This is a genomic window from Rothia sp. HMSC058E10 (genome assembly GCF_001809415.1).
Taxonomy (GTDB): Bacteria; Actinomycetota; Actinomycetes; order Actinomycetales; family Micrococcaceae; genus Rothia; species Rothia dentocariosa.
Window position 1 is genome coordinate 57,672 of record NZ_KV797612.1, and the last position, 57,671, is coordinate 115,342.

Below are 57,671 nucleotides of genomic sequence, written 5' to 3' on the forward strand. Positions count from 1 at the left end.
CCTTCTTTACCGGCTGCCTTTTCGCGCTCCATAGCGGCAGTCACACCCATAATGGAGGATGCGACCCAGGGTTGGGTGTTGAAGAACTCCAGGTGACGGGTGAGTGCTTCCGCCTGATCTTCCTTCTTGGTGTAGAAACGTTTAATCGCGGGTATCATCGACACCGCAAAACCAATGGCCTGCATACGCTCGAAGTTGAAGGAGCCGAGCAGGAAGGTGGAGCGGATGTAGGTATCAATCTTGTCGCGCCTGGTGAGGTCGGGAACCTCTGCGGTTACTTTTTCTTGAGTGTTCTCAGTCATGATTCGCTCCTACTCAAGCTCGTTATCGAGGTCGTCGGCTGGGCGTGCGGCTGCCGGTGCCGCCTCACTCTTATGGAAGATTGGATTCAGCTGGGTATACAGCAGTCCCAGGCACGCTCCGACAATACCGATCGCGACTAGGTTCAGCTGCGCGGGATCTGCCAGGGTTGCGGCGAGGTTGCCGATAGCATCATGGTTGCCGCCGCTGAGCGTGATTTCCTGGGACGCCGGAATAGCGGCTGCCGCGATGAATCCGAGGAAGAAGAATGGCATGAGGGCGCGGGACTTCATCATGTTAATGACCATGGCGAAACCGACCACCGTAATCATGCCGCCAGCGATACGCAGGCCGTTCGTCACCTCAGCAGGAATAGCCTGCAGCCAGTTCTGCAAGGTTTCGGAGTTAATAAGGGCAACCACGGCGGTTGGGACAGCCACACGCAAACCTTGCAGAACCATACCGCTGATATGCATGAGCTCAATACCCCGGAAATTCGCCGTTTGGGCGAACCGGTCGGCTTGATGCTGGAAGAAGACGGTAATAGTTCGCACGAAAATGGTGAGCACCTGCCCGGCTGCTGCAATCGGAATAGCAACGGCGATGCCCTGCGCTTTATCAAGGTGACCGTGAATAACGACGACCGTTGCGATACATGATGCGAGCGCCGCATCGGGTGCCATCGCCGCGCCGACATTCATCCACCCGAGGGCAATGAGTTCGAGCATACCGCCCAAGATAATGCCAGTGGTAGGGTCGCCGAGGGCGAAACCCATGAGGGTACATGCCACTAGGGGACGGTGGAACTGGCGTTCGTCCACCACGGATGCGACACCCGCAATGAACGCCACCACAATGACGAGAATAAATGCGAGGGGACTCATGAGGCGAGACCTTTCTCTTTCAAAATTTTTGCCAGATCGACGGGGTTGTGGTTGGGAAGCTGCTGTACGTACAGCTTGACGCCGCGTTTGAGAAGCTCACGGTATGCGTCGAGGTCTTCTTCGCTCGCGTAGACGGCCTCAGAAAGCTGCGTCATACCGGTTTTGTAGGTTACGCCGCCAACATTGACCTCTGGAATTTCGACGCCTTCGTCTATTAGACGCACCACATCGACCGGGGATTCGAGTACAAACATGGTTTTCATGCCGGTGTACTTGGGGTTGTTGTATACGCGCCCCGCTTTAGCAATATCGAGCACATTGGTTTTGACTCCGGCGGGCGCCACCTGCAGCAGCAGGGTCTTGCGGAGGTTGTCGTGGGCGGCTGCATCTGATGCGGCAATAAAGGTTTGCGGTGCCACATAAGGAACCCAGGTGCCCGCGACCTGCCCGTGAATAAGGCGGGAGTCGATGCGCGTAAAAATAGCATCCATATGCCCGCCTTCAACCTGCTGTTCTGCTGGTATTTCCGGTGCCGCCGGTGTTTCGGCGGGTTTTGCCTCTTGAGAAGGCTTTTCTTCCTGTACCGGTTGGTTGGCTTCTTGGAAGGAGCGAATACCCTTCACGCCCGCCTTATGGGCTTTGGCGACCAGGCCCTTGAGGGTTGCATTTTTGCGACCAGCGCCGCTGATCACTTCGATGAGCATCGGCACGTTGACGCCTGCGACAACATCAATATTTTCGTGTTCTGCCGCGAATCGAGCGCCCGCATTGTAAGGGCTGCCGCCGAAGAGGTCGACGAGAATAAGGGTTTCTTCGGATCCTGTTTCCGCAACGATGCGCGTGTACTCTTCGATCAAATCTTCCGGACCCTGCCCGGGAAGAAATGTCACCGGATACACGTTATCGAGGTTTCCGAGGATCATGCTGGCGGTCTTTAAGAGCGCGGGTGCTGACTCCCCGTGTGCCGCCACGATGATAGTGACCATGATGGTCCTCTCGTTACTACAGAATGTGTGTTGTTTCCGTATTTAAGGGTCTAAACCCTTTGAGAATATCACGGTCAATAACGGTTTTAAATATGGAGAAAAATATAGGAAAAAATACTTCTACATGAGAACCGCTCGGCACATAAATATAGTATATGTGACCTAAACTATGTCGTTCTTAAGGGCATGCTCTAGAGGGCGGCGAGCGTGAAAGGTTATCAGTCGAACAGGGGTAAAAATCTGTTATTTGCTGTACTTTGATGCATTAATAGCGTATATTCTTATATTCCAATATAGGAATATATTGAGTTTTGGAAGGGCTTGCCAGGGTGTAAAGTGCATTCTGACTAAAAATTCTTTTGATTGTGAATAAAACATTAAAATCATGCATTATTTACGATCAAGAGAATTTTTATTGCACGGAGGTGATGATTTTAAATTCTAAGAACCCCACATCTCTTGGGCGAGGCGGTCAATATGAATCGTCAAATATGTGAGCTCATCCTGGCGTAACGGCTGATTGAGCTGCATCTCTAATAGGAGAAGAACCTTTTGTGCGCATGCGAAGGCTTGGGGCGCATCCGCCCGAAGTGCCGCCAAAACACCGGGCTGAGTAATATGCCGTTGTTGTTTATTGTTCTCTCGATCGGCACGTACGAAGAGATAGCGCAGATGGGTGATAAACCGCGCCGCCGACATGGAATTTGTGTCTATCGGCTTACCATACGTTGCTCCGATAACATCAAAAACCTGCGCAAAAACCTCAGTCATGCGGAAAGCCCGCGACATATCGGCCGTCGCAAACTGGGCATTGACGAGGTGTAACGCCAAAGGAATGGCTTCCTGCGGATCTAGGGTGAGATGCAAACGCTCATGTACCAGATCAAGTGCCCGGCGCCCGAACTCAACTTCACGCGGATACAGCAGCGTTACCTCTGGTGCGAGAGGATAATCAACCTGCAGTCCTTCGCGAGCGCGCGCAATAGCATAGTGCAGGTGGTCTGCGAAAGGAATGATGAAGGAGTTCGCGATTTTAATATCGGGGGTATTGCGAACCTTCGTTTCAAGTTCGGAGGCAATGGCAAGAATCTCCGGGGGGATCTCGGAGAGTGACCAGCTGAGCCGTTCGGCGGAAATATCGTGTTCGGGAATGAACGTCTGCTCGACCTTACTCGGATCGACCAGATCGCCCTTGCGTTTACCAAAGGCAAGTCCGCGCCCGATAACTACCGCCTCTTGCCCGTAGGAATCACGGGTGAGGGCGACATTATTGTTATAGATGCGGCTGATGCGCATGCATCCCTCCTTCCGTGTGGGCGGTATCGAAGCTTTCTCAAGATTTTACAGCCCCCTCGCGCTATTTACCGTGAGAAAGCGAATCTATGCGCTCTAAGCTTGCCACCTTTTACCAAAATACGATGCGGTCTTTCTAAAATATGAAGGATATATTCTGCATTTTATGGAGAGATACCGATAGAATGAATAAGTCGGTGCTATAAACACCGTGCAATAATCACTGTTGAAAGAGACTTCTATGCATAACCCTCATCGTTTAGCGATGCCGCTTTCCGCCGCTCTTGTTGCGGTGTTCGCCCTCAGCGCCTGCTCCTCCTCGGTGAGCACTGTGACACCTTCGTCTTCCGCCGCCAGCTCGTCGAGCGCGAGCGCTTCTGCCTCGGAAACTGCATCGCCCAGCGCCTCAGCTTCCAGCAGCACCAGCGCCTCGGCTTCGGCAAGTTCGAGCGCTACCTCAAAAGCCCTGACCGATGATAATAAGGCCGGTAAGCCGCGGCCAACCTCGACATACGGAGACCCCTACCCTGGAGCGACAGTGCATGAGGATGGTTCATGGGAGTATAAGAGCGAGAGCCATACCATGACCACCAAAGCCGACGGCACCTGGGAGTGGACTAATAGTAAAGGCGATAAAGCTAATCTGAATGCCGACGGCACCTGGGAAAGTTTTGACGCACAACGGAACGAGCGGGTTCATGTAAACCCGGATGGCAGCTGGATTCGAGTACGCGAGAGCGGCGATACGGATCTGACTAAAGGTGCTAAGGGCATGGAGGTTAAGGCCGATGGAACGTGGCGCAGCGTAGATTCGTACTCTACCCTCTACGGAACTGCCGACGGCAAGGTCTACCAAGAGAAACCAGGCCAAGAGAAGCGTGAAGTTGGGAAAGAGCTTACCCCTTCGACGGTTCCTGTAAACCCGATTGCTTATGCTGAAGGCGGCGTAGGCGGCAACAGCGTTGTTCCTCTCAAACCGCGTACCCCGCTTAAACCAGGGGAGAAGGCTCAGTAACCCCGAACTTCTCTCGGTAGTATGGTGGCGCATCAAGATTTTTACGGCTGGATGCGCCACCCTTTTTGTGTCTAAAACGCCCTTCTATCTGGAGCTTTGCTGGAAGAAATATGGGAACGTACTCTATATTCGCTGAGTGTTGGAAGAAAACGTGGGGTGTTAGCGGCATCGGGTCTGTCCAAGAACCGTAGACTGAAACTGAAGGTATTTTTAAACACCGCATCAAAGCACCGCATAGACTACATAGCCGTAAGGAAACTTCCGATGAAAATCACTAAGTTCACCCGCATCGTCGTTCCTCTTTTCAACGGATGCGCCCTCATGCTCGCGCTCAGTGCCTGCATGACTGTAGAACGAGCCAACCCGGGTAAATCTGAGGGATCTTCCCCTGTCTCCTCTACATCTTCCTCTGCATCACCCGAGTCTTCTTCCGCTTCCCCCACGACGAACCCAACAGAGGAGAAACAGAAGAATGAAGAACAGAGTCATGAGAAACAGATTGTGGGGCTTACTGACGATAATAAGGCTGGTAAACCCCGCCCGCGCGCTGAACAGAAGTCTCAGAGCTCGTTGGGAAAGAATGTAAAGCTCAAGGACGACGGTTCGTGGACTGTTGAAGAAGGCAGCGGTCAGGATAAATTATCAGTTGTAGTTAATGTCGATGGTACATTCCATGTGAAGCGTGGAACGGGGTCTGACATATATCACGAAATGACGATTAACGCAGATGGATCTTGGGAGAGGATTGAAAAAGTTTCTTCTTCACAGACAAAAACTCGCGTTAATGCTGACGGTACGTGGAGTGTCGAGCGTAAGAGCGATTCATCTTCCCCAGAAAACGTTGAGGCACATGCTGATGGCACGTGGAAGTCTAGCGGATACTCGAATAATAAGGTCATCACGGGAAACCCTGACGGTACAGCCGTGGAAAAGAATACAGAAACCGGGGAGGAAAAATCTATCACACGTGGGGCGCAGAGTGGGGTTACAACTCCTAGGGAATACATGAATAGTATGTACGATATGGGGTTATATATTCCTCAAAATGGTGTTATTCCCCTGAAACCGCGTACGGCTCTGCCTTTGGGAATGCCTGTTAAAGAGGCTGTTCCTGGAACCGATGAATATAAGCATGCTACCGCCGAACTTGAGGGCATACTCCTGACGGATGAGAATAAAGCGGGCAAGCCCCGGCCACGTTCAGAAAAAGACCCCTTCTTCGGTATGGCTAAGGTCAATCCGGATGGTTCGTGGAGCTGGGAATCGCGCGATGGTGACACGACAATACATGTTGCAGCAGACGGCACGTGGACGCAGAAAGATTCTGATAACTCCGGTAATTATGATAAAACTACTGTGTTGTATGCTGACGGCTCATGGGAAATCAAAAATAATACACGCAGCGACGGGGAAGATATTATTCACGTAAACCCTGACGGAAGTTGGCAGAGAAAAGACCGGGACCGAACAGAAGAAGTAAAATCTGATGGCACGTGGCGCACTCAGAGCACCTATGAAACCGTATACAGCACCCCGGACGGCAAAGTATATCGGGAATCGTCATCACGTAAGAGCGAGGTATCTTCGGTAGATAAAGAACGGTATATTTACGTTCCTCCTCAACCAGATTTACTGATTGGTGGAGGTGATGGTCCCGGCGGGGGAGGGGTCATTCCGCTGACCCCGCGTCAGCCCCTGCAGCCCGGTCAGCAGGCTGTGTCTTAACGGAAAATGTTTGTGAAGAAGGTAGAGGGTGGCGCATCCAGATTGTATGGCTGGATGCGCCACCCTTTTGCACACATCATCAAGGGCTCGGAGTTAAATAATATTTGCCTGAAGGTTAAATAATAATTCTATACTCTTCCAAAAATTTCGCGGAATATAAGGGTAAAAACGGGTATTGAGTTAAATAATGGTTTGCGGGCTGTTAAATAATGCAGTCCTTGTCGGTAGTATAGAAGGTATGGAGCCTATTCGTATTCCCCACATCAGTTTTACCTCTGATCTAGCTTCGACCATTATTGAGCTTGAACGAATTCGAACCACTTTGCAGGGGCAGGATCAAACGGACCTGCCACTCTACAGCGACCTGCAAAAGCTTTTTCAAAATCTCTCCAATATTATGTCGGCGCGCATCGAAGGAAATCGCACCACGATGCTGGATGCGCTCCAAGGTGTGCGCGATGGACAGAGCTTTGATGACGGTGTGCGTGAAATCCTCAATCTTGAAAAAGCCAGTGCTTATATTGACGACGTTGTGACTGAAGATTTTGTCTTGACGGAAATGTTTATTCGAGAACTTCACGCGCTCGCAGTCGATGGGCTAGAGCGGGAAGGTGATGCTACCCCTGGAAGTTATCGAAGTTCCGAGGTGCGCATCGCGCAGTCTACGCACCAGCCTCCCGGACCGGAATCCGTACCCGCTGATATGCGCCAGCTTGTTGAGTTTATGAACAAACCCATGAGCCCACAGTATCACCTGCTGCAGGTTGCTATTAGCCACCACAGGTTCGTGTGGATTCATCCTTTCGGGAATAGAAACGGTCGTGTGTCACGGCTCATAACCTATGCGATGCTCGTTAAGCTCGGCTTTACCGCAACACATGGGTATCGAGCGTTGAACCCAACCGTTGTTTTTGGGTCGGATCGTCACGCCTACTATCGGCATTTGGAGACCGCCGATTCGTTACGCGATGATGATCTTGAATCGTGGTGCTTATATGTTTTGCGGGGAATCGAATCCGATGTGAAGAACATTCTTGAATTATCGTCTACCGGTTTTGTGTTGAATGAGCTTTACGGTCCGGTACTTGAAAAGGCTTATCAAAATGCTGTTCTGACAAGTCGTGATGTTGCGGTGCTTCTTCGCATTGCTGAGATGGGTCGGGCTCATGCTAAAGATGTTGAAGACCTTGTGCCTGGGTCTGCAGCGGTTCGCAGTAAATACCTGAAGAAACTAGTCGATCGTGATTTGTTGTATCGGCCCGAGGGGACTCGTCAATACAGTGTACGGGTGCAGGGAAACGATCTGACGATCTATGTGGTGAGGCAACTTGATGAACTCGGGATGCTTCCGCAGATTTTACGTGATGGTATGTAAGATCCTCCGGTAACAGAGTAAATACTGTGTGACCTTGGGTTAAATAATGATTCTGTGCCCTTCCAAAAATTCCCCGAAATATAAGGGTAAAGATGGGTATTGGGTTAAATAATGGTTTGCGGGCTGTTAAATAATGGGCGCTAGAAGGCGTTCGTAGAAGGGTACCTGCGTTTGGCTCCTATGACCGGCAGAAGCGTGTCTTCGGTGGCGAAGACCTGAGGCGGGGTATATTTGATTCTGTAACTTCCCTCATAGTCACCGATAAGGACTTTTAATGCGTAGACTTTCTGTATTTTCTTTGGGCATTGCTCTGGTTTTTGCCCTGGGTGCGTGTTCATCAGGAACCGCATCTTCATCCAATAGTTCCTCGCCCCAAACCTCGCATGCTGTGGCATCATCCTCCGGCTCGAACACCTCGTCTGCTGGGCAGCAGATTGAAGTATCTGAACTTTTGGAGCACCCGGAAAAGGCACGGGGTCTTGATTTTATGCGGGACGTTAAGTTTCCAATCACCTGCCCGAGCCACGAATCCGGCAAAAACCCAGACCTTGAAGCACTCAAGAAAAAGGGCATCAGCGAAAAAGAGATAGCGCTGACTGACGATAACAAAGCAGGTAAGCCCCGCCCCAGATCCACCGAATCTGTGGACAGCAAAGATAAGAAATGGACCACTATCAACGAATCCGATGGGTCATGGATCTACGATAAGCGCGGCGATGAACATGGGGAAGTCAAAGCTGATGGAACCTGGACCATGAAAACAAAGAGCCACAGCGCAGAACTGCATGCTGACGGTTCCTGGCAGGAAATCACCGAAGCTAATTACGGGTATGGAACCCGACAAGAAACATACGTTAACGCGGACGGCACCTATCGGTATATTAAAGACCGGGAAGTAAAAGTCATGACCTGCTCTAACGGCTCATGGATTGAAATATTTCCCCAAGAGATACGGGTGGGAGACCGGGATAAAGAAATACTCACCGAGATCACTGATCGAGGAGAGATTCGGGATGAAGATTTCTCGGATGCCCAAACAGCCACGCCATCCCGCGTTAACGGATATGGCTCTCCCGGCGGCGGTGGTGTTGTGCCGCTTCAGCCTCGTACAGTAGTACCAAGCGGTATTCGCCTCTAAATAATTCCTCATAATGTGGGTGACGTGGACTAATGCGCGTCACCCACTTTTTGTGGACATCCTTGTACTGGCGGGTTAGGAATACTGTGTGCAGGCTGTGTACGGGGCATGTATATTTTATGTTCTACTCGAAAAGTAGCCACTAAACCTACACAGGCGTTTAAATACCGCTACCCTTAACACTATGAGCAGCAAAGCAACCGAAATCGCTAAAAACCTGCCGACCCTTGAACATCCGGACGGCAGCCCTATTCGTGCCCTAGTGGTCGATGATGAGGAGATGCTCAAAGAACTCGTCAGTATGGGCCTGAAGATGATCGGGTGGGAGGTGCAGTCGGCTGGTGATGGACCCGCAGCCTTAGCTATTGCCCGCGATTGGCGCCCCGATGTGCTGGTGCTTGATATTATGATGCCCGGTTTCGACGGTCTGGAACTGTTGGACCGCATCCGGAAGTTTTACCCCGAAGTGCCTTGCCTCTTCTTGACCGCGAAAGATTCGGTGGATAACCGCATCGAAGGGCTTGCCGCCGGTGCCGACGACTATGTGACCAAGCCGTTTTCGATGGAAGAGGTTATGATTCGCCTGCACCGACTGGTGCAGCGTTCGGGTGTTGCCGCTATTGACGATGCCGAACTCGTTGTGGGGGATTTGGTGCTCAACCAAGATACTCGCGAAGTTACACGTGGCGGTGAACCTATCGCTCTCACGGCAACCCAATTCGACCTGTTGCGTTATCTGATGGAGAATGCGAAGCGCGTGGTCTCTAAAAGCCAGATTTTGGATAACGTCTGGAATTACGATTTTGGTGGTCAGGCGAATATTGTGGAACTTTATATTTCGTATCTACGGAAGAAAATTGATGTGGGTCGTGAGCCTATGATCCATACGGTACGTGGTGCTGGCTATGTAATTCGACCGGCAGTTTAAGCCCCTGATTGTGTAAAGCGCCTAGTCAAGGTCTATATATTCTTATATTCCGATTTAGTAATATATCCTGGAAGGGGTGAAGTCTGTGACCATTGTGGAAGCTCCCAGTGTTCCCGAGACACAGCCCCCACAGGGTAGTCGAAAAAAACGGGATAAAACCGCTATACGCCCAATGCCGCATCTGCGCAGGCGGCTTATTCTTATTCTCGTTTCGGCTCTAGGAATCGCCTGTTTTATCACCAGCGTTTCAACCTATGCCACGCTACAGAACTCTCTGCGATCACAAATCGGCAGTACCCTCAAAGAAACTGCGAATCGCGCCGCCAACCCCAATAATTCTCCCAGCGGTCACGGTTTTGAGTGCCTCGATAAATCTAATCCGAAAAACCCTCTCTATACGCCGGGTCAGGGTGCCGGAACCATTAACCTTTGTGTTGATCATCAGGGTGGTTACAAATTCTCGGGGTATTTGAGTGCTGACGGGAGTATCAAGGAGCTCAGCGATAAAGACCGCGAGACTCTTAACTCTCTTCGGAACACCGTAAATCAAGATAGCCAGCTTACCGAAGTGGATCTTGACGTTGGTAAATACATGGTGAAGGTTTCTTCACCGGGGCCTTCTTCGGATGCGCTTATCACCGGTGTGCCGCTGGGGGCAATGTATCAGACCCTTACCATGCTCTCTATCACAATGGGTATTGGATCGGTTGCCGTGATGATCGGTACCGGGTTTTTGGGTTCGTTTGTAATTCGCAGAACGATGAAGCCCCTAGAGCGTGTCTCTGGTGTGGCGACCGAGGTGGCGCGCCTCAATCTGGAATCTGACACTATTGCCCCCGAAGTGCGTGTGACCCCCAAGGATGCGAATCCCCGCACCGAAGTGGGGTCTGTAGGGTATGCCCTCAATCAACTTCTTGATAATGTGAGTTCGGCTCTGGACGTGCGTGAACGTACCGAAAAGCAGATACGTGCCTTCATTGCGGATGCATCCCACGAGCTGCGCACCCCGCTGGCCGCCATTAAGGGCTACTCCGATATGCTGCGGTGGACGGAACCTCTCGCCGACGGTGGGCAGTCCTCGCTTGCACGCATCGATTCGCAGACCGAACGAATGTCGCGTCTCGTGGAAGATCTGCTGTTGCTGGCGCGCTTGGACGAAGGGCGTGAACCGAAGTTTGAGAACATCGACCTAACCGAGCTGCTTGTCGAGAGCGTTTCGGATATGCAGGCGGCGGCACGCGACCATATCTGGCGCATGGATGTGCCGGATGAACCGGTTGAGATGATCGCGGACCGCTCGCAGATTCAGCAAGTTATTTTGAATCTGCTCTCTAATGCGCGCAAACATACGGACGAGGGTACGACCGTTATTGCCGGGCTGCGGGTATCTGCGGATCGGCGTGAAGCGCTTATGACTATTGTGGATAACGGTCCCGGAATTGACCCAGAGTTTGCGCCCAAGATTTTTGACCGATTCGCGCGGGCAGACAAGGCGCGTTCGGGCTCTGACGGGACGACCGGCCTCGGATTGGCGATCGTACAGGCGATCGTACAGGCACACGGCGGGCTGATTTCTGTGCGAAGCCGCCCCGGACGAACCGAATTTTCGGTACGTCTTCCGCTTATGCGGCAGGGGGTTTCGGTCTCATAGACCGCTTGGCTCGGGGCTTTCTGGCGAGCAGAGACTTTTTAAACAATATGCACTCAGTGCAGAAATATGGTTGAGTTCACACAAAAAATAGTTGCACTTGGTGCAATATTGCACTTAGTGTAATAACTGTGTGTATTGCCCAAAAGATTGTAGATAAACGCTCCGCGCGTAAAGCCGAGAACCGCATCGCCATTATGGATGCGGCAGAAAAACTTGTGCTCGCAGGCGGTCTTAAGGCGCTCACGGCGGATGCGCTCGCCAAAGAATCTGGTGTATCCAGGCGTACCATCTTCAACCATTTTTCTTCGGTAGAAGCCGCCGTCGTTGAACGCCTGAACGATTACCTGCGCCGTATTTTTGAGGTCATCCCCGACTTTTGCACCCCCAGAGGAGCGCATCCCGAGCGGGATATGCTCAACGGTGTGCGTGCAGCATTCACCACCGAACGCCTTGCCGAGCACGTAGAACCCCACGCTCGGCTGCTGTTCGCCCTTCACGACTACTCTCTCGATAATAAGTTCAATGAGTACAGCTCAACCTCCTATTTGAACTCCATTGAGATGGTCATTGACAAGCTGTGGCAGGAGCGGCAGGACATACCGCGGATGCGCATCGCAATCTTCGGGAACCTCATTGCTTCCGCTATCTGCGAGGGAATCGCGGCCTCCTTCTACGACGCCGAAGGCAACCCACAGCCGCCCGAAAATGCCGAAAAAATGCGGGAAAACATAGAACACTGCCTCGACTACGTCGAAGAGCTAGTCGACGGCAAATACGCATAGGTGCGGTAAATAAGCACACCATACTCAACCGATACAGAGACATTTGAGGAGAACCATAGTGGCTAAGTGGCTATATTCCATAGGTAGCTTTGCCGCACGCAGGGCGTGGGCGGTTATTGCTATCTGGGTGCTTGTTATTGCCGGTGTTGCTGGTAGCTATAGCGCATTCCACGGGCAGCTGAAGACCACCTTCACGATGCCCGGAACCGAAACCCAGCGTCTTACCGACGAACTCTCTGCTCGGTACCCCGATGCTAACCGTGGTAACGGGCAGATTGTTGTAAAGACAGATAACGGATCCGCAATCACCGAGGAACAGAAACAGGCCTTCATAACCACGCTGAACAGCCTCAAGGATGAGAACTCGGCTGTTGATGCCGTCAGCGATCCCTTCGCCACCGAACAGCAGATAGCCGACGGTAAAAAACAGCTCGAAGAAAGCAAACCTCAGCTCGACGCCGCACCGCAGCGCATCGAAGACGGCAAGAAACAGCTCGAAGAAGCCGGTAAACAGCTTAAAGACGGCAAAGAGCAGCTGGATGCTGCACAAAAACAACTCGACGAAGCCCGCGAACAAGCCAAGGCGGCCGGCGCTCTAGAGTCTGTGCGTGAACAGCTCGGCTCCCAACAGGGGCAGTTGGATGGGCAACGCGCTAAGTTGGAAGAGTCTCAGAAAGAATATGATGCTAAGTCTGCTGAACTTGCCGATGCTGAGAAGAAACTCCCCGAACAGCAGTCGGAATACGCCCGCAAATCTGCGCTTTTGGAACTGACAAGCGACTACCGAACGGTCTCTGAAGATAACTCGACCGCAATCGCCGGGGTTTTCTTTAAGACAAAGAGTGCAGAAACCCCTCAGGCTGATAAAGAAAAGCTCATGGAACACTTCAAGAGTGCCGATCTGAAGGGTTTGAAGGTCTATTTTGACCAGAATATCGCCGAATCTCCCAATGTGGGTATGGGTATTGGCGAGGTTATCGGTATTGTGGTGGCACTCATTACGCTTATCGTTATGCTCGGTACTCTTATTGCTGCCGGGCTGCCTATCATTATGGCGCTTGTGGGCGTGGTGATAGGTATTCTGGGAACCCTGTCGTTCTCATCCCTCGTCGATATGAGCTCAACCACCTATATGCTGGGCATGATGCTTGGTCTTGCGGTGGGTATCGACTATTCACTGTTCATTCTCAACAGGCACCGGTCTAACCTGATGGACGGTATGCCGTTGCGAAAATCTATCGCGGTCGCTAACGGCACCAGCGGTAACGCGGTTCTCTTCGCCGGAACAACCGTGATTATCGCCCTGCTTGCCCTGAACGTGACAGGTATTCCCTTCCTGGGATACATGGGCGATGCGGCGGCATTGTGCGTCTTCGTGGCCGTGTTGACTTCGGTAACCTTAACCCCTGCTATGCTCTCGCTGATCGGCCGTAAGGTCATGTCGAAGAAAACGTGGGCATCTATCGATACTCCCGAAAAGATTGCAGCGCATCACGCCGAGCAGGAAAAGCGTGAGGCTACCCCGCATGGGTGGCTGCGCATCGTGCTCGCTAAACCTGTGGTTACCATTCTGCTCTGTGTGGCGGTACTGGGTGCTATCGCTATTCCCATGGGTCAGATGCGCATGGGTCTTCCTTCGGCAGAGAGCGCACAGACTGAAAGCACCGAATATCAAGCCTACCAGATTGTTAAAGACAAGTTTGGCGAAGGCATGAGCGGTCCCGTGGTTGCAGTGGCACACACCCCCGCAGGCATGAGCGATGCGCAGGCCGAGCAGGCACAGCTCGATATCGCCCATGCGGTTGAGGCGAAAGACCCCGACAACGTAAAAACCGTAGTTCCCATCGGGCAAACCGATGATCACACCCTGCAGATTTTCCAGGTGATCCCCAAACACGGGCCTAGCTCGGTTGAAACCGTGAACTTGGTTGAGCAGCTGCGGCAGGTTGATGTTAACGTGCAGGGTACCGATGTGCGCCTGGGCGTGACCGGTCTGACCGGCGGTAATATCGACGTCTCCAATACGCTGGCGCAGAAACTGCCACTGTATTTAGCGGTCGTCATGGGGCTGTCGTTTATCGTGCTGATCCTCGTGTTCCGCTCGATTCTGGTGCCGCTGGTTGCTTCGGTTGGGTTCCTCTTCTCGATTCTTGCTAGCTTTGGTGCCGTGGTTGCGGTCTACCAGATGGGTTTCTTGGGATCCCTCTTCGGGGTGCACGATCCCGGTCCGATTCTGGCGTTCCTGCCCACCCTTATGATTGGCATTCTCTTCGGTCTGGCGATGGACTATCAGGTGTTCCTGGTCTCCGGCATGCGCGAAGCCTATGTGCACGGTAAGGATGCGAAAACCGCCGTCGTCGCCGGGTACAACCATGCGGTGCGTGTGGTGGTTGCCGCGATGATCATCATGATCTCGGTGTTCGGCGGGTTTATCTTCGCCGAATCCGCAATGATTCGCCCCATCGGCTTCGGCCTGGCCTTCGGCGTGCTGGTTGATGCCTTCGTGGTTCGCATGACTATCACCCCCGCAGTTTTGACCCTGCTGGGCGATAAAGCATGGTGGATGCCGAAGTGGCTCGATAAGCTCGTTCCGAATATGGACGTGGAAGGCGCGACCCTTCTGGAAGAGCTGGACCACAAAGACTCGGATAAATCCGACGATGGTGATGAAGGGTCTAGCGAATCTGAAGCGTCCGACGATTCTGAGGAGAAAGAAGCCGAAGCACAGGAATCTGAAGCAGCACAGGAGTCCGCGGCGAAAAAAGTAGCCGAGGTCGAGATTCCCTGGGCGAAGAAGAAAACTGAATAACCGCTAGCTGATACCGTATACCGCGCGAGCAGGTCGTATTGTGCCGAGCAGGTAGGAAAATCCTACCTTGTCGGAGTAAAAAAGACCTGCTCGCGCTTTTTAGGTGATGAGCGGTAGGCTACACAAAACACGTTTATTAACGTCTTGGTACCTCCGTGGTCTATGGTGAAAGTAGGGGATCGCCGCGAGAACACGAGTTCTCACCCCGAGCGCATCGAAGGGGCGCACCGTACGATGGCAGAAAGACGAACGCTCGCCGCATACTTGAACCGCATACCCGCGCCGCTGCTGGTTTTCTTAGGAGGAGGTATAGGTGCCTTCTGCCGCATCCACACACCCGGTGGCGTGCTTGCTGCGAACCTGATCGGTTCCTTCACCCTGGGGCTTCTGACCGCGCTGTGGGCATCGCGCGCCCGTATGCACGGCGAAGAAGCGGTGCGCCCGTTCCGCTTCCTGTTCGGCGCCGGCATGATGGGCGGGTATACCACCTACTCGTCCATCGCGGCGGTGACAGCGCAGGCGGTATTCATTCATTACACGGTGCACGGGTGGTACGTTCTGCTCAGCCTTGCCGTGCTCTTTATCGGCGGTCTAGCGGCCGCAGCATCAGGTCTTTTTACGGGCGGAAAAATCGCCGCCCGCTGTGAGGCCCGCCGTGCCAGTGCTCAAGAGGACTCATCATGTTCTCACTAACGGTCTTTCTGCTCGGCGGTTTAGGGGCAATGACCCGGTATTTTCTCGACGTCAAAATGTCGCCCCGTCTACGCACCGAACGCTCTATTATCAGCCCCGTATTCGTGATTAACCTGGTGGGGTCATTCCTCTACGGGCTGCTGATTATGCCGGTCGCCAACCCGAACGCGCTTGATATTCACTACGGTGCCTCCGGATCCGTCATCTTCTGGTGTACCGCCATCACCACCGGTCTGCTCGGTGGGTTCACCACCTTCTCCACCGCGATGGTCGAAGCGCTTACGGCACGCCGCGAAGGCAAACGAGCCAAATTCCTGATGCTCTGGCTCGTGCAGGTTATCGGGGCGGTTCTCGCGGCGCTCGCGGGCACGCTCTGCTTCGTCCTGTTGCTGGGGGATGATGTAGCCCCCATCATCCCTATCGATATTTTCTTCTAACCCGGCTAGGTAGGGTCTACAGGGTGCATCCGTGTGGGGTGCAGCACAGGTGAGGGGCGCATTCGGCGGCGTGTGAAGCTCCGGTTCTTTGATGTTGCCCCAATAGCTTTACACTGGTGGTAGGCGAGTTTTTACCACTCACGGCTTGCCTATGACGCTGTACATTATTGACGAGGAATGTGGATGAGGAAACTACTATCGGAGCAGATGGGGACGGTTAGTCTTGAAATCATCTGCGCTACCCTCGCTCTTTTTGCCCTCGGTTTTCTTCTGATGAGAACGCGCGCTCGCCGCGCGGGATCGTCGCTGACAGCCCGGCACTATATCATCACCGGCATATTTTCACTATTCTTGGCGGTGGTTTTGGTTCTGACCCTCACCCCCATCGGGGTGGATGATGGAAAATGCCACTCAGAGCTATACTATCCACGCCTCTATGCTGGCTGGAGCTGGATTCAAGCATTCCAGATGCTGCAAACCCCGGGAACCGGCGGCGCGACCTCGCGGGCATTCGCCCAACTCTTCTTTAACATCGGCCTGTTTATTCCTATAGGGCTGTTTACTGCCGGATGCCTGCGCTGGGGTCTGCGTGCCTCAGCCTTGGCAGGTTTCGGGCTGTCTCTCTTCATCGAACTGAGCCAGCTGAGCGGCAACTGGGGCTTGGTGCCCTGCGCATACCGCACTTTCGACGTGGACGATATTATCAACAACACCGTCGGCGCCCTGATCGGTGCGCTCCTTGTGCTTGTGTGGCGTCGGATCCGCCGTCGGATGCGCTACCGCCACCTGCCGGATCATATCGGGTAAGGGTACATCGAGAATCCAGGAGTGAAAAGTTGCAGTCGCTGAGGGACGTTATTCCGAGCGTGCGAGGCACCTAATAACGTTCCGAAGCTGACGAGGTAACGAGTCAGAAGGACACGTTCCCGCTGCAACTTTTCGCTCCCGAACTTAACCTGAGCCTACTGCTGATAGGTTCGCTTCTCGATAATCGGGATGGAACCGGTGGCGGTGTAGGTCGCCGCAGCCCTCGCAGCAGTCGCCTGGGTGTCTTCGCCCTGCGGAATCACCTCTGCGCTGGGTGCGCGGTACAGGTGGCTATTTGCCCAATACGCGAACCCTAAAAGCGCGATGGCGCATGCCGACGAGATGACAACCCAGAGAGTGAACTCACTCTCGTAATAGAGTTTGAAGAACGCTCCTCCCATAAAACCGCCCACAAGCGGGGCAAAGACGGGAACCCACGAATAGAACCAGCGTGAGGTTCCTTTATTGTGAATGGGCAGCAGAGCGTGCATGATGCGCGGCCCCAGATCGCGCGCAGGGTTCAGGGCGTAACCGGTCTGCCCGCCTAGCCCAACCACGAGCACAGCTACCATGAAGCCGAAGGCGAGGGGCTTGAGCACATCGTTGAGGTTCAGGGAGAGTTCCACGCCGCCGGTGGTAATCGTGGGCTTGAAGTTCACGCCGGTGTACAGCGCCGAGAAGACGAGCATGAACGTACCGATAATTTCGGAAAGCGCGTTCGTGAAATAGTTGTGAATGGCGGGAACTGTGGAGAATACGCCGAGCTTAATTTTCTGATCGGCGGTGGCCTTCCAATGCGGCAGATAGTTCAGGTACACCAGCCCCGCGCCAGCCATGGCTCCGAGAAGCTGGGCGATCACATACCCGGGGACCTTAGCCCAATCAAATTCGCCAAAAGCCGCCAACCCTACAGAGACCGCGGGGTTCAGGTGCCCGCCGGAATACGGGTGTGAGGCGTAGACACCGAAGGCTACGGCAAAACCCCAGCCGAAGGCGATAGTGAAGAAGTTGTCGCCGTGCCCTTTGGAGCGTCGCAGCTCGACGGTGGCGATGGCGCCGCATCCGATAGTGCACATGATGAGTGTACCTAGGAATTCGGCGAGGTAGGGGCTAATGGTGTGCACGGAACCCTCTGCTTGTGTTTATGTTGGAATATTTGGTTTTATATGTGTTTCTATAAGACGTGATGAAGCTCGAAATAGCAATACTTTGGGATAAAGTAACCCAAAGACATAAGCGGTATCCGTGGGTTTGTGTGGAAAAGTGGGGCGTACATCACGTGTGATAGTCCAGGGTTTGGAGGCGCATCCCGCGTGTTTAAGCGGCACGGATGTTGATGCGGTTTTTGCTTGCCGATGCGGTGCTGGCTATAAGGGGTGGCTTAACCCGAGCATCAGGGGAAACTTGCTTGAGGGCGCCCGGGGCAGTTCATTACGGTGGCGTTGAAGGAGTATATGCAGATTGGAGTATTTACCATGAGTCAGCGACTTCCGGCAGAAGAACTACAGGGCATTCCCGGTGGTACTCTCATCACCGAAACCCCCGAAGAAGGCCGACAGCTAGCGATGCTCATCGCGCGGCACACCATCCACCAGATTCAGCCTAACCCGGATGCTCTCAAAGCGGGGCGCCCGGAATACGCGGTAGACCCGGACTCGCTGACAGCTGCGGCGCAGGTGGTAGCCATCGAGTTCCAGACCATCGCGGCAGCCAACAACTACTGGCGGTAACCCTGACCTGGATTTACCCGATAAAAAGTGCCTTTGTGTGAATAAAGCGGGTTTAAACGTTTTATTCACACAAAGGCACTTTTTATGCGGGATGCTAGAGAATAGAAAATAAGGATGCACGGCACATGGAACCCTCTTCCATATTCGCGTCCTGACTAGCTATAAAAATTAGGAGAAACAGGTGAGCGCCACATATACCGCACGTCAGATCGTCTGGTCGAGCAAATCCCTAATACCCATGGCGCTCGCCATGATTGCCGCCGGATTTGATTTCTATGTGCCGGTCAGTGCGTTCTTCTTGGAAAGCCGTGGGTTATCGCTCACCGATATTTTCATGCTGGAAAGTGTTTTGGTCGCTAGTATTTTGGTGGCTGAAATTCCTGCCGGGATTATTGGCGACCGTTTCGACCGCCGGAGACTTGTATGTGCCGGTTTTGTGTTCAACGCGATTGCTGAGATTCTTTTTGCAGCTGGCACAAATTTCTCCATTTATGCTCTTTCGTTTGTGATGAGTGGGCTGAGTATTGCCATGCTCACGGGGGTGCAAGACGCCTATATTTATGATTCCCTTGGTGATGATGCTGATGCGAAAGCGGTTGGCGCATGGGGACATCTTAGCGCCCTGATGCTCACTGCGGGAGTAACAGGTTCCGTGGTGGGTTCTGCGTTGGGGTCCGTCGATATTTCACTGCCTGCTCTGTTATCGGCGGCAATGGCCGTAGTTGCGGCAGTTTGTGTGGCGTTTTTGCCGCAGCAGAATCCGAAAACTCACGATAAACACCCTGAAACTTCGTGGATTTCGCTAAAAATAGGTGTGAAACTACTTTTTACCTCGCCGCTTCTGCTGTACGTTGCGGTAGGTTCGAGCGCATCCTTCGCACTTTTCAACGCGGTGTACACGCTGAACCAGCCGCTTTTTGCCGCGCAAGATGTGCCTATTGCAACATGGGGCGTGATCGCTGGTGTCGGTCAGCTCCTTGCGGCAGGGTATAACTATGCGGCAGGGCGTATCGAGAAGCGGGTAGGGCGCAAAACCGCGCTTCTGCTGGCCATGGGGTATGGTGCCGCGGGCTTCTGCCTGATGGCGGTGCCGCATGTCCTTGCCGTAGTATCGGGGTTCTTACTTGTGGTGGTGGGTATTCACGCGCGCGGGCCGATCACCTCTGCTGTAACCAATAAACTGATTCCTGCACATCGCCGCGCCACAGTGCTGAATGTGGCAAGTTCTGTCGGGAGCCTCGTGGGTATTGTGGTGAACCCGCTCGTAGGTCTGGGTGCGGAAACGAGCACGCGCCTCACCGTGCTGACGATCGGCGGGGTGTTGCTGGCACTAACCCTCACCTGGATTCCAATTGCTAACCGTTACTTGGAAGCAGATGAGGATGCTGACATGACGGAAGCTCACGTTTCGTAGGCTATTGCGCAATAACTCGCCGGTTAGAAAGTCTGCGTGAGGTACACTCACCTGGGACATTTTCATAAAATGATTTTTATAATTCATGTTATGAAAACGTCTGCTCCCACATTGCTGCCCCTGCTGCGCAGTAACCTGCAAGGTGAGGTAACTGCGCTTCTTTTTCTGCATCCCGAACGGCAGTACACAGTCTCCGAAATTGCGGCTCTTACGAATGCATCGCAGGCTACCGTCTCGCGGGAACTGAGTCGACTTGAGGACGCAGGGCTATTAGAGTCTCGTCAGGTTGGCAAGAGTCGCCTCGTCAATGCACTTGTGCATACCCCAGTTGGGCAAGCGTTGCAGCAGCTTATGTATGTTACCTACGGTCCCGTCCCGGCGCTTCGTGAGGCTTTAGCACAGGTTCCGCGTCTTGAAGCTGCGGCAATTTACGGCTCATGGGCTAAGCGCCGCAGTGGAGAGCCCGGTAAAGTTCCCCACGACCTTGATGTGCTCGCTATCGGCACTCCATCACGGCACGCTCTTTACGAAGCTATTGATGATGTTGAGCAGCGTCTTGGATTAGAAATCAACGTCAAAAAACTCTCTCGTGAAGGCTGGAATTCGGATGATCCTTTCGTAAAAACCGTGCGTTCGCGCCCCATAACCCCGCTTTTCGGCGATTTAGGAGATAACGATGCCTGAAAGTCCGAAACCGGCTAAACCATAACGGGGATATATGTATTTGGCGAGGTATTGTGCATTTCGCGGGTTATTAATCGCCGCATGCACAATACCTCGCCGGATAAAGGGGGGGGGTCCTACTGCGAGGCCCACCTCAGGATTGCCTCAAAGAAGCGCTCGCATTCGCGAAGCTGTTCCAGCTCAATCCATTCATTGGCGGAGTGCGCTTGAGCGATGTCGCCGGGGCCGCATACCACGCTCTCAATACCCGCGCGCTGGAATTGCCCCGCCTCCGTACCGTAGGTGACCTTTTCGGGGGCCTCGCTCGTGCCCAAAAGGTCGTTCATGAGGGTTATGATGGGGGCGTCGTCAGCTGTTCCCAGGCCGGGCACAGCGGCAAGAAGCTCATGTTTGATTTGAACACGCTCCTGCAGAGACCCCGAATGCGCGCCGGAAAGTTCTTCTGCCTTCCGAGCGCGCGCCTTCAGATTCGGCAGGATCTTGTCAAAAAGCTCATCCTCAATCAACTCCACCACAGACTCGGTGGTCATAGAGGGGAGCGTGCGCAGATCATATTCAAGCTCGGCGTATTCGGCCACAATATTGTATTGCAGCCCGCCGCGCACAAAATTCACGCCGCCGGTCGCATAGGGAACCATGAATGCATCGTCAAAAGGCCCCTCAGACTGCCATGTGTCGGCGAGGCGAGAGAAGAAAGTAATGAACTCGCCAGCGGCATTGACCGCGCTCACGCCGTGCGGCGCCAACGATGCGTGCTTCGCCGTGCCGGTGATCTCCACGCGACCACGATGCGCCCCCTTATGCGCAGAAATTACGCGCATACTTGACGGCTCACCCACGATCGCGAACTGAGGTCTGATATTGCGGTTCACAACATCTTTAAGCATGGTGGGGGCACCCACGCACCCGATTTCCTCGTCGTAGGAGAACGCGAAATGCAGCGGAACCCTCAGCTGCGCCCGCGCGACCTGCGGCAAAAGCCACAGTGCCACACCCAGAAAGCCTTTCATATCGCATACGCCACGCCCGTAGGCGCGCGAACCCTCAACCCGCAGCGTGAACGGATCGGAATCCCAAGTTTGCCCTTCGACCGGAACCACATCGGTGTGACCGGAAATCACGATGCCGCCCTCGGTTGAACCATCAGCGGCGGGCACGGTAACCCACAGGTTCGCGCGGGTCTGATCTGCGTTATAGGTGCGCTGACCGGTGTACCCGTAGCGCGCGAATTCCGCCTCGATAAGCTCGATAACGCCCAGATTTGAGGTGCCCGAGATGCTGGGAATGGCAACTAAGCGGCGCATCCACTCCAAGGACTGAGGCTCTACGGGGATGTCTGATGCTGTGCCGCCGGTTTGCGCTGCGCTCTGGGCGGGGTCCTCGGTGCTCACGGATTCTCCTTCGATGCTGTGGCTCTGTGTGGGGTTATGTGGCTTACGTTCTCTTAATACCTTAGCGCGTCTGCCGCCTCTATGGATCTGTGAATTGGCTTTCATGCATAGTAAAAAGGCTCTTGGGAGTGAATTAAAGCGGGTTTTCTAGCGCTTTAATTCACTCCCAAAAGCCTTAATGCAGCCATATGATGCGGTCGGCGGCGGGCTAGATGGCGTAGTCTACGTTGGAATGCTTGCCGAGCGCGTGGAAAGAACGCGAATGATATACCAGGGGAGTGCCGCCCAAATCGTGACGAATAAACTCCTCAACCCTGGCGGTGAATACGAGAGCGGGGCCAGCCTCCACACGGCTGAGCGGGGTGGCACGCAGCACACGCCGCACCCCATGCACGAGCGGCTCGCCGCTGGAGAGGAACTCCCATGAAGACTTATCCGCAAAACGGGGGTAGCCGTGGGTGGCAAAATTCTTGGCGAGCTGCACATTCTCGGCATCAAGCATGTGGATGAGGAATGAGGGAGCGGCCGCGATCTTACCGGCAGATCCACTGTCTGCCTTGAGGGAGAACGCTACAATCGCGGGCTCGGCGGCGACCGAGGTGAGTGAGGATGCGGTAAAACCCGCGGGCTCGCCAGCATCATCGGTGGCGGTAATAACGGCAACTCCGGCAGGATGATGCCCGAATGCTTGCTTGAAAAGCTCTGATGTTTCTGATTCTAGAGGCTCAGCCATAGTTAAGACCTTTCTCATACTGCATCGCCAGTGAACGTGGGGCAAACTATCTTTAGAGTAAAACGCCGCCGCCCCCAGCACACGTTTATTGCTCAATATTTCTCTGACAGGGCTTTTATGACGGGCACCAAGCAACATTACGTAATAAAACCTGGGATTTTGGCAGGTTCCTGTGTCGAATGCGTCCACAGTACAACAGGTGGAAGGCTCCATGACCGAAAGCAAACCTGCCCCGGAATTTGTGATGCACCAGGTTCCGGTATTTGACACGCACAAAGACTATCGATTTCCGGGGATAACCCGCGCAAAACATTCGGAAAGGCTCTCTCAGCGAATCGTATACCGCTGATACCTCGCGGAAACCTATGAATCGCCACACAGACATGCATAAAAAGGCGTGAAAAATTGTACTCAGACGTATTGCCACTACTATGGAAACTAAAGGTTTACATCGCAACACATATAAAACGTATACAAGCACAATCAGCATACGGCACACTTGAGCCCGCCACGGCAAAACATAGTCACAAGGAGATAACCGCATGGAAACGACCTGGGCTTCGCTCACTATCCCGTTGATAGTGGGTGCTCTGATAATCCTTATTCCGGGTCTTATCGTTGCTTTGGCTATGCGGCAGCGCGGTGTGGAGGCGTTAGGTCTTGCCGCCCCTATTTCCGTGGGTATTTTTGGGGTGAGCGCGATTTTTGCCTCCAAAGTGGGAGTGCGTTTTTCATTCCTGATTCCGCTCGCTTTCGCGGTTATTCTCGCCGGTCTGGGGTATTTGATTTGTCGTCTGCTTGGCAGTCGAGGCTGGCTAGATTTTCCCGCCCCGCAGGAACGGCGCGATCAACAGGAAAACACCGCAATTGTGCGTTCTGGCTGGTTTACCCCGCAGACTCTTGCGGCGGGGCTTAGCGTTCTCGTCGGCTTTATCTTGCTGTACATCAGCATTGCCCGCGCTATCGGACGCCCCGAGTATATTTCGCAGACCTATGACGTAAACTTTCACCTCAACGCCATTCGCTATATGGCAGATACGGGCGATGCTTCCTCGCTGACCATCGCAAATATGACCTCGGGCGGAGAAGCACCGACCTTCTATCCCGCCGTTTGGCATGGTATTGCCACGGTTATCTACCAGGTAACGGGCATAAGCGTACCCGCCACCGCAAACCTTATGAGCGTGTTGGTGGGGGCGGTAATTTGGCCGCTGTCGGTCATGTATTTGGTGCGTTCCACGATGCGCGCAAGCATTCCGGCTCTGCTCAGCGTGGGCGTTGTTTCGGCATCGTTTACGGCGTTCCCCATGCTGCTCATCAACTTCGGTGTGCTTTACCCCAATAGCCTGGGTCTTGCGCTTCTTCCCACCGTGCTGGGCCTATTCGCCCAGCTTCTGCGCACGGTACAGGCGCGCCGCATCGAGACAGTTCCGGCGCTGTACATGGGCTTTTTCATGGCGCTAGGGCTTGCGCTGGCGCATCCTAACGTCTTGATGACCATGCTCGCGCTCGCTCTGCCTATTATTTTGGTGCGTGCGGCGCTTCAGATTCGTGCGGCGTGGCGTGGCGAACTCAAGCCGCTTGTCTGCGTTATACAGTTAGTTCTCTTGGCGATCTACCCGATTACCCTAAATATCCTGTGGGGTATCATTCGTCCGCCTCGCGAGGCGGGCGGCTGGGAACCCACACAATGGGACAGCACGGCCGTGGGTGAAGCTCTTTTGAACGGTCAAATGAGCAATGGTTTGCTCTGGACCGTTTCCGTGCTTGCCTTCATGGGCGCGTACTATCTGCTGCGTACCCGAAGCATCGGTGTTTGGCTGCTGCTCAGCTGGGTGTATGTGATGTATTTCTATGTCGCCGCCCGGTGGATGGTCTGGGACGACGGGCGCGACTGGGTTTTGGGCGTGTGGTACCACGATCCGTTCCGCCTGGCCGCGAATGTGCCAATTCTGGCAGCGCCGATGGCCGTTGTTGGTGTGCACGCCGCGTATCAGTGGCTTAAGGCGGCGATTGCGGTCCTGGGCGAGCGCATCGCACCGCTTAAAGAACACGGCGGAATTATATCCTTGGCGCTGGCAGTTATTCTCTTGATTCCGCTGGGTATCAACCTGCAGACAGATCCTAATATCCAGGGTTACATTAAGGGCACCCAGGAACGGTATCTTCCCAAGTCAGACGCCTTACTCCTCTCGGCCGATGAACGTGACGTGATTGAGCATCTGCATGATTACGTGCCAACTGGAGAAACCGTAATTGTGCAGCCCTGGACCGGCAGCGCGGTGACGTATGCGCTTACCGGATATAAGGTGACGGCTGCGCATCCTCTGTACACAGCTACCCCCGATGCCCGCGAGATCTATCAGCACCTCAACGAGGCCGCCGATAATCCCGCCGTATGCTCTGCGGTGCAAAATTCAAAGGCATACTACTACCTGGACTTTAAGGGACGGGAGATTAACGAAGAGATTCGTGGAGACCACCATTCCCAGTACCCCGGTCTGGAAAATCTGCAGCAGAAAGGCGTTGCGGAGCCTGTGTACTCCAAGGGCGAGGCAACTCTTTACCGCATTACGGCTTGTGGCACCCCTCAGTAATGAGCGGTATTCCTTGTTGAGAACATACATACACGGTGGCAGCGGCGGCTGTCACGGGTGTTTCAATGCTCTCTGCCTTTGACTGATAGACTGAGTACAGTCATAACACGTGTATTCCAGTATCACCGAGAGGAATCCCCTACGCATGAGTTCAGAGAGTTCGCAGCCGATGCCGCGCACACTCGTCATTATGCCTGCGTGGAATGAGGAAGAGGTTATCGGTAACACCATCACTGAGCTCTTACAGAGGGTTCCCGAGGTAGATCTGGTTGTGGTGAACGACGGTTCCACGGATCATACCTCAGAAATTGCGCGCAGAGCCGGTGCTTTTGTGATCGATCTGCCCTACAACATGGGGGTAGGGGCGGCAATGCGCACCGGGTATAAATATGCTCGCCGAGCCGACTACGATTATGCGATGCAGGTGGATTCCGACGGTCAGCATGATCCTATGTGCATTCCAGATTTGATTGCGCACGCGCAGGATTGCGATATTGTTATTGGCTCCCGATTTGCGGGCTCGGGCGAATACAACGTATCCGGCCCTCGAAAATGGGCGATGAGCCTGCTTTCATACCTTTTCACCCGCGCCGCGAAAACCCCTTTCACCGATGTGACGAGCGGCTTCAAAATCGCCAACCGCAGAGGTATCAGGTTTTACTGTAAATTCCTGCCCGCCGAGTATTTAGGCGATACCATCGACGTTACCGCTATGGCTATTCGACAGGGTCTGCGTGTGAAGCAGACCCCCGTGAGAATGCGCGAGCGTCAAGGCGGAACACCTTCCTCAGGTCCGGTGAAATCGGCGGTTTATCTTGTTCGTTCACTTTTTGCCTACTGGATTTCGATGAACCGTAAAAAGACTGATAGGAAGGATCAGCATGAGCGCTAGTATATTCTTCCTTATCGTTGCGCTGTGTATTTGTACGCTTGTTATTATTCAGGTGCGCAACCTGAAGATGAAAGAAAAATATGCGGCCCTGTGGCTGGGCGTCGGTGCCGCCATTATTGTGCTGGGAATATTCCCCGGACTGCTGGACGGTATTACCGAATTTGTGGGTTTAACGCTGCCGGTTAACCTGCTCTTCCTGCTCTCTATCGTGCTGTTGATGTCCGTATGCCTGCACCTCACCTTGGAGGTCTCCAGGCTGTCGGAGAAGACGCGCATCCTTGCCGAAGAAGTGGCTATCTTGCGGGCGCTTCACGAGCAGCCCGGTGGTGCGCCAGCGCATCGCACCCCGCAAGATCCCGATCAAGACCCCCAAGACTCAACCTCTGGAGCTGAACACGATGACCGTTGATATCCTCTTCCCCTACTACGGCGATGTTTCAATGATGAAACAGGCTGTGCTCTCTATCGTGCGGCAGACCAACCCCGACTGGCGCCTGATTGTAGTGGATGACGGCTACCCGGACGAGTCTATTCCCGGCTGGTTTGCCTCGCTGAACGATGAGCGTATCACCTATATGCGCAATGAAACGAACCTGGGCGCAAACGCCAACTATCGTAAGTGTCTGACCTTCGTAGAGAACGACCTCGTAACCGTTATGGGCGCGGATGATGTGATGCTCCCCAACTATGTGCAGTGGTTGGTAGACTCCGCCGCCGCCCACCCAGAAGCCAGTATTTTCCAGCCCGGTGTGGTGGTTATTGACGAGAATAATGCGCTGTCTAATACCCTTGTGGAGCGCACGAAAGAACACTACCGTCCTGCGGCAGAGGCCGTTCTTCAGGGTGAGGAGCTCGCAGTTTCTCTGCTGCGCGGCGCCTGGTTCTATTTCCCCTCGCTCGGTTGGCGTGCTGAGGCTATCGTAGATACCGGATTCCGTGAAGGCCTTAACGTTATCCAAGACATGGCGCTTATCCTCGACATTACGATGCGCGGCGGCGCCCTCTACTACGATCCGCAGGTAGCCTTCATGTACCGGCGTCACGGAGGTTCCGACTCGTCATGGCGCGCCCTGGAAGGCACCCGCTTTGAAGAGGAACGCGGCTACTACAAGACGATGGCCGCCGAGATGGACGAGCTCGGGTGGAAGAAGGCGGCGCGGGTGGCGCGCATCCGCTTCTCATCCCGTGCTCACGCGCTGACGCTGCTTCCGAAGGCGGCCATGGCGAAGAAATGGCAGGGTGTGAAGAACCTTGCCGTTCATGTGGTGAAGTAAGGTCCAATGGCTGGCGCGAAGAACACACCCCAGGATGACCCCGCCCCAGAGAACATAACCCCCGAGAATACGGATCAGCAGGGCACAGCCGGCGGAACTATCAGCCGGTATCAATCGATGGCGCTTTTAGCGTCTTCGGTGCTGACGGCGCTGGCGACCTTAGGCACTACCGTTATCGCCAATCATGCGCTCGGCGGTATCCAGATGAAAGAGTTTCTGCTGTTCTGGGGTGCGCTCTTCGCGGTAACCGGTATTATTACGGGCATTCAGCCGGAGGTAACCCGCGCGGTTGGCGCAGCACGGCGTGACGGCGTGTACCGGGTGCGCGTGGTATATGTTGCCGGTGCTTTCGGTCTGTTAGCGGGGCTTCTCGTGGTGCTCACCTCCCCGCTGTGGGCGCACGATCAAATTCCTACGAATACCCCGTGGGCGGTAGGATCCATTGCCGCAGGTGTAGCCTTTTACGCATTGCAGGCAACCATGAGCGGTGCCAGTGCTGGGCGCGACAGCTGGTATCTCTTCGCCGGGATCGGTGCCCTAGAATCGGCGGGTCGTCTCGTGCTGATGATCGCCGCAGCATTCGCGGTTCCCACGCTCACGGGGCTGGAAGTCGCCACCGTAACCCCTATGGCGTTGTGGATACTTCTTGCCCTCTTTCTTCCCGGCGGGCGTAAAGCCTGGGCGGCACGCGCCGATATTGAGGTCAAACAGCTCAGCATGAACCTGATCTGGTCGTTCCTGTCCTCGGCATCCGCCGCTGTGATTATGATGGGTTTTCCCAATATTTTGGACGGCAGCGAGCCGAACCAGAGTGAACACACCAAACTCGTTATGGGTGCGCTCTTTTTGGCGATTTCTATTACGCGCTCGCCGATTATGATTCCCCTGCAGGCGTTTCAGGGGGTGGCTGTTTCGGCGTTCTTGAAGCAGCAGCATCGCCCGTTGGCAGCTTTTCTAAAGCCTGCTGTGGCGGTGCTGGGGCTCGGGGCGTTCGGCGCCGGTGCCGCATACCTGGTAGCTCCTATGCTTTTCAGGCTGATTTACCCGCCGGAAGCTAATCAGAATGATGCCTATACCGAAGTTATCACCGGTACAGTCATGGCGGTATTGGTTTTTGCCTCCGCCGTGCTGGCGTTAATTTCCCTGTCGGGGAATATGGTGTTGGCGATTGGGCGCCATCGTGCGTATGTAACGGGGTGGGCAACCGCCGCCGTGGTAGTTATCGCGGTAGCGTTTTTAGTTCCTCTTCCGGTGGTGGGGCGAGCCCTAGTTGCGCTCTATGCGGGCCCTATCTGCGGGTTCGTGGTGCATCTGGCAGCGATGAGGATTCACGCCCGTTCCGCGCAGGCGCTCAGTGAGGGCGAGGCTTTACGAGAAATGCTGGTTGAGAATACCGCACGAGGCGAAACCCACTAATACGTATAGAAAAGGGGCGGCTAAGATAAACCGCCCCTTGACGCTTTTATGAGAACTGTATGGGATGCCCCAGAGGATGCGGTATCTGAGCCGCTGCGGGCTCATCCGCCTGTGATGCGGGCGTATCTGATGTACTGTGCGTGGGTGGCGGGGATGATTCCCTGCGTTTGCTGCCCGTCACAATGGGATGCCGTGCCAGGTTCATCGCGGGTTTTTCGATAAACATCCAGGAAAGCCAGGCAACGCCGAAGGTGAGTATCAGATCCAAGAAAATATTGGCCGCTAAGCCCAGGGATACCGACCCGAGCATCACCAGAATTTGCTGTACTGGCCACGCATACACATATACGCCGTAGGAAATGTCATTGGTGCGCGCCCACGAAACCTTGATGGAGCATCCTAAACCAATGATTCCGTAAGCGAGAATAAGCTGGGTCCACTGCAAAACATCCGCATACGGCGCCAACCAGGTGAAATACACCCCGGCTGCAACGCACAGAACCGACAGCACCGGGTAAACCCTGATTTTGCGGCTCAGCAGGTAGAGTAGGGAACCCGCAAAGAAAAGCGGGTACATACGCGCCGAAGCGTTGAGGTCGCGCGGATGAAGCCCGAAGGCTTGGCTCATAAAGTCGTACCCCAGATATTGGTTACACAGGTAGTAGCTCAGGCTTATGAGGTATGCCAGCGGAATAAAGATTTTCAGATTCTTGCGAATAAAGGGCAGGTAAAAGAGCGGAAGTAATAGGAGGTAGCAGAAGAATTCATATTCTAGGCTCCAGACAGACCCATTCCATGAAGGAAATTCCAGAGGAACGTCAATGGGCCCGCCAAAGAGCGGATACTGAAGCGCCATCAGATCGTAATTGCTGCGAATGTAGTGAAGAGCATCTGCCCAGTCCCACCCCGTTGCGGCGTGCCCCGTTATGACCGAGATCGGGCCGCCAAGAGCAACCACAAAAAGAATAGAAACCCAATAACCGGGAAAAATACGGAGCACACGTTTAACAAGATAAGAACCTGCCCCGCTGCGGTAGGCGCTATGCGCAATTAGAAAACCTGAAATACAGAAAAATGCATTAACCGCATAGTCACCAAATACATAAAAGTTATGCACAAGAGGATGCTCACCTACTTTGGCGCCCATGACAAGGTAGGGTGTATGGGAGAAAATCACGCAAGAAGCGAGAATAAGTCTTAAAAAATTGAGTGAATTGGCACGCTCAAATACCCCTTCATAAAGCGTAGGGTATCTCTGTATGTTTTTATGCAGCACGCGGTTGCTCCTGAGTTATTAGATGATCTACAGTGACCATCAGTGAGTGACACAAACTACCTAAATTCTACCTGAACAGTGTGCTTTACATGATCTTATTTAACGGTAGAAATTTAACCCTCTTTCTCGGTGAGCTCATTTATATATTGAGAGCGAGTTTCCGCTTCCACAAAGTTCGCAGCGTTGCGTCAATATACTGTGGGTAAACCCCTCAGACGATTTCTCGGAGTAAAACTTATTAGGGCAGAATCCAGCGGCGTACCGGAGGAATGAGCCGCAGCATCCACACAATCGCGGCGGATAAAGCCCACACGAAGAGTGCATAGGGAACTTCCCACTGCACTTTAGTCAGCGAGAAGTTTACCGCCTCTAGAATTTGGATGATAAGAAGATGTACCAGATAAACCCCGAACGTGAGGGCCGCAAGGCGTTTTAGAATATTCTGCACCGTGGGCGATGCTTGACCAATGCGTGAATACTTGCAGAACACCAAAACCGCGCTTGCCCATAAAATTGCTGGAACTGCAAGGTATCCGTGTACCAGAGGCACGAATGTTGGGCGATGCTCAATTAAATAAGCACTGCCGAAGATAAATCCTCCTAATCCCACGATGCCCAACAGGTAAATAATGATGCGCCACGCACGAGAAAATTCGGTATTGGCAAGCGCATATCCAAGAAGACAGAACCCAAGATACCCGGTGATGGGTGCAACAAACTCGGGTAGGACGTGAGGGTAGATCAGGTGGATTGCCTGGGTGATAATCGGTAGGACAAGTCCGAGTGCCGCCATAAGCCAGAAGAATCCGGTGCGTGCCGTGGTAGTTTGTTCCGTCTGGACACCACGTATGGCGTAAGAGAAAATCGGAAGCACTAGATAGACGCCGACTAAGGCCTCAAGGTACCAGAAGGTGGCTGCCTCGCTGCTGGGAGCGACTAATGTTCGCAGAATTTCGTGAACTCCGGGAAACGGAGTAGAACCCGTCCACATATGCACGAAAAGATAGACCTGCGCCCATAAGATCATAGGAATCAGAATTTTGGTAAAACGCTTGCGATAGAACGTTCCTATAGACTCGCGGCGAGTAAAATCCAAGAGGTTAATGCCGGTCGCCATAAAGAATAGAGGAACTGCCGCAACCCCGAAGCCAGATAGGATATTTTCAACCCACCATGCCGAAGATGACGGATTATCCGGGGTAATAAAACGCACATGCAGGAGCACCACCCACATGATTGCCACCGAATTGATGAGGTCAAGGTACACACGGCGCTGCTTTGACGATTTTGTTCCCTTAAGGTGAAGGGAATTATCGCGTGTGGAGCCTACCATACCAACCCTTTGTGTTCTATGACTGTTGTTTATGCTTATAGATACGTGACAGTACCAAAATTCATATTCTACATTTTATAAGTACGTTTTATATATATTCCGTATAGAACACGGTAGAGTTTTGGGGAAGTTTTAAGAAGTACTCCCGCTGCTCCAAAGACTCGATTGGTGCGAAGCGCTGTGAGCGCTTGTGCATAGGTGAAACCTTTGCGGCATTCACGTAGTATCTCTCGCGCACCGTCACCGCCGACCACTAATGCTTGCTGGGCGTTGTTAAGAAACGCAAGAACTCGCGCGACGGTTAGGGCTTTTTGCGCATCGGGTTTGCTGCGGTGCTCTCCGAGAGCATCCTCAAAATATGCGATAAGACGGTGCGTTTCTTCTACCGGGGTGATGCGACTCCACGTCAGACTGTCTGGAGTTACGGAGTAGTTGTAGAGAGGATCGTCTATCACTGATACGCTCTGTGCCGTCAAGTAGCACTTGAGGAGAGCGCATTCATCTTCGGCGCGCTCAATATCGGGGTAACGAACATTATTGAAAAGAGAACGGCGAATGATTTTATCCCAGGCATAGGGGGAAAGTTCATCTTGCAGAAGCTCGTAAGCTGCTTGTTCACCGGTGCGTATACCCGGTGTACCCTTGAGACGTTTAGTCTTGTGCCCCCGCGTATCTACCATGTTATGAGCACAATTCACCACGTCTGCCCCGGTAAGCTCAGCCTGCTGATGTAGCCGTTCCAAAAAGGTAGGTTCGAGGGCATCATCGGAATCGGGGAAAACTACCCATTCACCCCGTGCATGTTCGAGCCCCTGATTACGCATAGCAGAGAGGCCTTTGTTGTTGGGGTTGTTGAAGATGTGGATGCGGGTGTCGGGGTTTTTCTTGTGGTATGCGGTGATGATGTCGGCGGAGTCATCGGGGGATCCGTCGATCATGATGAGCAGTTCAAAGTTGGGGTCTGTTTGGTTTCGGACGGATTGTATGGCGTTGATGACGGTGTTGGCGGTGTTGTAGACCGGCATGATGATGCTGGTACGAGGGGTACGCATAAAATTTTTCCTGGATCGATAGGGTTAAAGGCCGTAGTTACGTTTGACATAAGCGCCGTAGAGCACCCGGTATAGCTTTGGCGAGAGCTTCAAGAGAGCACCCGCAGCGCCCATGAGCGGGCGTGAACGCAGAGTCGCAAAAACCTGACCCCACGAAAGCTGTTTCCGGCATGCGGCGATAACGCCGGGTGCATCCGAACCGCCGGCAAGAAGTGCCTGCTGCGCATTATTGAGAAAGGTGACGCTTGTAGATGCGGCAAAAGCGTTTTTACCTCGCGGGGTTTTCAGTAAATCTCCGGCAACGCGGCGCATATAGTCGGTGTGGCGAATACTCTCTTCAACGGGTGTGATGCGCCCCCAGGTCAGCCCGCCCTGTTCCATCCTGTAGGTGTAGAGGTGATCGGTGATGCCGACTAGGCGTTTTGCCTTCATGCAGCAGGCGAAGACGACGAGGGCATCTTCGGCGCGATGAATATCTTCGGCGAACCGCACCCCATCAAATAGCTGGGCACGGAAGATTTTATCGCACATGAACCCGGTGTAGCGGTCTTCCAAAAACTCAATGGCAATATCTTCGCCTTCGTGCACTCCGGGGGTAACTTTTGCCCGGTGCACTTCGGTACCGTCGCTGTGTCTGATGGTATGCCCGCATACGGCGATGTCGGCATCGTGAGTGCGCGCCGCCTCGTGAAGTTTTTCGAGGAATTCGGGGTGATATTCGTCGTCTGAGTCGATGAAGGTGATCCATTCGCCGCGGGCGGTGTCGAGTCCTTGGTTGCGTACGGCGGAGACGCCTTTGTTTTCGGGGTTGTTGAAGATGTGGATGCGGGTGTCGGGGTTTTTCTTGTGGTATGCGGTGATGATGTCGGCGGAGTCATCGGGGGATCCGTCGATCATGATGAGCAGTTCAAAGTTGGGGTCTGTTTGGTTTCGGACGGATTGTATGGCGTTGATGACGGTGTTGGCGGTGTTGTAGACCGGCATGATGATGCTGGTACGAGGGGTACGCATAGGATCTCCGTCTTCGTAGGGTAGTCTGCTACTCATGCTACCGCGAGTATAAGAGTTTACCTATCGGAAGCATGTTTAAGACGGATAAAGCTCCCGCAGGCTCCCCTGTAGGCGCGGGGAATCTGCGGGAACTTCTAGCGCCTGAGAAAGCACAGGCTCTAAAACCTCGGATAGATTCTTAGACGCCTTCCTCTCGGGTGATCTTCTCTAGCAGCGGCAGAATGCCGGGGCGTTTTTTGCCGGTTTTGGAGGGAGCACGTATTACCTGCGTTGTGAAACGGAATGTGAGGCGCTCTCAGCCGCGTGCGAGGTTCGTTCTGCGCGCCAGTTTAACCACAACCTGATGACGGTTAGCGCCAGCGCAGCCCAGGCGCTCGCCTGCTCTTGGCTGAGCAGGCCGTACACCTGCAGAAGAGTGGCTACCGCAGGAATGATCGCGTTGAGATGCTTAAACCAGTTGAACCGCTGAACTGCTCGTCGTTTTTGCTGGCGCGGTTTTTGTGTGCGTGTCATATCGTCCTTTCTGCTGGTTGAGATGCGGCGGCGGGCGGCAGGTTCTATCTAGAGGGGTATGCTGTGGGACCTTGTGACAGCATACCCGAAACGAAAGAAAAAGTCATGCGTTTTGATTGAATTATTAATGCAAAATACGATTAAAACCCTGATATTTCGGGCAGAATGAACGACTTTGTAATATTTATGACCCGAAAAATAAATCAGTCTGCTAGACTGGTGGCATGGCTATCGGTGACTACATCAAATACAAGACAGGACTCTCCCAGCGGGCGCTCGCTGCCGAACTCGGCATGAACCCCAACGCTATTCAGCGGCGATTCTCGGGCGCTGGAGTGATGGATGTAGAAACCCTTGTCAAGATAGCCGACCGCTTCGGGCTTGACCTGCTCGACCTCATGGTCGAAAGCGGGCTTATCACCACCGCTCGCGCCAAATCCCTGCGGGTGGGCGGGTCTATTCGCGATGTTTCCAACGAAGACTTAATGGGCGAGGTGCTGCGCCGCATGACGGCGGTGCAAACTCGGGAACAGCCGATGCGCGCTACGGTACCCCCCACCACCCCCGTGGAGGCGCCTGCTGCTGCATCCGCACAAGCTGGGCGAGCAGTCGCGGGTGCCGTGAGCGGTGCATCCGGCGAAAGGGATCGCAAATACACGGCAGAGGACTACGCCCTGGCCGCAAAGCGCGGCGAAATCTATGACAGCGAGGAGGGATTCTTTGGTGCCTAGCTACGATCCCTACACTCACGCACACACGCTCGGGGTCGATATCGTCTGGGGAACGCCCGGGCACGGAATGCTCGGTCGCTACGACCACGCCAGCCGCACTATTACCCTGCGCGAAGGAATGCGCACCCGGCAAGAACGTTCCGTACTTGCCCACGAACTCGTGCACGCCGTGCGTGGAGATGAGCACGACGCCTGGGATGCATCCTACAGTGCTCGCCGTGAGCGCAGCTGTGACCTGCTCGCCGCAGAAAACCTGATCGACCCGGAGGACCTGCGCCGCGCCGCCGCCTTCTACCCGGATAACCTGCCCGCGCTTGCCTATGAGCTTGACGTGACTGAGGAGCTTTTGGTGATTTACTTGGATGCGCATCCGCTTACCGTGGCGCAGGCGTAGCTTTAGCGAGGGCTCGCTGTCGCTAGAAGCAGCGCTATTTCGGGTATTCGGGTGAGCAGAAATTTCGGGAGCATTTTCTTCATCTGGGAGCACTTAAGCCGCTCCCGCATGAAGAAAATGCTCCCGCTTTATGGGCGAGTGTATTGCTGCCGGCACCCATTCTTTGTGTGAGGAATGCGTTTCTGTATCTTCTATAACAGATAGCTGTTATTATTAAGGCATCTGCTATAGAAAGGATAATCTCATGAAAGCCCTCAACATCACGCAGTACACCGGCATCGACGGGCTGCAGTACCAAGACGTGCCCGAACCCACCCCAGGCCCCGGGCAGGTTACCATTCGCGCAGAATACGCGGGAGTCGGGTATGTTGATGCGCTTCTCGCCGAAGGCATGGCAGAGCTTCCGCTTCCCTGGGCGCCGGGCATCGAAGCCGCGGGGCGCATCCATGCCCTCAGTGAAGGAGTAACCGGCCTGCGCGTGGGAGACAAGGTTGCGGCTCCGCTGACTCTGTTGGGTTCAGGAGGCGGCTTCGGTCAAATCTGCCTGGCGCAGGCAAACCTTGTGGCACCCCTGCCTGCGGGCATGAACCCGGCATTGGCGGCGGTCGTTCCTGCTAATACCCCTACAGCCCTTGCGGCGCTCGAACGCACGGCGCGCCTGCAGCCTGGCGAACACGTGCTGGTGCAGGCCGCTATGGGCGGTCTGGGCACGCAATTCGGGCAGGTCGCCAAGCTTATGGGCGCCGGAAAGGTGGTCGGCATTGTCAGTACCGAAGAAAAACGCCGACTCGCCCTCGACCTCGGCTACGACGAGGTGTGGCTGCGCGATGAACTTGCGGATAAGAGCGGGCGGCAATTCGACGTGATTATCGACCCGGTTTCTGGGCGTGACCGCCCCGAACTCCTTAAACTTCTGCGTTTCGAGGGGCGGCTGATCGTGGTGGGCAACGCCGCTCAAGACGGGGATCAGACGGTGGGCACCAATACCTTCTGGTTCGACGGCATTAGCATGATGGGCTTCAACATAGGGCTGCTCTCCAATGCCTACCCCGATATTTCTACTGCCTATCTGCGCCGCGCTTTGGCGTTGGTTGCATCCGGCGAGGTGACGGTGCCAATTCAGGAAGAAGTCGATATTCGCGACGGTGCCCAGGCTTTAGAGCGGCTTCGCGCCGGTAAAACTATCGGAAAGTTCGTCTTCAGGCACGAACCATACGGGGAATAAGACCAAACGGGAGGATAGATAAAAATTCCGGGGGCGATGGTTATGGCTTTGAAGAATGCACTTCCAAGGCAAACCATCGCTCCCGGAACTGTGTTCATGACACGCACTCGGAATAAAGGCCCTCATTGCATGCAGCTTTCCGGCTAAAAACATGACAGACACCGGAATACATGCAAACACCATAAATACGGGTTTAATGCCTCAAAAACAACGCGAAAAGCCTCAAATATTGCTTAGAGCAGAAGCATATGTGATTTATCTCCGCAATAAAAATATTTTCCTGCCGGATTTCCCTAAAATGGAAGCCTACACCGGTGTACAGGGTATAAGCTAGGAAGAGATTACACACAACGCCGTATAAAACACAGACAGAACGTCACAGAGAAGTGATACAAACTTCGGAGGCATACCTTGTCAGTGAATGACAACGCTATGAAACGCTGGTCTGGCGATGATGCGTGGATTGAACAGTATTACCAGAACAGCCCCGTTGAAGACCGAGAAGTCTTCTCAACGGAAGAACTAGAAGAGTTAGCGCGAGCGCACCGTGCGCTCGCTGAGACGCGCGAACCCAATACCCCTGCGGTTACCGTGCATAACGACGAATACTCCACCACGCTGCTCGTCGTCACTGACGATATGGGGTACCTCGTCAGTTCCCTCACCGCTGAAATCGCCTCAGACTTCGGCGGCGTCTACTCGCTCTTCCACCCCATCTTTATCGTGGATCGCGACCCCAACGGAAAACTTCTCTCGGCACGCGGTGCCGGTCGTGCCAGTAACCTTGCCAGCGGCGATACCGCAACCTACGGGCTGCCTGTGCTCTCAGCGAAGGACGGCAAGCTCACGGCGCATCCCATGATCGAGTCTTGGATCGCGATTCGCCTCACCCGCAAGCTCAACGACGAAGACAGCGACCGCCTGCGCGCTACCGCCCTGAAAATCCTCGACGATATTAAAGCCTGCGAAACCGATGCCGAAGCCATGGCCGAGCGCGTGAACACTATCGCCGAATCCCTGGATGCGCTGCGCGGCATAACCCTCGGCGAAGGCGAAGAATCTTTCACCGCGCATCCCGGCGGTAACGAACCTTCCTCACGTATTGAAATCGCACAGGACTTTTTGCGCTGGCTCACCCGCGGTAACTTCCTCTTTATGGGTATCAAAGAGCGTCTGCTCGACGGCTCCTCGGGGGTACTCGAACTGGCAGACCGCCCTCACTCGGCACTGGGTATCCTGCGGTCCACCGAAGGGCAGCACCGCATCCGGCTGGAAAACGACACCCTCGCTCGCGCGCTCAGGCCGCGCCCACTCTACATTACGAAGGCGAACACCCGCTCCACCATTCAGAGTACCGACTACCTCGACTACATTGGGGTGCGCCGCTTCAACGCGAGCGGGCGCGTGGTCGGCGAATACGTGATTCTGGGGCTGTTTACCCGCCAGGCATACTCTCTGCCAGCCATAGAAACCCCGCTCATTCGCGAACGTATCGCCATGGTGCGCCGTCGCCTGGGATTCCACCCCGGCTCTTACTCCGATAAGATGCTCATCGGCTTCATCGAAGACTACCCGCGCCTTGAGCTCATGCACGCCACGGTGAATACACTCACCGAAACTTTCCGCGGCATCATGGGCCTGGAGGAACGGCGCAAGACCCGTCTCTTCCTGCGCCCCGACCAGTTCGCACGGTTTATCTCCGCGGTGGTGTATCTGCCGCGCGATCGGTACAACACCTCTGTGCGCACCCGCATCCAGCAGGTATTCCGCGAAGAATTTGATTTAACCGCCATCGACTACCAGATTTACCTCTCGGCATCGTCGCTGGCGCGTGTGTTTTTCCGCATCCGGCTCGCCGACCCGAACGTCGTGCCGGATGTTGATGTAAGCGCCCTTGAGAAGCGCCTGCAAGCCGCTACCCGCTCCTGGGGAGAGGCTACCGCCGCCGCGCTTGAGGGCTGGAAACCCGGTGCAGAAGGACGCCGGCTCGCCTCCGCCTGGGCGGAAGCCGCGCCAGCAACCTACCGCGCCGACTACGAAGTAGAAAACGCGATCGAGGATATTGTGATTTTTGAATCTCTCTCGGGCGATACCCAGAGGCCCGCCGCTATCAAAGTCGAGACCGGCGACTTAGCTACCACCCGTCTGAAGACCTACCTGTCAGCACCGCATACCCTCACCGAGCTACTCCCGGTGATGCAGAATATGGGACTGGTCGTCGTTGACCAAAGGCCCTACGAGTTCGCGCCCGAAGATGGGCAGGACTACGGATACCTGTACGACTTTGGTGTGCAGTTCCCCGAAGGTGTAGACCCGCACGCTGTTGCAACGCTTTACGAGGATGCGCTCAACGCTTACCTGTTGGGAGAACGCGACTCCGACACCCTGGACCGGCTTATTCTGGCCCATGGGCTCACCTGGAAAGAAGTCCGCTTCTTCCGCGCCTTCAACCACTACCTGATTCAGCTGGGCCTGGGCTACACGCCGTCGTTCATGTCAAATACGTTGATGGCGTACCCGCAGATCGCAAAGCTCTACGTCCAGTTCTTCCACACCAGCTTCGACCCGAACAACGGGCTTACCGACGAGCAGCGCGAAGCTCAACGCGAAGAAATCCTGGAGCAGATTCGCGAAGAGCTCAACAAGATTCCAACCCTGGACGCCGACCGCTACCTGCGCTCGCTCCTGAAAATTCTCAAGGCTATTCTGCGCACCAACGCATACTTGGGTCGAGAAGCGCTTGCGTTCAAAATTGCGCCCGAGCAGATCGATTTTGCGCCTCTGCCGCACCCCAAGTTCGAGATTTTCGTGTACTCCCCGCGCGTGGAAGGCGTGCACCTGCGCTTCGGCAATGTGGCACGTGGCGGTCTGCGCTGGTCCGACCGCCGCGACGACTTCCGCACCGAGGTGCTGGGTCTGGTCAAGGCGCAGATGGTCAAGAACGCCGTTATTATTCCAACCGGCGCCAAGGGCGGTTTCTACCCCAAGCAGCTGCCCGATCCCGCCGTGGACCGCGACGCCTGGATTACCGAGGGTCGCGAATCCTACAAGGTCTTTATCCGCTCCCTGCTGGATGTGACCGATAACCTCTCCGTTGCCACCGACGGCACCGAAACCGTAGTACGCCCTGAGGGTGTGATCGCCCGCGACGGTGACGACTACTACCTGGTGGTTGCCGCCGATAAGGGGACTGCCGCATTCTCGGATACTGCAAACGCGATCAGCGCCGAGTATGGGTTCTGGCTGGGCGATGCGTTCGCATCCGGCGGCTCGGTTGGCTACGACCACAAGGCGATGGGTATTACCGCCCGCGGCGCGTGGGAGTCCGTCAAACGTCACTTTGCCGAGCTCGGTCACGACTGCCAGAGCGAAGAATTCACCGCCGTGGGTATTGGCGATATGTCCGGCGATGTTTTCGGCAACGGCCTGATGCGCTCCGAGAAAACCCGCCTGGTCGCCGCCTTCGACCACCGCGATATTTTCCTGGATCCAAACCCGGATCCCGCCGTCTCCTTTGAGGAGCGCGTGCGCCTGTACAAGCTGCCGCGTTCTTCGTGGCAGGATTACAACCGCGAGCTGATTTCTGAGGGCGGCGGCGTGTATTCGCGCGGTTTGAAGTCCATTGAGATCACCCCGCAGGTGCGCGAGGTGCTGGGTCTTGAGGACGATGTTACCGAGCTGGCACCCTCCGAGCTGCTTTCCGCGATTCTGAGGGCTCCGGTTGATCTGCTCTACAACGGCGGTATTGGTACTTACGTGAAGGCATCTACCGAAACGAACGCGCAGGTGGGTGATAAGGCAAACGACGCCCTGCGCGTGAACGGCAACGAGCTGCGCGCCAAGATCGTGGGCGAGGGCGGCAACCTCGGCTTCACCCAGCTGGGTCGTGTGGAGGCTGCACGCAACGGGGTCATCATCAATACCGACGCCATTGACAACTCCGCAGGTGTGGAAACCAGTGACCGCGAGGTGAATATCAAGATTCTGGTGGACCGCCTAGTGGCACGCGGCGAGCTTTCGCCGGATGAGCGCGCATCGTTCATCGAATCCCTGCGGGACGAAGTCGGCGCCAAGGTGCTTGAAACCAACGTTGAGCAGAATGTTCTGCTGCAGGGCGAGTTCAACTACGGCACGTTGGGCATCGATGTCTACAAGCGCCTGATGCGCGACCTCGAAAAGCACGCCGGTCTGAACCGCACCGTCGAGTTCCTGCCCACGGATAAGGAACTGCAGGCACGGTTTGACACCACCGGTGAGATGCTGACCCGCCCTGAGCTTTCCGTGCTGGCCGCCTACGTGAAGATTTACCTCACACACGCTCTGGAAGAGACTGACTTCGCAGACGATCCCTACCTGGAGGGCCTGCTGCGCGAATACTTCCCGGCACCTCTGGTGGAGCGTTTTGGTGAGTACCTGAATTCGCACCCGCTGCGCAAGGAGATTATCTGCACCCGCGTTGCCAATGAGATGGTGAACCTGGGCGGCATCACCTTCGCTTACCGCGCGGTCGAAGAAACCAGCGTTGGGGTGGATGCGGTCGCCCGCGCCTTCATCGTTGCCCGCGAGCTCTTCGAGCTGGGTAAGGCCGCGAAGCTGCACCGCGAATTGCCCGCACACACCGCCCTGGATGCATGGAACACCGTGCTGCACGATGATCAGCGTGTTCTTGACCGCGTGGTGCGTTGGTTTATCGCCGAGCGCGGCGTGGTTGCGGGCAACCCGCTCAGCTCCCTGCTGGAACGCTTTGGCGATGTGGTGGAGCTTCGCAAGAACCTGCCCGCATACCTCTCGGATGTTTCCCGCGCACGGGTTCGTTCCAAGCGCGATGCTGGCGAGGCTTGGGGTCTTCCCGAAGAACTCATCGTCATCTGGATTCGCGGCTTCGAGGGTTACGCCCTCCTGGATGTTATTCGCTCTGCACGCGATAACGGCTTCAAGGCGGTTGAGCTGGCACCGATTTACTTCGCAACCTACGACCGCTTCAAGGTTGATGAGCTGCTCGGCCTCATCAGCGAGCTGCCCCGTAACGACCGTTGGGAGACCCTCTCTCGCCAGGCCCTGCGCGGCAGCCTCTACGAGACCGCCGCAGAGCTTGCAACATCGGTGGCTGAGGAAGACGCAGGCCACGCGCCAAGCAACCCCGAGGGGGCTTTGCAGGCGTTGGATTCCTGGATTAAGAACCACCCGACTCGTGTGGGCAATATCGACCGCATCTTTGAAGAGGTTCGCAATGCCGAGCCCGACAGCGCATCGCACCCGCGCCTAGCCGTGATCTCGGTGGCGCTGCGAACCCTGTCGAGCGCGTCCTAAATCTCTTCTTAAGATATAACAAAAGCTGTTCCCTCTCCGCCCGCGTGTGGGTGGGGCAGGGAACAGCTTTTTGCTGTCGTGTCGCGGTGTGACGCTGATTAAAATGAAGAATATTTTTTAGCCGATATTCCGCTATTTATCAGGGATTTTTAAGTATTTCAGCGCATGGCGCGTGAGATATTTTTGTGCACATCTGACGGTAAACCCCGCAAACTTGGTTCGGTACCGCTATACTCAAGTAGTAGTGAAACCTTGTGATGCACGTATGCGGCTTCCCCTGCCTTAAAAAGCGAGGAATATGTGGCATAAATCCCAGTTGCGGGCTGCGTGTCAAAAATAGTTTACACGTATACAATACAAGGGGTTGAAATCCCGAAAACCGATCACCTAGTCGTTCAGCGCAGTTTTTCCTGCGCGTAGCCCATCCCTGCCCTTAAACCACAGGTACAGGGGCAATATACATATAGGCATTAGGTGAGAATAGCGCTGAAAGAAGTTCCCGTCTTGTCTTCCCACCATGCAGACATCCCGAAAAACCGCTGGAGCTGGAGACTCCTCTACAATTTTCTTCTCTATGTATCTCCCGTTGCACTCCTAACAGTCGCATTCCCGTTCGTAACCCCCATTCTCAGCAAGAACTATGTGGGGTCGGTGCCGCTTATCCAGATTATTCTGGCGGCATCCATCGTGGTTCCCTGGTTAAGCCAGGCGGTATGCATGCCTATTTACCGCGCCCTCGAATCCGAACATCTGAAAGTTGAAGATGCGCGCCGCGAAGTTCAGGAAGAAGCGGCAATTCTCAAACGGGACCATAAATCCAAAGAGGCGCAAGAACTTCTTGCTACTCTCGATACCGACCCGAAATATCAGCATATTAGCGAGCTGAGGGCGTTTAGCCGCCACTGGGGCTACCTCTATCTGGTGGGCCTGCCCATCGCGTTCCTTTTCGCCATTCCCGTGGTGCTTGTGCTGCACTGGGATATGGTGGCGCTGGTATCCTTCCTCTTTTTGAGTATGCTCAACGTTGCCTATGCGCAGCTGCTTATTGTGCCGAACGTGGCGAAAAACCGTCCGCTGTGGTTCTTCGCATGGTTGGGCTACACGATTGTTCTGCTGACGTTGCCGACCGTGTGGTTCCTGCCTCCGCTGGTAGGGTCGGCCATTCTGTTCAGCGGTATTGGGCGTGAAATTAAGCAGCTGTTCCACTTCAGCCGCCTTCCGCTAGGTGCCGCCTACCGCGACGTTATTCGCGGCCTGCTGACCGGTTCTATCCTCTGGGCTGATAAATACGTGCTCTTCTTGGTGACGAACGGCAAGATCGACGTTATCGCCATTTACATGAGCCTGGTTCCCTGCGTGATCGCCTACAACTACTTCTTCGTGGTTGAATCTAACCGCGTGAACGGCTCTATTCAGCGTCTGTGGACCCTCTTCAATAAACTTCCCTTCAATGAAATTGAGCCGGAGGCGCACGCTGTAGTGCGTATTTCTCACGCCTCCGTGCGCAATACGTTGATTGTCTCAGTTATCTGCTCGGTCATTACGGGCATTCTGATGTATATCTTCGTACCGAACACCTTCCCGCTCGCCTATGCGGGGCTGACGGTGGCATGGTTGTTCCTGGCTATGGCGCTCTTCATCTATCAGCTGGAATACATGACCATGTTTAAGACTGTGCACATTATCGGTGCGGTACACCTGCTGATCGTCACTGTCGCCTTTTCAATCATCCCGAACGATGGCGGTTATCTGCCCATCATTATCGGCGAAGCAATTCTCGCCCTCGTCACATGGATACTCTACCGTCGTGCCTGGGCTAATCCCGAATACTCACTCTTCTGGCGTCGTGCCCTAGCCTGGTAGATGAGAGGTCATATACATTGATAAACACCGCAATGCGTAACCACTATGCCCCGCTGCAATTGCCCGCGCCGGGACCCCGAACACCCGACCCTGATTATCCTGAGGTCGATGTTGCGCTGGTGATGGAATCGACCTACCCCTACCTTAAGGGCGGGGTTTCCGCAGTGGTTCACGATATTATCGTGGAAAACCCGAGCATCAGCTTCGGAATTATTCATATTTCTTGGGATAGTAAACAGGAACTTAAAGACCTGTATGGTATGCCCGAAAACGTCAAATGGGTGAAGGTGATCTACCTGAGCCTGGAGGAGCATAAGGAAGAATTCGCCCAAGAATGTAATCCGAAAAACCTCAAGATGAATCGTCGCCAACGCAAGAAACTGGTGGCGAGACTTATGAGCGCTTTCGATGCTCTTATACACGGCGATGTAAACCCGCTCTGGTCGTTCTACGATGAAGGAATTAACCCCCGCACCCGCACCTACTCACTCTTCGCCCTCACCGGCACCCGCGAGTTTATGGAGGCAGTCGGTAACTGGGGCTTCCTCGCACAGGTTCCGTTCGGCGAACTCTTCTGGGAGATCCGTAACTTCGTCTCTATCGTGTACGCCCTGCTACATGAGCGCCTGCCCTATGCCCGCGTGTACCATGCCCACACCACCGGCTACGCCTCACTTTTGGGCGCTGCGGGTGCGCGCGATTACGGCACCAGCTTCCTGCTGACCGAACACAACCTGTATGTGCGCGATACTATCAACACCAAGCTGGAACGCAATATGGCCAAGCCCGTCACCACGGATTACGCCTTCCTGAAGGAGCCGCGCGATAAACCCGAGCTGGGTCCCGTCACGCTCGAAGAGACCGCATGGTGCGTCTGGTTCCTGGAAATGGGACGTTTCTGCTACCCCAGCGCCGATATGGTGACCTATCTGTACCCCAAAGCGATTGAGGAGGCGCGCGGTATCGGTGCGCCCATCGACCAGTACAACGAGGGTGAAGAAGACCGCGCGGTCGTGCTGCCGAACGGTATGCTTATCGAGAGCGTGTATCCGGCGTATGTGGGGCGTCAGACTGCCCGGGCGCGCATCCTGGCGGAGGGGCGCGGGCACATGTGGCGTTTTGTGTTTATCGCGCGTGTGGTGCCCATTAAAGGGCTCACAGACCTAGTGAAGTCGCTTGCGCTGCTGCGTGATGCCGGGCTCGACAACTTCCACCTGGATGTGCTCGGGCCGAAGAACCACATGCCGGAATACTATGAGTTGTGCGTGCGCACGATCGAAGAGCTCAATATGGGCGACTTCATTACCTTCCACGGCACCGTGAAGGTGCGCGAAATGCTGGACCGCTTCGACGTTCTGCTCATGCCCAGCTACAACGAAGGTCAGCCCATTGTGGCGCTGGAAGCGATGGCGGCATCCATTCCGCTGGTGAGTACCGATGTGGGCGGTATGTCGCAGCTGATTGATGATGTGCTGGTCACCTCGGATGGCAGTGAAATAGGTAACTGCGGTATTCTAACCATTCCGGGCGATGTTGAAGGCTTCACGCAGGCGCTTCGCACCATGATGGAGGAGCCCAGCATCTATGAGCGGTACTGTGTTAACGCTTACAACCGAGTTGTAAAGTTCTTCCAACTTCGCCTGGTTATGGACCGTTATGACCAGATATACCGTAAGCTAGGTAAAATACCTCAGCGAGTTACGGAGCAGATTGAAGAATGAGCGATAATTCTCTACGAGCCGGCACTCCGGGAAAATTTGGTGCCTGGATTCGATACGGCGGCGACCCTATATCGGAAGAGCAGCTGGCCTTTGCGGCGCAGAACTATGCGGTAGCTATTCTGCAGCCCTGGGAGCTGGATGCGGCACGCTACCTCAAAGAGCAGTCGCCTAATATGGTGCTACTTGCCTATAAGTGCCTTTCTTCCAGCCGCGCCTATGAACCCGGCCCCATCTACTCTTCGGGTGTCTCTTATAAATACGCGCAAGATCTTCTGAACACAACCGGTAAGGATTTGTTCGCCCGCCGCCTAGACGGCTCTCTGATCGAGTGGTCGGGGTACTGGCAGCACTACCAGATGGCGGTGTGGAGTGCAGACTACCGCTGGCAGTGGGTGCACTCCGTGGTGGAAGAACTGCGTAACTCGCCCTTTGACGGCGTAATGGCTGATAACGACGTAGAGAATGATTATTACGGACTGAACCTGCCGATTCAGGGCGTTGAAAGCATCACCACGATTCGGCAGCATCTCGATTTCTTGATCTCTTTCGCCGGTATTGAGCTGAATAAGATCGGCAAAATCCTGGTGCCTAATATTGCCGAATCGCGCCTGCGCTGGGGCAAATGGGAGAGCCACAGCGCCTACGGCGGCGGATTTGAGGAAGTGTGGCTCGGCTGGGGCGCACAAGAATTCCTCAGCGGCGCCTACGCCACCATGCAGGGAAACCATATTGGGCGCGGTGCTGAAGGTCTGGTAACGCTGAATGCGGTGCAGGACCGCTCGGGCGATGCCTACGGCGCTGTGAATACCCAGCAGTCCCTTCCTAAGGTCACGATTTTGCGCACCCCGCACGGGTACTCGACATCGCCGATTAGCGGCACGGATGAGAATCTGTTGTATGGTCTGGCTGGGTTCTGGGTTTTTGGAGGCGGTCGCTTTACCGGTATCAACGCAACTCAGCATGATGCCTATGATGGTACTCCGAACGCGCCCGAGCTGTCCTTTGACTTGGGGGCTGCATCCGGTGAGATTGAGGCTCAGGACAGTGTGCAGACCCGTGCTTTCACGCACGGCTGGGCGGCTCTGAATACGAGCGATCGCACCACGATGGTGCGCGTGCCGCAGGATCAAGGGCTCGTAGATGCGCAAAACAACGCGGCACCGGCCACCCTCACCCTAGAAGGCCACCGCGGGGTTATTTACCGTAAGCGGTAATTTTACGGTCTCTTGCTATAGCGTAGATACGGCGGTATTCTGTACCCTGCCCGGGGTGGGAATACCGCCTATCTGTTACATGTACTGACAACAGACCGGAATGAAGTCCGTTGCATGTCAAGAAACGGGCTGATTCACAGCGCAGCAGCCCTGTACTGTGGAACAAGCGGTTGGAGACAGCCAACCATTCTCGTGGTGCTGAGTTTAAGGAGTGAATTACAGTGAATATTCTTTTGATCGACGGCGGTAAAGCATTTGGACACTCGGCGGGTCGCCTGAACCACACCCTGCATCAAACCGCTCGTGATACGTTATCGGCGCTCGGTCATCATGTGCGAGAAACTGTGATTGACGACGGGTACGATATTCACCAGGAAGTAGAAAAATTCCAGTGGATGGATGCGGTCATCTGGCAGATGCCCGGTTGGTGGATGCATGAGCCGTGGACCGTGAAAAAATATATGGACGAGGTGTTTACCACCGGCGCGGGCACCCTGTACGCTAATGATGGTCGCAGCAGCGCCAACCCCACTGAAGGATATGGCACGGGCGGTCTTCTTCAGGGGCGGCGGCATATGCTGTCGTTGACGTGGAACGCGCCTCGCGAAGCTTTTATCCGGGAGGGTGACTTCTTCGAGGGAGTCGGGGTAGATGCCCTCTACATGCATTTTCATAAAGCCAATGAGTTCTTGGGGACTACCCAATTACCCACCTTTATTTGCAATGATGTGATTAAAAATCCGCAGGTCGAACAGTATATCGCTGACTATACTGCCCACCTCAACGAGGTCTTCGGTCGGGCGTAAGGGTTTAAGCCTGCATACCCTCATAAGCATTAGGGAGGGCGGCATCACGTGAAAGCTGACCGCATAGAATCGGATGCAGATTTCTCTATCGCATCATGTCATCACCAGGAAGGTAGTTAAGATTATGGCTGCTGAAAACAATGAACGTTATCTGCGTGGGAAAGAGGTACTTGCCCGGGTAGAGCAGAACCCTCACGGATCTATTCTTGATAGCTTAGCTTCTTTTTCGCCTGACTTAGAACGGTTTGTCGTGGAGTTTGGGTATGCAGATGTTTTTGATCGGGAAGGTTTATCCGATCAGGCCCGCCAGCTCATCACCATATCTGCTCTGGCCGCACTTGGGAATGCAGCTCCGCAGCTGGAATTCCACATTAATGGTGCCCTCAATGTGGGCTGTTCTCCTGAACAGATTATCGAGACTTTTATCCATGTGACCATATACGCTGGTTTCCCCGCTGCATTAAATGCCGTCTCTGTTGCCCGTAAGGTTTTCACCGAACGCGGTATTGACGTGAACTTAGATACGCATAGCACCGAGCCTGACAAGCGTTTCGAGGTAGGCTCTTCGTATCTTGAGCGTGTAGATGGAGCTGGTGGCGAGGCTGTGGTTGAATCGCTTCAAGATATTGCACCAGATTTAGGCCGCTACATTGTCGAGTACTCATTTGGCGATGTTTATTCTCGACCCGGGCTGAGCCTGTGGGAACGCGAACTGGTCTCTGTGGCTGCGTGCAGCGCTTTAGGAACGTGCGTGCCTCAGCTGCATGTTCATATCAACGGCTTCTTGAATGTAGGCGGCACTCAAGACGAACTTGTGGAACTGATGATTCAGATAGCGGTCTATGCAGGATTCCCCGCCGCCCTAAATGCTATCGCCAGTTTGCGGAAAGTATTAACGGAGAATAATGCATAATGACGATGCGCGCGAAGTGGTGAAACCAGGGGTTTAAAGGTGGCTCTGTTCGCAGGTCGGCGCATAAAAATATACGGGTGGCTCCCTGAAAATATGTCAGGGAGCCACCCGTATATTCTTATCAAGTTATATAGCTATTCGGCTATATGTACTACTCAAACCTTATTTTGTGGGGTACGAAGGTGCTTCTTCGCCAGCCATGCGTTCGAGCACGCGTACTACCTGGCAGGAGTAACCGAACTCGTTGTCGTACCAGACGTACAGGATGGCTGAGTCGTCGGTGACGACGGTGGCAAGCGCATCCACGACACCTGCGTTACGGGAACCCACAAAGTCGGTGGAGACGGCCTCATGCGAATCGGAGTAACCGATCTGGCGGCGAAGCTCACCGTTGAGGGCAACCTGGCGGAAGACCTCGTTCAGCTCATCCTTAGAACCGGCGGGCTTAGCCAGCTTCACGTTCAGAATAGCCATCGAAACGTCCGGGGTGGGAACGCGAATAGCGTTACCGGTCAGCTTGCCCTCCAACTGGGGGAGTGCCTTAGAAACAGCACGTGCCGCGCCGGTTTCGGTAATCACCATGTTCAGCACCGCCGAACGGCCGCGACGATCACCCTTGTGGAAGTTATCGATCAGGTTCTGATCATTCGTGAAAGCGTGCACGGTCTCCACGTGACCGCGTTCCACACCGTACACGTCATCAAGAACCTTCAGCGCGGGGGTAATCGCGTTGGTCGTGCAGGATGCCGCCGAAAGAATCTTATCGTCGTCGGTAATGATGCTATCGTTCACGCCGAAGACAATATTCTTCATATCGCCCTTACCGGGAGCGGTCAGCAGAACGCGGGAAATACCGGGGCGCTCAAGGTGCTGGGTCAGCCCCGGAACATCGCGCCAGCGGCCGGTGTTATCGACCAGAAGCGCATCCTCAATACCGTACTCGGTGTAATCCACAGTGGTCGGATCTGACGAATAGATGAAACGCACCGGCAGACCGTTAGCAATAATGGTGTCGTTCTCGGCATCTACCTTAATCGTGCCCTTGAACGGACCGTGCACCGAATCGCGCGCCAGCAAAGAAGCACGCTTCTCAAGATCGTTCTCGGTATTCTTGCGCACCACCACCGCACGCAGACGCAGGTTTGCCCCCAGCGATGAGGAACGCTCCAGCAGAATACGCGCCAACAGACGGCCAATGCGCCCGAAACCATAGAGCACCACATCCTGCTGCTTAACGGTCTCGCCCTTCTTACCAACCGATGCGCCAACCTGCTCGGGCAACCACATGGAGAAGTCGGGGGAGCCCGCATCAACATGCTGGCGATGCAGAGCCGCAATGTTGATCGAGCAGGGACCAAGGTTAAGGTCAAAAAGTGCCTGAACCAGCTCTAGCGTATGCTCGGGGTTCAGCGGGGTTCCATCAACCTTCGCGGCACCATCATGCAGGCGCAACAGCTGAATAACGGACTTATTAACCAGGCTGCGACCGTGAATATTAAGAACTACACCGTTCTCGCGGTTTAGCTTACCGATGAGGGGAATCATCTCTTCGGCCTGGGTTTCGCGGGCAATCCACTGCTCGTGAGTGTTTTCGGGAGTCGTCACTCTTGACCTTCTTCCTCAATGGACGTCTTCGTCGGAATTTGTTGTTCGCGCCGATGCGCATGCCCAGCTTATCGGGCAGCACGCAACCGACTCTGCTTTAAGTCTAACCTCTGCGGCGAATGGTTTTATTCCCTCACGCCGTCGAATCTGTGAAATCTAGCACGCTTTGCACAATGCACTACGCCCGAAGCCAATAAAGCCCACACAAGCCCTCACACAAGAAGCGAAAACAACGGGGATAACACACAGAAACACACTCCACCGCGAGGCAACCTTGAGTAGAATTGAGACATGTTAACTGTCATCGGTGAAGCACTCGTAGACGTCGTCCACAGCAACGATGCCCCCATGCACGCCTACCCCGGCGGATCTCCCCTCAACGTCGCCGTAGGCGCCGCGCGTCTAGGGCACAAGACCCGGTTTATCGGCCACTACGGAACCGACGAACACGGCGCCAGCATCGCCGCGCACCTGAGCGCATCCAAAGTGCAGGTACCCTTCGAGCCGCGCGCCGCACGAACCTCAACCGCGCAGGCGTATATTGGGGAAGACGGCGCGGCACGCTACGAATTCGATATCGACTGGAGCCTCGACAGCTACGCCGACGACATTCTAGCCCTAGCCCCCAGCTGCGAAGCGCTGCACACCGGCTCTATCGGGGCGATGCTCGAACCGGGCGCCCACGTGGTTGCTCAAGCACTCACGGCGGCACGCGAAAGCGCCCTCATCAGCTACGATCCAAACTGCCGCCCCACCATTATTAGCGACCGTGCCCTCGCCCAGAGCTGGGCAGAAAAATTTGCTGCGCTCGCGTCGGTGGTGAAGGCAAGTGACGAAGACCTGATGTGGCTATATCCTGACCGTTCCCTTGCAGAAACCGCGCATGCCTGGCTCGACCTCGGTGTAGAGCTGATGGTGATAACCCGCGGTGAAGGCGGGCCGATCGCCTACACCCGTGCATACCCCAACGGGATTGAAGAACCGGCCTATCGTGTGGAGGTTGCAGATACTGTAGGCGCGGGCGATTCGCTCATGGCGGCGCTGATCGCCGCACTCCTCGACAGAGGCATCAGCGGTGCCCAAGCACGCGCCAAACTTGCCGCGCTCACCCGCGAAGATATTCAAAATCTGCTACGATTCTCCGCAACGGCGGCGGGAATTACCGTCTCGCGTTCCGGAGCGAACCCGCCCACCCGCGAAGAACTTAACGCCGTACTCAACGGCTAAGTCAGCTACCCGACTAAACGAGGAGGACTACCGTGACTAACAACCTCGGCACCGCACCCCTGCCGCGTGAACCCTACGCTGGGCTGCCCGACCTGCCGCTCTTCAACCTGACCTCTACCGACCTTGAAAACGGCGCCGCCGCGCCCACCGCCATGCTCTCGGCGCTCTTTGGCGTGCCCGGCGGGCAGGATCAGTCTCCGCAGCTGAGCTGGTCGGGATTCCCCGAAGAGACAAAATCCTTCGTTGTCACCTGCTACGACCCGGATGCGCCCACCCCCAGCGGCTTCTGGCATTGGACCGTATCAAACATCCCCGCATCGGTCACCGCGCTTGAGACCAACGCGGGCGCTATCGTCGGCGGTCAGGGTGGCGCGGCGCTTCCCGCCGGGGCGATAGCGCATCGCAACGACGCCGGGACCCCCGGATTCGTGGGTGCTGCACCTCCAGCAGGGCACGGGCCGCACCGCTACATATTCTGCGTGACTGCCGTGGACGTACCCGAACTTGAAGTAGACGAGAACACCTCACCTGCCGTGGTGAACTTCAACCTCTTCTTCCACGGCATCGCGCGCGCCTTCTTAACCGTCACCTACGCAGAACCGGCGGCTTAGGCGCTTATTCTCGCATGATTAAGCTCATCGCCAGCGATCTGGACGGCACACTCATCGGGCCTGATTTTCGTTTTCGCCCCCGCACCCTGCACGCCCTAGAGGCGGCGCGTGCGGTGGGCATCGACATCGTGTTCGTGACCGGGCGCCCGAGCCGTTGGCTTACCCCGCTGCGGGAACAAACCGATTTTGACTCCTACGCCATTTGCTCGAACGGTGCCGTGGTGTATCATCTGGGCGCCAACGAAGTAGAGGCGGTTAACGGCGCCGAACCCGCCGTGATCGAGCGTGCCCACACTCGGCTTGAGCCGATATTCCCCGAGGTCACCTATATTCTCGAAACCGTAGATACCGTCTACATTCAGGGTCCGCACGACGGGGGAGACGTGCTTGAGGGCGCTCGCGTGGTTGAATCCTCTATAGCGGAGGCATTCGTGGCGCTCGGCGATACTCCAATCATTAAATATTTGGTTCGGGTGCCTGGTATGGACCCCGATATTCTGCATGTGCGTGTAGCGCAGACCGTGGGTGAGCTGGTGTCGGTCACGCGCGGGGTTGTGGGCGAGCCGCTGATCGAGATGGGCTCGAAGACCGTGAATAAGGGGCGCACTCTCGCCCAATTTGCCGCAAGACACGGTATTGAGGCGCATGAGGTGATGGCTTTTGGCGATATGCCTAACGATGCCGAAATGCTGTGCTGGGCGGGTCACGGGTATGCGATGGCATCCGGCGAGCCTGCGCTGATTAAGAAGGTGGGGCGCACCTGCCCGCCCTTCGGGGAAGACGGCGTAGCGCAGGTGATTGAGGCGATGCTTCGGGGGCGCGGTGAGGCACAGTACCGAGCGATGTAGCCTCGCGACTGCATGCCATGCGGCCTCATTCAAATCCTCATCTAAATTTTTGCCTCTCATCTAAAAATTTTTGGATGAGAGGCGCATTTTTTGGATGAGGGAGCCGTCGAAAGTACGTACTGGGTATAAAACGGTCGTCTATATAGAAATAATTCTTTCTATTATTGCCTATACTAGAAGTAGTTATTTCTATATGAGGGTATGGAGATTATGGCGTATATTCCCACCAAGGTGCGCCGAGCCGCGCGGACGATAGGCGAGCAGCTGCGCATCCAACGCAAACTGATGGGTCTAACTGCGCAGATGGTTGCGGAACGTGCAGACATTACGACCGTGACCCTGCGGCGCATTGAGCAGGGCGAATCGGTGCGTACCGACGTGCTTTTCCGTGTGCTGCGGGTGCTCGGCATGCTGGATGCGGTCGTCACCGCTACCGATCCGTATCTCACGGATGTCGGCCGCCTGCGTGCCAGCGAAAAACTACCTAAGTCGGTGCGCATCCCCAAAAGCGAAATGGGCTGGTAACTATGAGTGAAACAGTGCAGGTTACGACAGTGGCAGGCGACCGTGAGGTAATCGCTGGTCGTCTTTTCATCAACCGTGGAACCGGAGTATTTCACTACGATGCAGCATATCTAGCGAACCCTGCCGCCTACGCTCTTGCCCCATCGCTCCCTCTTGTTGCTGGCGCACAGCCCCTTGATGGGTTGGGCGGGCTGAGCGATTCTGTCCCTGACAGGTGGGGACGTAAACTCTTGCAGCGTGCACGAAAACGCACCTCGCTCAGTGAGTTCGACTATCTTCTGGGGGTAGATGATGCCGGGCGGCAGGGGTCTTTACGATATTGGATAGACGATACCCCGTTAAGCTCCGATGGTACGGGTATACCCCATGAGCTGGATTTGCCCGAACTACTGACGACAGCGAATGCTATAGAGCTTGATCCGTCTGCTGTAGATGATATTCAGGCGCGTCGCCTTTTCCGTGCTACCGGCTCGCTCGGCGGCGCTCGCCCAAAGGCAAATGTGCTGATCAACGGCGAGTTGTGGCTCGCAAAGTTTCCTAAGCCTGTGGGTGATGAGTGGGATCTCATGGGGTGGGAGTACACTCTCAACCGCCTGGGCGCCGATCTGGGTATTATCGTGCCGCAAGCGCGCCTGCTGAAAATTACCGATATTAATGGTGAAGATCGGCATATCTATGTGGCGCGTCGTTTTGACCGCCTGCAGGACAGTCGGCAGCGCATCCCCTATATTTCTGCGATGACGGCACTGGAAGCGTCCGACGGCGATGGCGGGGACTGGGTCGATGTGGTGGAATATGCCCGAGAAGAAGGCGCAGATACCGAGCAGCTGTGGAAGCGCGCTATGCTTGGGGTGCTTGTGGGGAATACCGACGACCATTTGCGTAACCACGGGTTTTTGCGGTTTGGGCGTGAATGGGGAATAGCTCCGTGTTTCGATATGAATCCAACCCCTGACGGCGATACCCATCAGCTGGCTCTCTTCGGCGATCCCTCATATGAACCTTCTGCGCTTGTCTCTAAAGATTCGCTTTCTCTTTTTGGAGTATCTGAGCAGGATGCGCACGGCTGGCTGCGAACCGCAGCTCCTCTGCTGGAACGTGCCCCGGAACGCGCTCGCGGCTATGGGGTGGATGCGCCCAGCGCCTCTGTGATGCGCCCACGTTTTGAGCGTGCAACACAAGCAGTGCGGGAACTGAGGGATTAGAAGTTTATGATAAGCGGTGTATTTCAGAGAGTTATTTAGCGATAAAATATAAATATATTTTTAAAGTATAGATAATGCATGAACCCTTGGAGTATAAGCATAGCATTATGAAATGCCTCTATAGATCGTGAAATAAATTTATATAAAGCTGACATGCTTAATATTTAAATTAAAGTTAAGTATTTGTGTAGATAAAATTTACTTTTATTTTTTGCCAGATATTTGACACGGGTCAAAAATATGCCTATATCGAGAATCAGAGTTATTTTTTATACTCATCATCCGAGTTTTTCCTTTTGAAAAAGGAATAATAAACGATCTGCACAAACACAACTACAATGATGAAAAGGATTATTGGAACTAGTATGTATTGGGGTATATCTGTATGCCTATCCAATATATCCAATCCAAAGATAACAATAAGGAACGCCATTAGGTAGTCTGTTTTTGTCTTCATATTTTTATTATAACATTCATTTTGGAGGGTTAAAGTTGAAGGGTAAAAGGCTTATAGCTTCTGTTCTTGCACCTGCCCTAGCTGGCGGTGTACTTGTGGTGCTTTCGCCACCAGCACATTCTCATCCTTGTGGGTACTTTACTGAGTGGGAAGAGCATGACTCGTGGGCGCATTTGTCAATTTTTGGCTTTTTCGATGTAGATCCATTCGGAGGCAAGCGAGAAATTGCACACTATGGGCACTGTACTAATGACGGCTCCAATGTTAAAGTCCACGTGGATACAGCACAAGGAGGGGAAGAGCTTTGTCTTCAGCCGGGTGACACACGTCTTGGGTTCACGAGTATGCATAAGAAAATTTCTAATGCATACGCAATAGGCTCATGTTAGGAGGCTTTATTTCTCATGAAGAGTATGTCCAAAATATTTGCTGCGGCTCTGATCACTTCTACATTTTTTGCAATATCAGGTTTTGTTTCTGCTGCTCCGGCTCATGCGGCGTCCCCGTGTGGATGGACCGCCGATGAAACGTGGTGGTTTCCGGATGAATATGCTGAAGCCGGAACTTATAACCACTGTGGTGATGGCAATATGGGTGTTAAGGTTCAACATACATATGCTGAACGGGATATATGTGTTACTCCTGGAGAAACCAGGCTATTTGCAGATCCTGCCATTGGTGCTATAACTTTCGCGTATGCTACGGATCCGTGCTAATCGTATACCGTAATTTTGCGGTTCCATGTTAAAGCTTAAGCAATCGAGTATTGGCGGGGGTAATATTTTACCTCCGCCAATACATTCTTAACTATTTAATCATTAAAGGATACATTATATAATCTAAAGCGAAAAATTTGAAGTGGCAGTCTCATTACTGCTTGGTATCAGAGTAGATGATTGTACTCAAAATATTTTCAGACGGTTGATGGGAGTGTGGCTAATGAGTGCAGGGTAAAGTTCTGTATTAATTTAATTATTCTAACTAGGCAATCACGCTTACTTCTAGACAGTTAAGTTGTTTTTCATTATGCTTATTATGATTCAAGGGGTGGCTCTAAGCGCAAGTTACCAAATTCTTGATAAGAACTTGAAGTCTGAAAATCTATAGGGTACGCACGGTTAAGAGCTATTTTTTTTAGTAACACAGAAGTCGTATACAATTTTTGCAAAGACAAGAATGAAGATGATGAGAACTGTCGGAACTGTTACGTATTCAGGGATATTTATGTTCCAGTCGAGAAGATCCAATCCGCACATAATAATGAGTAGGGTCATGAGGTAGTTCGATTTCGTCTTCATCTTTCCCACTCTAACATTGCCGAGTGCAAGAATTCTTGCACCTATCAGCTTTATAAAGCCATATAAAGCTGATAGGGTGGTGTGTACAAGGGAAGGAGTGCATCATGCCTAAGAGTTTAGCGACCGAAGAGTTCATCACAGGTGTTCTGCACGATACTGAGCGGCGCATCCGTGAACAGATCGATCGGGGTGAAATCACTCCCACTGCCGAGTCTATGCAGGAGCTCTCGAACGCGCTCTCGCATACGGTTGAAGTGCGCAAGGGTGCGCGGGGGTCTGGGAAATATATTGGCAAGGTGAAAGACAGCCGCAGCACCCGCGAATACCTTGGCGGCATCAGTCTGCAGGCCCTCAACGATAGGGTGCGCAAGAACAATATCCTGCGCCTCAAAAACAAGGCGGGGCGTAACGGATATCCGGTTTTTCAGTTCAAAGACGGGGCAGTGGATCCGCAGGTTCGGCAGGTTATTAAAATATTGTTAGATAGCGGTCTTACCGAGTGGGGTGTAGCTTTTTGGCTTGCTCGTCCGTCGAAATTCTACGATAATCGCCCCGCAGTTGAGTACATGAAGGACTCCGAAGAGAACTTCAAGCTCGTTGTTGCTCATGCTCATGAGGACGCTGCTAACCGGAGGGCAAACTACTGATATTTCTTGATGGGACAAAAGCGGGAGCGTTTTCTTCATTCGGGAGCACTTTAACCGCTCCCGAATGAAGAAAACGCTCCCGGAACTCAAGGGATTGTGGGCAAGCCCAGCAGTTAGTGTCCCAGCTCGTCGTGGTCCCTGTCAGTGAAGGGTTCCAGCGGGTCGCCCGCCGCCCTAGTGCGTTTGGCGATGAACGTCATCAGGTGGAACACAATCAAGGTCGCCGCCGTGCCGAGTGCAATACCCGCGAACGACAAGCCCGAGAACTCCCAGGTGTAATCTGCGATGCCCACAATCAGTGCAACAGCGGCGGTCGTCAGGTTAATCTGGTTTGAGAAATCCACGCGGTTCTCGCTCCAAATGCGCACGCCGAGCATCCCGATCATGCCGTACAGCACGGTTGCGGCACCTCCAAGAACACCCGCCGGGACGGTCGCAATCGCCGCGCCGAACGCCGGGAAAAGCGAGAGAGCGATCGCGAAAATCGCGGCCACCCAGTATGCCGCCGTCGAATACACCTTGGTTGCCGCCATAACACCGATATTCTCGGCGTAGGTGGTCGTACCGGAACCGCCGCCAAAACCGGCGACAGTGGTCGCTAAACCGTCTGCCATGAGCGCGCGACCCGAGTATTCATCCAGGTTCTCGCCCGTCATGAGCGCCACCGACTTCACGTGCCCAATGTTCTCGGCAACCAGCACCAGAATCACGGGAATAAACAGCCCGGCAAGCTCCCAGTGGAACTCGGGGTTCTGAAAATGCGGCAGTCCGATGATGCCCTGCTGCTGCACGGTCTTTTCGATGGTCGAGAAGTCTACCTCGCCGCGCACAACCGCAGTCACATACCCGATGATCACGCCCAACAGAATCGAGAGGCGACCAATAATACCCTTGAACAGCACCGAAATCAGGATAATCGAGATAAGGGTTAC

The 57,671-nt window shown here is 54.4% G+C and carries 52 protein-coding genes (2 of these 52 cut by a window edge); 38 read left to right on the top strand and 14 right to left on the bottom strand.

The genetic code is table 11. The annotated features are described in order from the left end of the window. The 4 genes from HMPREF2609_RS01340 to HMPREF2609_RS01355 form a co-directional block, all read right to left on the bottom strand. Positions 1-302 carry the 5' portion of a PTS system mannose/fructose/sorbose family transporter subunit IID gene (locus HMPREF2609_RS01340; protein ID WP_004005902.1) on the bottom strand. Its footprint begins 562 nt before the window's first position, so the window shows 302 of its 864 coding nt (coding positions 1-302); it begins with the start codon at positions 300-302; its stop codon lies off the left edge, out of view. A gap of 9 nt (positions 303-311) precedes the next feature. After that, positions 312-1,184 (bottom strand): PTS mannose/fructose/sorbose transporter subunit IIC, encoded by an 873-nt coding sequence (locus HMPREF2609_RS01345; RefSeq protein WP_070449374.1) that lies wholly within the window; start codon positions 1,182-1,184, stop codon positions 312-314. Next, positions 1,181-2,170 carry a mannose/fructose/sorbose PTS transporter subunit IIA gene (locus tag HMPREF2609_RS01350; protein WP_004005900.1) on the bottom strand — a complete coding sequence of 330 codons (990 nt, stop codon included), beginning with the start codon at positions 2,168-2,170 and terminating at the stop codon, positions 1,181-1,183. The genes HMPREF2609_RS01345 and HMPREF2609_RS01350 overlap by 4 nt, the downstream gene beginning before the upstream one ends. 441 nt (positions 2,171-2,611) lie before the next feature. Further along, a complete protein-coding gene (locus HMPREF2609_RS01355) occupies positions 2,612-3,466 on the bottom strand; it encodes a PRD domain-containing protein (protein ID WP_070534570.1) in 855 nt (284 codons plus the stop codon). 238 nt (positions 3,467-3,704) lie between these two features. On the opposite strand from HMPREF2609_RS01355, the gene HMPREF2609_RS01360 reads away from it, so the two are divergent. The 11 genes from HMPREF2609_RS01360 to HMPREF2609_RS01410 all read left to right on the top strand — a co-directional run bounded on the left by HMPREF2609_RS01360 (position 3,705) and on the right by HMPREF2609_RS01410 (position 16,823). Beyond that, positions 3,705-4,478, top strand: a complete 774-nt coding sequence (locus HMPREF2609_RS01360; RefSeq protein ID WP_070534571.1) for a hypothetical protein — start codon at positions 3,705-3,707, stop codon at positions 4,476-4,478. Positions 4,479-4,742: 264 nt separating this feature from the next. Next, entirely contained in the window at positions 4,743-6,203 is a 1,461-nt protein-coding gene (locus HMPREF2609_RS01365; RefSeq protein ID WP_070534573.1) for a hypothetical protein, read from the top strand. Between the two features lie 238 nt (positions 6,204-6,441). Further along, a complete protein-coding gene (locus tag HMPREF2609_RS01370) occupies positions 6,442-7,578 on the top strand; it encodes a Fic family protein (protein ID WP_070534575.1) in 1,137 nt (378 codons plus the stop codon). Positions 7,579-7,852: 274 nt separating this feature from the next. Then, positions 7,853-8,716: a hypothetical protein gene (locus tag HMPREF2609_RS01375; RefSeq protein ID WP_070534577.1), complete on the top strand. Its 864-nt coding sequence runs from the start codon at positions 7,853-7,855 to the stop codon at positions 8,714-8,716. Positions 8,717-8,900: 184 nt separating this feature from the next. Beyond that, positions 8,901-9,644 carry a response regulator transcription factor gene (locus HMPREF2609_RS01380; protein WP_004005894.1) on the top strand — a complete coding sequence of 248 codons (744 nt, stop codon included), beginning with the start codon at positions 8,901-8,903 and terminating at the stop codon, positions 9,642-9,644. Between the two features lie 85 nt (positions 9,645-9,729). Further along, positions 9,730-11,295, top strand: a complete 1,566-nt coding sequence (locus HMPREF2609_RS01385) for a sensor histidine kinase (RefSeq protein WP_070534579.1) — start codon at positions 9,730-9,732, stop codon at positions 11,293-11,295. Between the two features lie 128 nt (positions 11,296-11,423). Continuing rightward, the gene (locus HMPREF2609_RS01390; RefSeq protein WP_070534581.1) at positions 11,424-12,077 is read left to right on the top strand and encodes a TetR/AcrR family transcriptional regulator; all 654 of its coding nucleotides are present in this window, start codon (positions 11,424-11,426) and stop codon (positions 12,075-12,077) included. Between the two features lie 58 nt (positions 12,078-12,135). Continuing rightward, positions 12,136-14,886 carry an MMPL family transporter gene (locus HMPREF2609_RS01395; protein WP_246825528.1) on the top strand — a complete coding sequence of 917 codons (2,751 nt, stop codon included), beginning with the start codon at positions 12,136-12,138 and terminating at the stop codon, positions 14,884-14,886. Between the two features lie 234 nt (positions 14,887-15,120). Next, positions 15,121-15,579 carry a fluoride efflux transporter FluC gene (locus HMPREF2609_RS01400; RefSeq protein ID WP_048752584.1) on the top strand — a complete coding sequence of 153 codons (459 nt, stop codon included), beginning with the start codon at positions 15,121-15,123 and terminating at the stop codon, positions 15,577-15,579. After that, a complete protein-coding gene (locus HMPREF2609_RS01405) occupies positions 15,567-16,016 on the top strand; it encodes a fluoride efflux transporter FluC (RefSeq protein WP_238382438.1) in 450 nt (149 codons plus the stop codon). The genes HMPREF2609_RS01400 and HMPREF2609_RS01405 overlap by 13 nt, the downstream gene beginning before the upstream one ends. Before the next feature lie 183 nt (positions 16,017-16,199). Beyond that, entirely contained in the window at positions 16,200-16,823 is a 624-nt protein-coding gene (locus HMPREF2609_RS01410; RefSeq protein ID WP_244864838.1) for a VanZ family protein, read from the top strand. 155 nt (positions 16,824-16,978) lie between these two features. On the opposite strand, the gene HMPREF2609_RS01415 is transcribed toward HMPREF2609_RS01410, so the two are convergent. Further along, positions 16,979-17,947 carry an MIP/aquaporin family protein gene (locus HMPREF2609_RS01415; protein WP_070449352.1) on the bottom strand — a complete coding sequence of 323 codons (969 nt, stop codon included), beginning with the start codon at positions 17,945-17,947 and terminating at the stop codon, positions 16,979-16,981. A 330-nt stretch (positions 17,948-18,277) separates the two neighbouring features. On the opposite strand from HMPREF2609_RS01415, the gene HMPREF2609_RS01420 reads away from it, so the two are divergent. The 3 genes from HMPREF2609_RS01420 (at position 18,278) to HMPREF2609_RS01430 (ending at position 20,651) form a co-directional block, all read left to right on the top strand. After that, a complete protein-coding gene (locus tag HMPREF2609_RS01420; protein WP_202983050.1) occupies positions 18,278-18,553 on the top strand; it encodes a hexameric tyrosine-coordinated heme protein in 276 nt (91 codons plus the stop codon). Between the two features lie 181 nt (positions 18,554-18,734). After that, the gene (locus HMPREF2609_RS01425) at positions 18,735-19,967 is read left to right on the top strand and encodes an MFS transporter (RefSeq protein WP_246825529.1); all 1,233 of its coding nucleotides are present in this window, start codon (positions 18,735-18,737) and stop codon (positions 19,965-19,967) included. Positions 19,968-20,057: 90 nt separating this feature from the next. Next, positions 20,058-20,651: a helix-turn-helix domain-containing protein gene (locus tag HMPREF2609_RS01430; RefSeq protein WP_065423704.1), complete on the top strand. Its 594-nt coding sequence runs from the start codon at positions 20,058-20,060 to the stop codon at positions 20,649-20,651. A 116-nt stretch (positions 20,652-20,767) separates the two neighbouring features. Here HMPREF2609_RS01430 and argE read toward each other — a convergent pair whose 3' ends face one another. Next, the gene (gene argE, locus HMPREF2609_RS01435) at positions 20,768-22,042 is read right to left on the bottom strand and encodes an acetylornithine deacetylase (RefSeq protein WP_083296668.1); all 1,275 of its coding nucleotides are present in this window, start codon (positions 22,040-22,042) and stop codon (positions 20,768-20,770) included. Between the two features lie 208 nt (positions 22,043-22,250). After that, positions 22,251-22,775 carry a flavin reductase family protein gene (locus HMPREF2609_RS01440; RefSeq protein ID WP_004005883.1) on the bottom strand — a complete coding sequence of 175 codons (525 nt, stop codon included), beginning with the start codon at positions 22,773-22,775 and terminating at the stop codon, positions 22,251-22,253. 542 nt (positions 22,776-23,317) lie between these two features. Between HMPREF2609_RS01440 and HMPREF2609_RS01445 the strand changes: the two genes are divergently transcribed. The 5 genes from HMPREF2609_RS01445 to HMPREF2609_RS01465 all read left to right on the top strand — a co-directional run bounded on the left by HMPREF2609_RS01445 (position 23,318) and on the right by HMPREF2609_RS01465 (position 28,954). Further along, positions 23,318-25,372: a DUF6541 family protein gene (locus HMPREF2609_RS01445; protein ID WP_070534582.1), complete on the top strand. Its 2,055-nt coding sequence runs from the start codon at positions 23,318-23,320 to the stop codon at positions 25,370-25,372. A gap of 145 nt (positions 25,373-25,517) precedes the next feature. Continuing rightward, on the top strand, positions 25,518-26,264 hold the full coding sequence (locus tag HMPREF2609_RS01450) for a glycosyltransferase family 2 protein (protein WP_070534584.1): 747 nt from the start codon (positions 25,518-25,520) through the stop codon (positions 26,262-26,264). Beyond that, entirely contained in the window at positions 26,254-26,673 is a 420-nt protein-coding gene (locus tag HMPREF2609_RS01455; RefSeq protein WP_004005880.1) for a DUF2304 domain-containing protein, read from the top strand. The genes HMPREF2609_RS01450 and HMPREF2609_RS01455 overlap by 11 nt, the downstream gene beginning before the upstream one ends. Further along, positions 26,663-27,538 carry a glycosyltransferase family 2 protein gene (locus HMPREF2609_RS01460; protein WP_048752599.1) on the top strand — a complete coding sequence of 292 codons (876 nt, stop codon included), beginning with the start codon at positions 26,663-26,665 and terminating at the stop codon, positions 27,536-27,538. Before HMPREF2609_RS01455 ends, HMPREF2609_RS01460 begins: the two co-directional genes overlap by 11 nt. A 6-nt stretch (positions 27,539-27,544) precedes the next feature. Next, positions 27,545-28,954, top strand: a complete 1,410-nt coding sequence (locus HMPREF2609_RS01465) for a hypothetical protein (protein WP_070534586.1) — start codon at positions 27,545-27,547, stop codon at positions 28,952-28,954. A gap of 46 nt (positions 28,955-29,000) precedes the next feature. Here HMPREF2609_RS01465 and HMPREF2609_RS01470 read toward each other — a convergent pair whose 3' ends face one another. The 5 genes from HMPREF2609_RS01470 to HMPREF2609_RS01490 form a co-directional block, all read right to left on the bottom strand. Then, entirely contained in the window at positions 29,001-30,230 is a 1,230-nt protein-coding gene (locus HMPREF2609_RS01470; RefSeq protein ID WP_246825530.1) for an acyltransferase family protein, read from the bottom strand. 238 nt (positions 30,231-30,468) lie between these two features. Next, positions 30,469-31,563, bottom strand: a complete 1,095-nt coding sequence (locus HMPREF2609_RS01475; protein ID WP_070534588.1) for an acyltransferase — start codon at positions 31,561-31,563, stop codon at positions 30,469-30,471. 68 nt (positions 31,564-31,631) lie between these two features. Then, positions 31,632-32,615: a glycosyltransferase family 2 protein gene (locus tag HMPREF2609_RS01480; protein ID WP_070534590.1), complete on the bottom strand. Its 984-nt coding sequence runs from the start codon at positions 32,613-32,615 to the stop codon at positions 31,632-31,634. 24 nt (positions 32,616-32,639) lie between these two features. After that, positions 32,640-33,626 (bottom strand): glycosyltransferase family 2 protein, encoded by a 987-nt coding sequence (locus HMPREF2609_RS01485; RefSeq protein WP_070534592.1) that lies wholly within the window; start codon positions 33,624-33,626, stop codon positions 32,640-32,642. A gap of 261 nt (positions 33,627-33,887) precedes the next feature. Beyond that, entirely contained in the window at positions 33,888-34,139 is a 252-nt protein-coding gene (locus HMPREF2609_RS01490) for a hypothetical protein (protein ID WP_070534637.1), read from the bottom strand. Positions 34,140-34,363: 224 nt separating this feature from the next. On the opposite strand from HMPREF2609_RS01490, the gene HMPREF2609_RS01495 reads away from it, so the two are divergent. The 10 genes from HMPREF2609_RS01495 to HMPREF2609_RS01535 all read left to right on the top strand — a co-directional run bounded on the left by HMPREF2609_RS01495 (position 34,364) and on the right by HMPREF2609_RS01535 (position 48,316). Continuing rightward, positions 34,364-34,870 (top strand): helix-turn-helix domain-containing protein, encoded by a 507-nt coding sequence (locus HMPREF2609_RS01495; protein ID WP_070534639.1) that lies wholly within the window; start codon positions 34,364-34,366, stop codon positions 34,868-34,870. After that, entirely contained in the window at positions 34,863-35,264 is a 402-nt protein-coding gene (locus HMPREF2609_RS01500; RefSeq protein ID WP_048755387.1) for an ImmA/IrrE family metallo-endopeptidase, read from the top strand. Before HMPREF2609_RS01495 ends, HMPREF2609_RS01500 begins: the two co-directional genes overlap by 8 nt. A gap of 244 nt (positions 35,265-35,508) precedes the next feature. After that, positions 35,509-36,489, top strand: a complete 981-nt coding sequence (locus tag HMPREF2609_RS01505; RefSeq protein ID WP_070534641.1) for a quinone oxidoreductase family protein — start codon at positions 35,509-35,511, stop codon at positions 36,487-36,489. Positions 36,490-36,640: 151 nt separating this feature from the next. After that, positions 36,641-36,823, top strand: a complete 183-nt coding sequence (locus HMPREF2609_RS10860) for a hypothetical protein (RefSeq protein ID WP_168162143.1) — start codon at positions 36,641-36,643, stop codon at positions 36,821-36,823. Positions 36,824-36,921: 98 nt separating this feature from the next. Then, a complete protein-coding gene (locus tag HMPREF2609_RS01510) occupies positions 36,922-41,799 on the top strand; it encodes an NAD-glutamate dehydrogenase (RefSeq protein WP_246825531.1) in 4,878 nt (1,625 codons plus the stop codon). 504 nt (positions 41,800-42,303) lie between these two features. Continuing rightward, positions 42,304-43,662 (top strand): hypothetical protein, encoded by a 1,359-nt coding sequence (locus HMPREF2609_RS01515; RefSeq protein WP_239664803.1) that lies wholly within the window; start codon positions 42,304-42,306, stop codon positions 43,660-43,662. Positions 43,663-43,694: 32 nt separating this feature from the next. Continuing rightward, positions 43,695-45,383 carry a GT4 family glycosyltransferase PelF gene (gene pelF, locus HMPREF2609_RS01520; RefSeq protein ID WP_048755385.1) on the top strand — a complete coding sequence of 563 codons (1,689 nt, stop codon included), beginning with the start codon at positions 43,695-43,697 and terminating at the stop codon, positions 45,381-45,383. Next, on the top strand, positions 45,380-46,597 hold the full coding sequence (locus HMPREF2609_RS01525; protein WP_048755384.1) for a putative glycoside hydrolase: 1,218 nt from the start codon (positions 45,380-45,382) through the stop codon (positions 46,595-46,597). Before pelF ends, HMPREF2609_RS01525 begins: the two co-directional genes overlap by 4 nt. A gap of 221 nt (positions 46,598-46,818) precedes the next feature. Further along, a complete protein-coding gene (locus HMPREF2609_RS01530; protein ID WP_013398083.1) occupies positions 46,819-47,403 on the top strand; it encodes an NAD(P)H-dependent oxidoreductase in 585 nt (194 codons plus the stop codon). Positions 47,404-47,527: 124 nt separating this feature from the next. Then, the gene (locus HMPREF2609_RS01535) at positions 47,528-48,316 is read left to right on the top strand and encodes a carboxymuconolactone decarboxylase family protein (RefSeq protein WP_048755382.1); all 789 of its coding nucleotides are present in this window, start codon (positions 47,528-47,530) and stop codon (positions 48,314-48,316) included. Positions 48,317-48,478: 162 nt separating this feature from the next. Here HMPREF2609_RS01535 and HMPREF2609_RS01540 read toward each other — a convergent pair whose 3' ends face one another. Beyond that, on the bottom strand, positions 48,479-49,921 hold the full coding sequence (locus HMPREF2609_RS01540; protein ID WP_048755381.1) for a glyceraldehyde-3-phosphate dehydrogenase: 1,443 nt from the start codon (positions 49,919-49,921) through the stop codon (positions 48,479-48,481). Between HMPREF2609_RS01540 and HMPREF2609_RS10865 the strand changes: the two genes are divergently transcribed. The 9 genes from HMPREF2609_RS10865 (at position 49,902) to HMPREF2609_RS01580 (ending at position 56,739) form a co-directional block, all read left to right on the top strand. After that, entirely contained in the window at positions 49,902-50,081 is a 180-nt protein-coding gene (locus HMPREF2609_RS10865; protein WP_168160766.1) for a hypothetical protein, read from the top strand. The two genes, HMPREF2609_RS01540 and HMPREF2609_RS10865, sit on opposite strands and share 20 nt — an antisense overlap. 131 nt (positions 50,082-50,212) lie before the next feature. Beyond that, entirely contained in the window at positions 50,213-51,148 is a 936-nt protein-coding gene (locus HMPREF2609_RS01545; RefSeq protein ID WP_070534644.1) for a carbohydrate kinase family protein, read from the top strand. 32 nt (positions 51,149-51,180) lie between these two features. Then, positions 51,181-51,759, top strand: coding sequence for a YbhB/YbcL family Raf kinase inhibitor-like protein (locus HMPREF2609_RS01550; RefSeq protein ID WP_080972601.1), 579 nt, complete (start codon positions 51,181-51,183; stop codon positions 51,757-51,759). 14 nt (positions 51,760-51,773) lie between these two features. After that, positions 51,774-52,607, top strand: coding sequence for an HAD-IIB family hydrolase (locus HMPREF2609_RS01555; protein WP_070534646.1), 834 nt, complete (start codon positions 51,774-51,776; stop codon positions 52,605-52,607). 210 nt (positions 52,608-52,817) lie between these two features. Continuing rightward, positions 52,818-53,132, top strand: a complete 315-nt coding sequence (locus HMPREF2609_RS01560) for a helix-turn-helix domain-containing protein (protein ID WP_004005858.1) — start codon at positions 52,818-52,820, stop codon at positions 53,130-53,132. Positions 53,133-53,134: 2 nt separating this feature from the next. After that, positions 53,135-54,337, top strand: coding sequence for a type II toxin-antitoxin system HipA family toxin (locus tag HMPREF2609_RS01565; RefSeq protein ID WP_070534648.1), 1,203 nt, complete (start codon positions 53,135-53,137; stop codon positions 54,335-54,337). A gap of 555 nt (positions 54,338-54,892) precedes the next feature. After that, entirely contained in the window at positions 54,893-55,183 is a 291-nt protein-coding gene (locus HMPREF2609_RS11245; RefSeq protein WP_371326032.1) for a DUF6355 family natural product biosynthesis protein, read from the top strand. Between the two features lie 15 nt (positions 55,184-55,198). Continuing rightward, positions 55,199-55,510 carry a DUF6355 family natural product biosynthesis protein gene (locus HMPREF2609_RS10745; protein ID WP_141745251.1) on the top strand — a complete coding sequence of 104 codons (312 nt, stop codon included), beginning with the start codon at positions 55,199-55,201 and terminating at the stop codon, positions 55,508-55,510. Between the two features lie 686 nt (positions 55,511-56,196). Continuing rightward, positions 56,197-56,739 (top strand): hypothetical protein, encoded by a 543-nt coding sequence (locus HMPREF2609_RS01580; protein ID WP_006888496.1) that lies wholly within the window; start codon positions 56,197-56,199, stop codon positions 56,737-56,739. Between the two features lie 113 nt (positions 56,740-56,852). On the opposite strand, the gene HMPREF2609_RS01585 is transcribed toward HMPREF2609_RS01580, so the two are convergent. Further along, positions 56,853-57,671, bottom strand: the 3' portion of a protein-coding gene (locus tag HMPREF2609_RS01585) for a uracil-xanthine permease family protein (protein WP_070534652.1). Its footprint extends 516 nt past the window's final position; the window shows 819 of its 1,335 coding nt (coding positions 517-1,335); its start codon lies off the right edge, out of view — the gene reads right to left on this strand; its stop codon occupies positions 56,853-56,855.

What these genes read in the sequence shown, in the direction of transcription:
- HMPREF2609_RS01355 (WP_070534570.1), bottom strand. Translation starts at nt 3,466, where the DNA reads ATGCGCATCAGCCGCATCTATAACAATAATGTCGCCCTCACCCGTGAT.
- HMPREF2609_RS01525 (WP_048755384.1), top strand. Translation starts at nt 45,380, where the DNA reads ATGAGCGATAATTCTCTACGAGCCGGCACTCCGGGAAAATTTGGTGCC.
- HMPREF2609_RS01375 (WP_070534577.1), top strand. Translation starts at nt 7,853, where the DNA reads ATGCGTAGACTTTCTGTATTTTCTTTGGGCATTGCTCTGGTTTTTGCC.
- HMPREF2609_RS01485 (WP_070534592.1), bottom strand. Translation starts at nt 33,626, where the DNA reads ATGCGTACCCCTCGTACCAGCATCATCATGCCGGTCTACAACACCGCC.
- HMPREF2609_RS01440 (WP_004005883.1), bottom strand. Translation starts at nt 22,775, where the DNA reads ATGGCTGAGCCTCTAGAATCAGAAACATCAGAGCTTTTCAAGCAAGCA.
- HMPREF2609_RS01400 (WP_048752584.1), top strand. Translation starts at nt 15,121, where the DNA reads ATGGCAGAAAGACGAACGCTCGCCGCATACTTGAACCGCATACCCGCG.
- HMPREF2609_RS01580 (WP_006888496.1), top strand. Translation starts at nt 56,197, where the DNA reads ATGCCTAAGAGTTTAGCGACCGAAGAGTTCATCACAGGTGTTCTGCAC.
- HMPREF2609_RS01370 (WP_070534575.1), top strand. Translation starts at nt 6,442, where the DNA reads ATGGAGCCTATTCGTATTCCCCACATCAGTTTTACCTCTGATCTAGCT.
- HMPREF2609_RS01345 (WP_070449374.1), bottom strand. Translation starts at nt 1,184, where the DNA reads ATGAGTCCCCTCGCATTTATTCTCGTCATTGTGGTGGCGTTCATTGCG.
- HMPREF2609_RS01565 (WP_070534648.1), top strand. Translation starts at nt 53,135, where the DNA reads ATGAGTGAAACAGTGCAGGTTACGACAGTGGCAGGCGACCGTGAGGTA.
- HMPREF2609_RS01475 (WP_070534588.1), bottom strand. Translation starts at nt 31,563, where the DNA reads ATGGTAGGCTCCACACGCGATAATTCCCTTCACCTTAAGGGAACAAAA.
- HMPREF2609_RS01405 (WP_238382438.1), top strand. Translation starts at nt 15,567, where the DNA reads ATGTTCTCACTAACGGTCTTTCTGCTCGGCGGTTTAGGGGCAATGACC.
- HMPREF2609_RS01380 (WP_004005894.1), top strand. Translation starts at nt 8,901, where the DNA reads ATGAGCAGCAAAGCAACCGAAATCGCTAAAAACCTGCCGACCCTTGAA.
- HMPREF2609_RS01555 (WP_070534646.1), top strand. Translation starts at nt 51,774, where the DNA reads ATGATTAAGCTCATCGCCAGCGATCTGGACGGCACACTCATCGGGCCT.
- HMPREF2609_RS01535 (WP_048755382.1), top strand. Translation starts at nt 47,528, where the DNA reads ATGGCTGCTGAAAACAATGAACGTTATCTGCGTGGGAAAGAGGTACTT.
- HMPREF2609_RS01480 (WP_070534590.1), bottom strand. Translation starts at nt 32,615, where the DNA reads ATGCGTACCCCTCGTACCAGCATCATCATGCCGGTCTACAACACCGCC.
- HMPREF2609_RS01410 (WP_244864838.1), top strand. Translation starts at nt 16,200, where the DNA reads ATGAGGAAACTACTATCGGAGCAGATGGGGACGGTTAGTCTTGAAATC.
- HMPREF2609_RS01430 (WP_065423704.1), top strand. Translation starts at nt 20,058, where the DNA reads ATGAAAACGTCTGCTCCCACATTGCTGCCCCTGCTGCGCAGTAACCTG.
- HMPREF2609_RS10860 (WP_168162143.1), top strand. Translation starts at nt 36,641, where the DNA reads ATGACAGACACCGGAATACATGCAAACACCATAAATACGGGTTTAATG.
- HMPREF2609_RS01465 (WP_070534586.1), top strand. Translation starts at nt 27,545, where the DNA reads ATGGCTGGCGCGAAGAACACACCCCAGGATGACCCCGCCCCAGAGAAC.
- HMPREF2609_RS01420 (WP_202983050.1), top strand. Translation starts at nt 18,278, where the DNA reads ATGCAGATTGGAGTATTTACCATGAGTCAGCGACTTCCGGCAGAAGAA.
- HMPREF2609_RS01510 (WP_246825531.1), top strand. Translation starts at nt 36,922, where the DNA reads ATGAAACGCTGGTCTGGCGATGATGCGTGGATTGAACAGTATTACCAG.
- HMPREF2609_RS01445 (WP_070534582.1), top strand. Translation starts at nt 23,318, where the DNA reads ATGGAAACGACCTGGGCTTCGCTCACTATCCCGTTGATAGTGGGTGCT.
- HMPREF2609_RS01360 (WP_070534571.1), top strand. Translation starts at nt 3,705, where the DNA reads ATGCATAACCCTCATCGTTTAGCGATGCCGCTTTCCGCCGCTCTTGTT.
- pelF (WP_048755385.1), top strand. Translation starts at nt 43,695, where the DNA reads ATGCGTAACCACTATGCCCCGCTGCAATTGCCCGCGCCGGGACCCCGA.
- HMPREF2609_RS01495 (WP_070534639.1), top strand. Translation starts at nt 34,364, where the DNA reads ATGGCTATCGGTGACTACATCAAATACAAGACAGGACTCTCCCAGCGG.
- HMPREF2609_RS01365 (WP_070534573.1), top strand. Translation starts at nt 4,743, where the DNA reads ATGAAAATCACTAAGTTCACCCGCATCGTCGTTCCTCTTTTCAACGGA.
- HMPREF2609_RS10745 (WP_141745251.1), top strand. Translation starts at nt 55,199, where the DNA reads ATGAAGAGTATGTCCAAAATATTTGCTGCGGCTCTGATCACTTCTACA.
- HMPREF2609_RS01505 (WP_070534641.1), top strand. Translation starts at nt 35,509, where the DNA reads ATGAAAGCCCTCAACATCACGCAGTACACCGGCATCGACGGGCTGCAG.
- HMPREF2609_RS01460 (WP_048752599.1), top strand. Translation starts at nt 26,663, where the DNA reads ATGACCGTTGATATCCTCTTCCCCTACTACGGCGATGTTTCAATGATG.
- HMPREF2609_RS01490 (WP_070534637.1), bottom strand. Translation starts at nt 34,139, where the DNA reads ATGACACGCACACAAAAACCGCGCCAGCAAAAACGACGAGCAGTTCAG.
- HMPREF2609_RS01560 (WP_004005858.1), top strand. Translation starts at nt 52,818, where the DNA reads ATGGCGTATATTCCCACCAAGGTGCGCCGAGCCGCGCGGACGATAGGC.
- HMPREF2609_RS01455 (WP_004005880.1), top strand. Translation starts at nt 26,254, where the DNA reads ATGAGCGCTAGTATATTCTTCCTTATCGTTGCGCTGTGTATTTGTACG.
- HMPREF2609_RS01350 (WP_004005900.1), bottom strand. Translation starts at nt 2,170, where the DNA reads ATGGTCACTATCATCGTGGCGGCACACGGGGAGTCAGCACCCGCGCTC.
- HMPREF2609_RS01450 (WP_070534584.1), top strand. Translation starts at nt 25,518, where the DNA reads ATGAGTTCAGAGAGTTCGCAGCCGATGCCGCGCACACTCGTCATTATG.
- HMPREF2609_RS01545 (WP_070534644.1), top strand. Translation starts at nt 50,213, where the DNA reads ATGTTAACTGTCATCGGTGAAGCACTCGTAGACGTCGTCCACAGCAAC.